Annotated in this window: 39 protein-coding genes (1 of these 39 running past the window's edge); 17 read left to right on the plus strand and 22 right to left on the minus strand. The window is 60.9% G+C overall.

Annotated features, from left to right (window positions below; all coding sequences use genetic code 11):
- Positions 1-769, plus strand: the 3' end of a protein-coding gene (gene polA / locus LVS58_RS18875; RefSeq protein WP_233692298.1) for a DNA polymerase I. 1,979 nt of this gene lie to the left of the window's left edge; the window shows 769 of its 2,748 coding nt (coding positions 1,980-2,748); the start codon falls outside the window, past its left edge; the stop codon is at positions 767-769.
- 461 nt (positions 770-1,230) lie between these two features.
- Here polA and yihA read toward each other — a convergent pair whose 3' ends face one another.
- On the minus strand, positions 1,231-1,863 hold the full coding sequence (gene yihA, locus LVS58_RS18880) for a ribosome biogenesis GTP-binding protein YihA/YsxC (RefSeq protein ID WP_003252993.1): 633 nt from the start codon (positions 1,861-1,863) through the stop codon (positions 1,231-1,233).
- A 201-nt stretch (positions 1,864-2,064) separates the two neighbouring features.
- Here yihA and LVS58_RS18885 point away from each other — a divergent pair, with 201 nt between their 5' ends.
- The 7 genes from LVS58_RS18885 (at position 2,065) to LVS58_RS18915 (ending at position 9,287) form a co-directional block, all read left to right on the plus strand.
- Positions 2,065-2,367 (plus strand): c-type cytochrome, encoded by a 303-nt coding sequence (locus tag LVS58_RS18885; protein WP_015268479.1) that lies wholly within the window; start codon positions 2,065-2,067, stop codon positions 2,365-2,367.
- Positions 2,368-2,398: 31 nt separating this feature from the next.
- Entirely contained in the window at positions 2,399-3,016 is a 618-nt protein-coding gene (locus LVS58_RS18890) for a c-type cytochrome (RefSeq protein WP_003252989.1), read from the plus strand.
- A gap of 151 nt (positions 3,017-3,167) precedes the next feature.
- Complete coding sequence (gene dsbA / locus LVS58_RS18895) at positions 3,168-3,800, plus strand: thiol:disulfide interchange protein DsbA (RefSeq protein WP_233692299.1); 633 nt, start codon at positions 3,168-3,170, stop codon at positions 3,798-3,800.
- Positions 3,801-3,812: 12 nt separating this feature from the next.
- Positions 3,813-4,667 carry an endonuclease/exonuclease/phosphatase family protein gene (locus tag LVS58_RS18900; RefSeq protein WP_103443600.1) on the plus strand — a complete coding sequence of 285 codons (855 nt, stop codon included), beginning with the start codon at positions 3,813-3,815 and terminating at the stop codon, positions 4,665-4,667.
- Between the two features lie 27 nt (positions 4,668-4,694).
- Entirely contained in the window at positions 4,695-6,632 is a 1,938-nt protein-coding gene (locus LVS58_RS18905; protein ID WP_233692300.1) for a GGDEF domain-containing protein, read from the plus strand.
- Positions 6,633-6,709: 77 nt separating this feature from the next.
- Positions 6,710-7,498 carry an N-acetylmuramoyl-L-alanine amidase gene (locus LVS58_RS18910; RefSeq protein ID WP_233692301.1) on the plus strand — a complete coding sequence of 263 codons (789 nt, stop codon included), beginning with the start codon at positions 6,710-6,712 and terminating at the stop codon, positions 7,496-7,498.
- A gap of 190 nt (positions 7,499-7,688) precedes the next feature.
- On the plus strand, positions 7,689-9,287 hold the full coding sequence (locus tag LVS58_RS18915) for an EAL domain-containing protein (protein WP_233692302.1): 1,599 nt from the start codon (positions 7,689-7,691) through the stop codon (positions 9,285-9,287).
- Positions 9,288-9,301: 14 nt separating this feature from the next.
- Here the strand turns inward: LVS58_RS18915 and LVS58_RS18920 are convergent, their stop codons facing one another.
- Together LVS58_RS18920 and algB are read right to left on the minus strand one after the other, a co-directional pair.
- Positions 9,302-11,083, minus strand: coding sequence for a KinB sensor domain-containing domain (locus tag LVS58_RS18920; RefSeq protein WP_233692303.1), 1,782 nt, complete (start codon positions 11,081-11,083; stop codon positions 9,302-9,304).
- Positions 11,080-12,426: a sigma-54-dependent response regulator transcription factor AlgB gene (gene algB, locus LVS58_RS18925; protein WP_233692304.1), complete on the minus strand. Its 1,347-nt coding sequence runs from the start codon at positions 12,424-12,426 to the stop codon at positions 11,080-11,082. The genes LVS58_RS18920 and algB overlap by 4 nt, the downstream gene beginning before the upstream one ends.
- A gap of 210 nt (positions 12,427-12,636) precedes the next feature.
- On the opposite strand from algB, the gene LVS58_RS18930 reads away from it, so the two are divergent.
- The 6 genes from LVS58_RS18930 (at position 12,637) to LVS58_RS18955 (ending at position 18,051) form a co-directional block, all read left to right on the plus strand.
- Positions 12,637-13,458 (plus strand): BON domain-containing protein, encoded by an 822-nt coding sequence (locus LVS58_RS18930; protein WP_233692305.1) that lies wholly within the window; start codon positions 12,637-12,639, stop codon positions 13,456-13,458.
- Positions 13,459-13,632: 174 nt separating this feature from the next.
- Entirely contained in the window at positions 13,633-13,923 is a 291-nt protein-coding gene (locus LVS58_RS18935) for a hypothetical protein (protein WP_233692306.1), read from the plus strand.
- A gap of 43 nt (positions 13,924-13,966) precedes the next feature.
- Positions 13,967-14,128, plus strand: coding sequence for a DUF1328 domain-containing protein (locus LVS58_RS18940; protein ID WP_003252966.1), 162 nt, complete (start codon positions 13,967-13,969; stop codon positions 14,126-14,128).
- A gap of 2 nt (positions 14,129-14,130) precedes the next feature.
- A complete protein-coding gene (locus LVS58_RS18945) occupies positions 14,131-14,601 on the plus strand; it encodes an inhibitor of vertebrate lysozyme family protein (protein WP_233692307.1) in 471 nt (156 codons plus the stop codon).
- 744 nt (positions 14,602-15,345) lie between these two features.
- A complete protein-coding gene (gene gltP / locus LVS58_RS18950) occupies positions 15,346-16,674 on the plus strand; it encodes a glutamate/aspartate:proton symporter GltP (RefSeq protein WP_233692308.1) in 1,329 nt (442 codons plus the stop codon).
- A 147-nt stretch (positions 16,675-16,821) separates the two neighbouring features.
- Positions 16,822-18,051 (plus strand): nucleoside recognition domain-containing protein, encoded by a 1,230-nt coding sequence (locus tag LVS58_RS18955; protein WP_233692309.1) that lies wholly within the window; start codon positions 16,822-16,824, stop codon positions 18,049-18,051.
- On the opposite strand, the gene LVS58_RS18960 is transcribed toward LVS58_RS18955, so the two are convergent.
- The 9 genes from LVS58_RS18960 to LVS58_RS19000 all read right to left on the minus strand — a co-directional run bounded on the left by LVS58_RS18960 (position 18,033) and on the right by LVS58_RS19000 (position 28,301).
- A complete protein-coding gene (locus LVS58_RS18960) occupies positions 18,033-18,668 on the minus strand; it encodes an ABC-type transport auxiliary lipoprotein family protein (RefSeq protein ID WP_233692310.1) in 636 nt (211 codons plus the stop codon). The two genes, LVS58_RS18955 and LVS58_RS18960, sit on opposite strands and share 19 nt — an antisense overlap.
- A complete protein-coding gene (locus LVS58_RS18965) occupies positions 18,665-19,603 on the minus strand; it encodes an MlaD family protein (RefSeq protein WP_233692311.1) in 939 nt (312 codons plus the stop codon). The genes LVS58_RS18960 and LVS58_RS18965 overlap by 4 nt, the downstream gene beginning before the upstream one ends.
- A 3-nt stretch (positions 19,604-19,606) precedes the next feature.
- A complete protein-coding gene (locus LVS58_RS18970; RefSeq protein WP_233692312.1) occupies positions 19,607-20,398 on the minus strand; it encodes an ABC transporter ATP-binding protein in 792 nt (263 codons plus the stop codon).
- Entirely contained in the window at positions 20,395-21,528 is a 1,134-nt protein-coding gene (locus LVS58_RS18975) for an ABC transporter permease (RefSeq protein ID WP_233692313.1), read from the minus strand. The genes LVS58_RS18970 and LVS58_RS18975 overlap by 4 nt, the downstream gene beginning before the upstream one ends.
- A 126-nt stretch (positions 21,529-21,654) precedes the next feature.
- Complete coding sequence (locus LVS58_RS18980; protein ID WP_233692314.1) at positions 21,655-22,680, minus strand: DUF5924 family protein; 1,026 nt, start codon at positions 22,678-22,680, stop codon at positions 21,655-21,657.
- 93 nt (positions 22,681-22,773) lie between these two features.
- The gene (locus LVS58_RS18985) at positions 22,774-24,180 is read right to left on the minus strand and encodes a M16 family metallopeptidase (RefSeq protein ID WP_233692315.1); all 1,407 of its coding nucleotides are present in this window, start codon (positions 24,178-24,180) and stop codon (positions 22,774-22,776) included.
- 30 nt (positions 24,181-24,210) lie between these two features.
- Positions 24,211-25,869: a Na/Pi cotransporter family protein gene (locus tag LVS58_RS18990; RefSeq protein ID WP_233692316.1), complete on the minus strand. Its 1,659-nt coding sequence runs from the start codon at positions 25,867-25,869 to the stop codon at positions 24,211-24,213.
- 284 nt (positions 25,870-26,153) lie between these two features.
- Positions 26,154-26,924 (minus strand): TerC family protein, encoded by a 771-nt coding sequence (locus LVS58_RS18995; protein WP_233692317.1) that lies wholly within the window; start codon positions 26,922-26,924, stop codon positions 26,154-26,156.
- A gap of 69 nt (positions 26,925-26,993) precedes the next feature.
- Positions 26,994-28,301: a CitMHS family transporter gene (locus tag LVS58_RS19000; RefSeq protein ID WP_143495463.1), complete on the minus strand. Its 1,308-nt coding sequence runs from the start codon at positions 28,299-28,301 to the stop codon at positions 26,994-26,996.
- Positions 28,302-28,568: 267 nt separating this feature from the next.
- Between LVS58_RS19000 and LVS58_RS19005 the strand changes: the two genes are divergently transcribed.
- Positions 28,569-28,970: a GFA family protein gene (locus LVS58_RS19005; protein WP_233692318.1), complete on the plus strand. Its 402-nt coding sequence runs from the start codon at positions 28,569-28,571 to the stop codon at positions 28,968-28,970.
- Between the two features lie 38 nt (positions 28,971-29,008).
- On the opposite strand, the gene LVS58_RS19010 is transcribed toward LVS58_RS19005, so the two are convergent.
- The 10 genes from LVS58_RS19010 to LVS58_RS19055 form a co-directional block, all read right to left on the minus strand.
- Complete coding sequence (locus LVS58_RS19010) at positions 29,009-30,964, minus strand: DUF7844 domain-containing protein (protein WP_233692319.1); 1,956 nt, start codon at positions 30,962-30,964, stop codon at positions 29,009-29,011.
- Positions 30,961-31,281, minus strand: a complete 321-nt coding sequence (locus LVS58_RS19015; RefSeq protein WP_003252932.1) for a DUF2388 domain-containing protein — start codon at positions 31,279-31,281, stop codon at positions 30,961-30,963. Before LVS58_RS19015 ends, LVS58_RS19010 begins: the two co-directional genes overlap by 4 nt.
- A 36-nt stretch (positions 31,282-31,317) precedes the next feature.
- The gene (locus tag LVS58_RS19020) at positions 31,318-31,611 is read right to left on the minus strand and encodes a DUF2388 domain-containing protein (RefSeq protein WP_233692320.1); all 294 of its coding nucleotides are present in this window, start codon (positions 31,609-31,611) and stop codon (positions 31,318-31,320) included.
- Positions 31,612-31,700: 89 nt separating this feature from the next.
- Positions 31,701-32,018, minus strand: a complete 318-nt coding sequence (locus LVS58_RS19025; RefSeq protein WP_233692321.1) for a DUF2388 domain-containing protein — start codon at positions 32,016-32,018, stop codon at positions 31,701-31,703.
- A 309-nt stretch (positions 32,019-32,327) separates the two neighbouring features.
- On the minus strand, positions 32,328-32,543 hold the full coding sequence (locus tag LVS58_RS19030) for a DUF1127 domain-containing protein (RefSeq protein ID WP_233692322.1): 216 nt from the start codon (positions 32,541-32,543) through the stop codon (positions 32,328-32,330).
- Between the two features lie 372 nt (positions 32,544-32,915).
- Positions 32,916-34,409, minus strand: coding sequence for an acetyl-CoA hydrolase/transferase family protein (locus LVS58_RS19035; RefSeq protein ID WP_112251753.1), 1,494 nt, complete (start codon positions 34,407-34,409; stop codon positions 32,916-32,918).
- Positions 34,410-34,594: 185 nt separating this feature from the next.
- Positions 34,595-36,031, minus strand: coding sequence for an NAD(P)(+) transhydrogenase (Re/Si-specific) subunit beta (locus tag LVS58_RS19040; protein ID WP_233692323.1), 1,437 nt, complete (start codon positions 36,029-36,031; stop codon positions 34,595-34,597).
- A 2-nt stretch (positions 36,032-36,033) separates the two neighbouring features.
- Positions 36,034-36,348: an NAD(P) transhydrogenase subunit alpha gene (locus tag LVS58_RS19045; RefSeq protein ID WP_003252914.1), complete on the minus strand. Its 315-nt coding sequence runs from the start codon at positions 36,346-36,348 to the stop codon at positions 36,034-36,036.
- A gap of 11 nt (positions 36,349-36,359) precedes the next feature.
- Positions 36,360-37,481, minus strand: a complete 1,122-nt coding sequence (locus LVS58_RS19050; protein ID WP_233692324.1) for a Re/Si-specific NAD(P)(+) transhydrogenase subunit alpha — start codon at positions 37,479-37,481, stop codon at positions 36,360-36,362.
- 419 nt (positions 37,482-37,900) lie between these two features.
- A complete protein-coding gene (locus tag LVS58_RS19055) occupies positions 37,901-38,818 on the minus strand; it encodes a LysR family transcriptional regulator (RefSeq protein ID WP_233692325.1) in 918 nt (305 codons plus the stop codon).
- 158 nt (positions 38,819-38,976) lie between these two features.
- On the opposite strand from LVS58_RS19055, the gene LVS58_RS19060 reads away from it, so the two are divergent.
- Both LVS58_RS19060 and LVS58_RS19065 read left to right on the plus strand, forming a co-directional pair.
- Complete coding sequence (locus LVS58_RS19060; protein ID WP_233692326.1) at positions 38,977-40,158, plus strand: acyl-CoA dehydrogenase; 1,182 nt, start codon at positions 38,977-38,979, stop codon at positions 40,156-40,158.
- A gap of 13 nt (positions 40,159-40,171) precedes the next feature.
- Positions 40,172-41,392: a CaiB/BaiF CoA transferase family protein gene (locus LVS58_RS19065; RefSeq protein ID WP_233692327.1), complete on the plus strand. Its 1,221-nt coding sequence runs from the start codon at positions 40,172-40,174 to the stop codon at positions 41,390-41,392.
- The last annotated feature ends 59 nt before the right edge of the window (positions 41,393-41,451 follow it).

The raw sequence follows: 41,451 nt of genomic DNA on the forward strand, positions 1-41,451 counted from the left end.
CCCGAACCTGCAGAACATCCCTATCCGCACCGCTGAAGGGCGGCGTATCCGCCAGGCGTTCGTCGCCAGTCCGGGTTACAAGCTTCTGGCGGCGGACTATTCACAGATCGAGCTGCGCATCATGGCCCATCTGGCCAAGGACGAAGGCTTGCTGCATGCCTTCCGCAATGACCTGGACGTGCACCGCGCCACGGCAGCGGAAGTGTTCGGCGTGGACCTGAAAGACGTGACCACCGACCAGCGCCGCAGCGCCAAGGCCATCAACTTCGGCCTGATCTACGGCATGAGCGCCTTTGGCCTGGCCAAGCAGATCGGCGTCGACCGCAAGCAGTCACAGGACTACATCGACCGTTATTTTGCCCGCTACCCGGGCGTGCTGGCCTATATGGAGCGCACCCGAGCCCAGGCGGCCGAGCAAGGCTTTGTCGAAACTCTGTTTGGCCGCCGGCTGTACTTGCCAGACATCAATGCCAAGAACCCTGCCCTGCGCAAGGGTGCCGAGCGCACGGCGATCAACGCCCCGATGCAGGGTACTGCCGCCGACATCATCAAGCGGGCCATGGTCAAAGTAGATAACTGGTTGAGCGAGAGCGGGCTGGATGCCCGGGTGATCCTGCAGGTGCACGACGAACTGGTGCTTGAAGTGCGCGAGGACCTGGTGCCGCGGGTGAAAGATGAAATTCGCCAGCACATGAGCCAGGCCGCGCAGCTGGATGTGCCCCTGCTTGTTGAAGCAGGCGTAGGTGCGAATTGGGACGAAGCTCACTGATTGAGCAGGGAAAACTGTGTAGGATCTGCGGCGTAGTGACGCAGATCCGAGCACCGCTCAGTGCTGTGGGTGCTTAAGGTTCATGAAACTATCGCAAATAGTTTTGTGGGCTTCGGAACTAAACAGGTGAAGCGGAACTCAGAGTAACTGAATGGCTGGTGAAGCCCTTCGATGCTCCTATGTTGTGTTAAGTGTTGGCAGATATCTGGATCCCGCCCTAGCGGTCCGGACTTGGACCCCGAACTTCCCCCTCCCCATACGAAGTCCGGGGTTTTTTTTGCCCGGAATTTGCCGGGAGAGCCTGCGCCCAATCACCAATGTGTGTCCAACCCCGATCAGGTGTAGGAGCGGGTTTACCCGCGAATACGGTCGCGGCGGCAACGGTGAACGGCGGGTGGAGATTGGCCGGCGGCCCGTCCCATTCGCGGGTAAACCCGCTCCTGCGGGGCGGGCACAAAGCGTTAAATGACCGGCTTGTCTTCCAGTTCCATCCAGTCCGCCAGCACTCGGTAGGCGTCTTCCACACCCAGGCGCTTGGGTGCCGAGAACAGCTGGATGGTCACGCCATCCCCCCAGCCCTTGCGGATTTCCGACTGTACTTTCAGCAGGGTGTTCTTGCCCGCGCCGTGGGTCAGCTTGTCGGCCTTGGTCAGCAGGATGTGCATCGGCATGCTGCTGGCCTTGGCCCAGTCGAGCATCATCTTGTCGAAATCGGTCATCGGGTGACGCACGTCCATCATCAGGATCACGCCACGCAGGCACTCACGGCTGCCCAGGTAGGCTTCCAGGTGTTTCTGCCAATGCTGCTTGAGCGGAATCGGGACTTTTGCATAACCATAGCCCGGCAGGTCGACCAAACGCCGTTCATCGTCCAGACTGAAGAAATTCAACAGCTGGGTGCGTCCGGGCGTTTTCGAGGTACGCGCCAGGCTGGCATGAGTCAGGGTATTGAGGGCGCTGGATTTGCCGGCGTTGGAACGGCCGGCAAAAGCCACCTCGTAACCCTGGTCGTCCGGGCATTGTTCGACCTTGGCTGCGCTGAGGGCGAATTTGGCTTTCTGGCAGAGGCCGAGGATGGGGTTCTTGACTTGCATGGGATATCCGATGTGGGTGTTGCCTGACTTTGTAGAGCCAAGCCTGGCAAGCGGTGTCGTTTCCGTTTGGATGGCGGAAGTATATAATGCCCCAGTTTTTGTGTGCTCATTCTCCCAGCGAAGGAGAACGGGCATGGGGTGTCGAACAATAGCTCGCGCAACAGAACGCAGCGCGGCCCCCAACCCTGAAGGTCGTTCCGCATGGCGAAATGGCTGCTTGCTGTCGGTATGTTCCTGCCGTTTTTCAGCGCACAGGCTACACAGGATCCCGAGGTGTTGTACAACCGCACGTGTGCGGCCTGCCACACCGGGCAGTTGCCACAGGCACCCAGACAGGGTGACCGGGCAGCATGGGAGCCAAGGCTGGCGCAAGGCATGGATGTACTGGTGAAGCACGTGACCCAGGGTTTCAAGGCTATGCCGCCGCGTGGATTGTGCATGGACTGCAGTGCCGAGGACTACCGTTTGGTCATCCTTTGGATGAGCGGCAGTCCCGATACATAACATTTCACCCTTAGCCGTGTTGGATTAGCTGATGAACAAACTAGTCGTGAGTCTGCTGTTGACCTTGGGTGTCGCTGGTGCGGCCACTGCTGCGCAACCTATCAAAGGCGATGCCGCCGCTGGCCAGGCCAAGACCGCCGTCTGTGGCGCCTGCCACAATCCCGACGGCAACAGCCTGGCACCGAACTTCCCGAAACTGGCCGGCCAAGGCCAGCGCTATCTCGAAAAACAACTGCACGATATCAAGTCGGGCAAGCGTACCGTGCTGGAAATGACCGGCATGCTGGCCGCATTCAGCGACCAGGATCTGGCCGATATCGCCGCCTACTTCTCCAGCCAGAAAGGCAGCGTGGGTGCCGCCGATCCCAAGCTGGTCGAGCGCGGCCGTGCGCTGTTCAATGGTGGCGACCTGGAAAAGGGCATGCCGGCCTGCACGGGCTGCCACTCGCCCAACGGCGCGGGTATTGCCCTGGCCGGCTTCCCGCACCTGGGCGGGCAGCACTCGCAGTACGTGGCCAAGCAGCTCACTGACTTCCGCGAAGGCAACCGCACCAACGATGGCGATGCCATGACCATGCGCACCATCGCTGGCAAGCTGAGCAACCACGACATCGAAGCGTTGGCCAGCTACATCCAGGGCCTGCATTAACTTTCGGTTAATGTTGTAGGTCAATGATGAAAGGGCGGCCGGGCTGCCCTTTTTTCCGGCCGCAGCCGTTACACTACAGAACTCGAGCCCTTCCCGGCCTGTCTCAGTGCAGGTCGCGTCGTGGCGACCCATGAATGCTCAGGAGTAAAGCATGCGTAAACTGATTCTCAGCGCTGCGCTGGTCGCCGCCAGCGTATTCGGTATGACTGCCGTTCAGGCCGCCGAGCCTGTTGCCGGCAAGGAATACATCGAGCTGAGCAACCCTGTTCCGGTTTCCGTGCCTGGCAAGATCGAAGTCGTCGAGCTGTTCTGGTATGGCTGCCCACACTGCTACCACTTCGAGCCGACCATCAACCCTTGGGCTGAAAAGCTGCCCAAGGACGTCAACTTCAAGCGCGTACCGGCCATGTTCGGTGGCCCGTGGGATGCACACGGCCAGATGTTCCTGACCCTCGAAGCCATGGGCGTCGAGCAAAAGGTTCACGCTGCGGTGTTCGATGCCATTCAGAACCAGCACAAGCGTCTGACCGACAAGAACGACATGGCCGACTTCCTCGCCACTCAAGGTGTGGACAAGGACAAGTTCCTCGCCACCTTCGACTCGTTCGCCATCAAGGGCCAGGTCAACCAGGCCAAGGAATTGGCGAAGAAGTATGAAATCACCGGCGTACCGAGCATGGTCGTCAACGGCAAGTACCGCTTCGACCTGGGTACTGCCGGCGGGCCGGAAGGCGTGCTGAATGTCGCCGACCAGCTGATCGACAAGGAGCGCGCTGCCAAGTAGGCGGCGTCACCCATGCCCCGCTTCAGAGCTACGCGTGGCATTGGCCTGCACGAGCCGCAGGTCAACGAGCATCACCTGCAGGCCCCGGGCCTGCCCGAGGATGGTCGTCTGCGGCTGCTCAGTTTCAATATCCAAGTGGGCATAAGCACCGAGCGCTACCGCCATTACCTGACGCGTAGCTGGCAGCACCTGCTGCCGCATAACGGGCGTGCCGGTAACCTGCAGAAGATCGGCAGGCTGCTGGGCGACTTCGACCTGGTGGCCCTGCAGGAAGCCGATGGTGGCAGCCTGCGCTCGGGCTACGTCAACCAGGTCGAGCACTTGGCTCACTTGGGGGCCTTTCCCTATTGGTACCAGCAGCTCAACCGCAACCTTGGGCGCTTTGCCCAGCACAGCAACGGTGTGCTCAGCCGCCTGAAGCCGCAACTGCTCGAAGACCATCCGTTGCCTGGCCCGGCCGGGCGAGGTGCGATTCTGGTGCGGTTTGGCGAAGGCGACGATGCGCTGATAGTGGTGATGATGCACCTGGCATTGGGGGCCAAGACGCGCGCCCTGCAGCTGGGTTATATCCGCGAGCTGATAGGCGGTTACCGCCACCAGGTGCTGATGGGTGACATGAACACCCATGCCACCGACCTGCTGGAGCATTCGCCACTGCGCGACCTGGGCCTGGTCGCCCCGCAAGTCGAAGCCACCTTCCCCAGTTGGCGACCGCAGCGTTGTCTTGATCATATTCTGCTCAGTTCAAGCCTCACGCTGGAGCGTGTCGAGGTGCTGGCGCAGCCAATTTCGGACCACCTTCCCGTTGCTGTCGAGATTCGATTGCCTGATGCATTGACTGTGGATACGCTGCCGGTCCTGAGCTAATTGCCATCACCGTTTGCGGACCCGGGCATGACTGAAGACGCTGAGCGCTGGAAAGAAAAATACCTTAAAAGCATCGAGCGGCAGGAAAAGCTCGAACGTCGTTGGGAAGCCCGTCTTGACCTGCTGCGTCGAGGCCTGGTGCGCAGCACCCTGGCTGCTGAAGGCAGTGACAAGGTGGTAGACGAGTGCATGAAGGAAATGCGCGATGTCATTCGCAGCGACAACATGGACGCCGGCCTTGCCGGCTTGATTCCGCGCCTTGAGAAAGCGGTACTGGATTCCGAGCAGCGTCGCGAAACCCGCATGAACCAGGTCAGCGATGCGCTGACCGCTCTGGTTGGCCAACTGCAAGGCCTGCCCCTGCCCAGTGATATCTCGCGGCCCTTGAAAAAACTGGCGAAGAAGCTCGACGGCGGGGTTGCCCAGTCACGCGAGCTGCCGCCGCTGTTGGGTGAGTTGAGCGGCTTGCAGGGGCGCGCGCTTTCGGCCCTTGGCAAACCAGGTGAAGAAGCGCGACCCGGTTTTCTGCAGCGGTTGTTCGGAAGCCGCGAGGACGATGCGCAGGCAGGAGCAGAGCTTGCGCCGGTGGCGTTGCCTGCTGCCGAGGTTGTGCCCCAGGCACCCGGCAATGCCGGGCCCTCGCGGCCCGATGACGTCGATGCGCTACAACCATTGCCGGACCCTGCTGCACCGAATGCCGAGGTGGCCGAGGCGCCCGAGCTTGAGCTGGAGGCATTTGGCCCGGCGCTGATCGAAACAGTCGAAATGCCGCCAGCCCCGTTGCCAAAGGACAAGGCGCCATTGCCGAAAGCTGCAGTTTCCGCCAGCGAGCCGTTGGCTGAGGCAGAACCCTTGCAAGCCCTTGAAGAAACCTTTGGTGAAGACGGCCCCTATGCCCTGCCCTACGCAGTGGAGCCGCCTTACAGCCAGGTTGCCGCGCACATCGAGCAGACCCTGATCGGTCTGCTCGATGACCTCAGCCTGCCCGAGCGACACAAGGCTCAGGCGCTGGAAATGCGCGAGCGGGTGGCTCGCGGCTTGAACTGGTATGAGCTGATCCCGGTGCTGGATGACTTGGCAGTACTCATGCTGGCGATCACCGACAGCGGTCAGCACGAATTCGAAACCTACCTGCAGCAGCTCAATGAACGCCTGGAAGGTTTCCAGAGCCACCTGCACGAGGCCAGCGCCGGGCATGCGGACAACAGCACCGCTGCCCGTGAACTGGATAGCCAACTGCGTGAGCACGTCGACGGCCTGCAAAGCAGCGTACAGGGTGCCGCCGATGTCGACAGCCTCAAGCACATTCTGGAAAGCCGCCTGGAAGGCTTGCTGGTGACCATGGACGAGCACAAGCACGAGCGTGATCGCCGCGAGCAGGAACTGGCCGGTCGCCTGCAGGGCTTGTCGGAACGAGTGGCGAGCATGGAGCATGAGGCGCTTGGCTATCGCGAGCACCTGGAAGAACAGCGCCAGAAAGCGCTGCTGGACCCGCTCACCGGCCTGCCCAACCGTGCGGCCTGGAGCGAGCAAGTCGAACGCGAAATGCTTGACTGGCAGGAAAACGGCGGCCATCTGGCGATGGCAATTCTTGACCTGGACCATTTCAAACGCATTAACGACAACTATGGTCATCTGGCTGGGGACAAGGTCCTCAAGATCGTTGCCGACCAGTTGCGCAAGCGTCTGCGGGGGCGGGATTTCATCGCCCGTTTTGGTGGCGAAGAATTCGTCCTGCTGCTGCCGCAGACCACGCCGGCAGTTGCCGCGCAAATGGCCGAGGTGCTGCGCGCCACCGTCGAAGCCTGCCCATTCCACTTCAAGGGTGAACGGGTGGTGATCACCACCTCCATCGGCCTGGGCGCATTCCGTTCTGGCGAACGCGGCGACCAGGTGCTCAAACGAGCCGATGCAGCGCTGTACCGGGCAAAGGAGCAGGGGCGCAATCGGGTCGAGCAAGGCTAGCCAGCCGCCGTTTCCTCGGCAGGCACGGCGCAGGTGAGCACGTTATACTGTAGCGCTCATACGCTGAGGCCACTGACGTGCTTTCCACGCTTAAAAAAACCCTGATTTCCTTTTTGCTGTTGTCTGTCGCCGGTTGCTCGACGGGCCTGCGCATTGACCGCAGTCACCCGTCGGTCAATCAGGACAACCGCATCCAGTTCATTGTCCTGCATTACACCAATGCTTCGCTGGAGCGCTCCCTGGCGCTGCTTACCCATGGTGAAGTCAGCAGCCATTACCTGATCGGCGATGGCCCGGCCACGGTGTATCAGCTGGTGGATGAAAACCGTCGTGCCTGGCATGCCGGCGATAGCCAGTGGCAGGGGCGCACCTGGCTGAACTCCTCGTCCATTGGTATCGAGATCGTCAACCCGGGCTTTACCGACACCCCGAACGGCCGGGTCTGGCACCCTTATAGCGAGGCGCAGATCCAGTCGCTGATCGCGCTGCTCAAGGACATTGTCAAACGCAACAACATCGAACCACGCCATATCATCGGCCACAGTGACATCGCCCCGCTGCGCAAGCTGGACCCAGGACCATTGTTCCCGTGGAAGCGCCTGGCCGATGCCGGGCTGGGTGTCTGGCCGGATGCCAATGCCGTGGCACGGCAGCAAGCCTACTTCAGCGTCAACCCGCCAAGCGTTGGCTGGTACCAGCAGGAACTGGCACGGTTTGGCTATCAGATCGAGCAGACCGGCGTGCTGGATGTAGCCACGCGTCATGTGATCGGCGCGTTCCAGATGCGCTTCCGCCCGCAGCGCTTCGACGGCATGCCGGATGCGCAGACAGCAGCAATGCTGCAGGTACTTAACCGCATGCGTTGAGTTATGGCGGGCGAGGTACTGGTTGCAGCAGCCTTGCGCTACGAAGCGGCGGGTTTGGTCGACGCGGTTCTTTGAAGCAGCCACAAAGCTGCTTCTACAAAGAGCGTGGGAGGATTGCAGCGAAGCGCCAAACGGTGAGGGTGATTATTGATTCCGTTGCTATACCTTGGTTATCAACTGGATGCCTTCGATGTCAGCTTTCATTGCCTTGCTGCGCCAAATTTTTTACCGTCCCTGGATGCTGGCCACTTTGGCAGCGCTGGCCAGCGCCGCGGTGTTGCTCTCTGCCAGCATTGGCATTGCCTTGCATCAAATGAAGCAAAGCGAAAGCGAACAGATGAATGCCCAGGGCGAGCGTTTTCTGGATCGGCTCGAACAGGTGTTCGGCCAGTTGCGCGAAGGGGTAGACCTGCTGCAGGCCCAACCCTTGCGCGGCTGCAGCCCGGCGATGCTGGCAGCCTTGCAACAGGTTGGCCTGAGCTCGCGGTTCATCTATGAAGCGGCTTATGTAGATGGCAATGTTGCCTGCTCCAACCGCGGTGATGAGCGAGCGTTCGTTCCCTTGCGGGCACCAGATATCCAAGGGCCGACGTACAGCTACTGGCTTAACACCACCACCGAGCCGAACGAGAACCTGGCAGCACTGATGCTGGGCCGGGGCAAGTTTCTGGTGTCCACCTCCCGTGGGCATTTGACCGATGTGGTGGACCTGCCCCCGGGCGGCAGCCTGGTCGTGGTGCTGGACAACGGCGCCCGGGCCATTCCGGTGCTCGGCCCGCCACAGGTATGGCCACCGCCGTCGGCCTGGTCGACCAGCCACAAGTCGCTGTTGGAACTCAGTGATCGGCTGATCTACCGAATGCCGACCAAGTCGCCGGATTATCAGTTGGTGCTGATTGCTCCGAGGGCCAGTCTGCCGCTCAGGATGAACGGCATGCTCTGGTTGCTGTTCCCCGGCAGCGTGCTGGCGGCCTGCTGCATCGGTTGGTTGGTACTTCAGTTGATTCTGCAACGGCGGTCGATGAGCTCAGAGTTGCAGAATGCCTTGCGTCGCGGAGAGCTGCAGGTGCTCTACCAGCCAATCATCGAGCTCGACAGCCGGCGCTGTGTGGGCGCCGAGGCCTTGGTGCGCTGGCGCCGCCCGGACGGCACCCTGACCAGCCCGGACCTTTTCATTCCGCTGGCGGAGAATACCGGGCAGATTCGCCAGATCACCGACTTTGTCCTGCAGCGTGTGCTTGAACAGCTAGGGCAGCTATTGCGCTCGCACCCCAAGCTCTACATATCGATAAACCTGGCGGCCTGCGATGTGATGGTGCCACGCATTGGCCGGGTGGCGGCGCGCTTGTTGGCCTTGCATCGAGTGGCGCCCAGCCAGATTGCCTTCGAGGTGACCGAGCGCGGCCTGATCGACGTGGTGGTCGCCCGTGACAATCTGCAGGCGCTACGCGCCGTGGGGCACCAGGTGCTGATCGACGACTTTGGTACCGGTTATTGCAGCCTGGCTTATCTGCAAACCCTGCCTGTGGACTGCCTGAAGATCGATAAGGCATTCATCGACGCTCTGGGCCACGATGCCGCCAGTAGCGGCGTGGCCCCGCATATCATCCGCATGGCCCACGACTTGCACTTGCGGGTAATTGCCGAAGGTATCGAGTTCGAGGACCAGGCGGTGCTGCTGAACAGCGAGGGGGTCAATTATGGCCAGGGCTGGTTGTTTGCCCGGCCGCTGAACGCCCGGCAGTTTGCCGAGTTGGTGACTCGCGGGCACCTGCCGCGGCGGATGTAGGCGCGTTAAGGCAGTCACACCGGCAACGCCATGTAGAACTGTGTCCCCTGCCCCGGCCGGGAAAACACGCCCATACGCCCTCCGTGCAGCTGCACAATTTCCTTGCACAGCGCGAGCCCCAGCCCAGCACCGCCTTTCTTGCGGCCTACCTGCACGAAAGGCTCGAAGATGCGCGCTTGCTGGCCATAGGAAATGCCCTCTCCGTTGTCCTCGACGCTGATGATCACCCGTTCCGCATGCCGTCGGGCATGCAGGCGAATGCGCCCGCCGTTGGCGGTATGGCGAATGGCGTTGTGCAGCAGGTTGTCCAGCACCCGGTCCAACTGGGTGACGTCCGCCTGGATGCGCGGTAGCGGCGGGTCCAGTTCCTTTATCAACTCGATCTGCTTGTGCGCAGCCTGTTCGGCAAAGCGCAATTGCGCATGTTCCAGCAGGTCGTCGATGGCACAGGGGGCCAGCTCAAGCTTTTGCAAACCGCTCTGATAACGGGAGAAGTTGAGCAGGTCGTTGATCAGTTGGGTCAGACGCTGCATTTCTTCGCCGATGGTTTCCAGCAGGTCGTTCTCGCGGGCTTCGGGCGGGAACTTGACCCGCTCGCGCAGCAGGCCGAAGGCCATGTGCATGCCGGTCACCGGGGTACGCAGTTCGTGGGAGGCGCGCAGCACGAATTCGCTGCGCACCCGCTCGAAGGCCCTTTGCTCGGTCACATCGTGCAACACCATCACTGCGCCGAGGATAGGCCCCTGCGGGTGGCTGACCGGGGTCAGGCTGTAGGTGAGCAAACGTGATTCTTCATCGACCTCCATGTTCAGGTCGTCCGGTGGGCGGTCGAGGCTGCCCCCGCGCAGAACCTGGCGCAGTTGTAGCTCAAGCTCGGGTCGCTGCAGGGCTTCGGCCAGGCTGCTGCCCACGCGGCTATCGTTCCAGCCCAGCTGGCGCTGCGCCACCGGGTTGAGGTGCTCGAGGCGGCCCTGGCGGTCGATGATCAGCAGGCCGTCGTCAATGCTGTCGAGTACGGCCTGTAAACGCTGCTGGCCGGCCAGCAGCTCGTCAACGTTGGTAGCCTGGTGCTTGCGCAGGGCATCGGCCATCAGCCCAAAACGGCGGGTCAGCTGGTTAAGCTCGGCGGCCTGGGTAACCGGCAAGGTAACGTCGAAATTGCCATTGCCCAGTTGGTCGGCCGCCTTGGCCAACGCTTCGATCGGCTGGCCGAAACGCCGGGCGATGTTGTGCGCGGTGACAAAGCCCAGTACCAACACCACCAACCCCATCAGGCCCAGTACACCGCTGACCAGCAAGGCGCGGTTACGGGTGCGTTCTTCGCTACGGGTAATCAGGTCTACTGCCTGCTTGTGGGCATCGATCAGGTCGGTGCGCACTTGATTGAACGCGGCCCCAAGCGGCTGATCGACGCCCATGCTGCGAGCGGGTGTGGCGCTGTCGCGATAAGTCTGGAGGAAGGCCTGGTAATTGCTGCTGGCCTTGCTGAAACCGGTGCGCTCACCGCCTTGCTCCAGCCCTTGGTTTAGCAGCTCCTGGAAGTTTTCCTGCAGCAGCCGCAGGCTTTCCGGGGCGGTTTTTTCATCGAGAATCAGCATCATCTGTTCGCCCAGGTTCTGGCGCAACTTCAGCCCCACTTCCAAGGCATGGGTGGTATCGCGCACCAGTTGCTGTTGCACTGTAGCCATTTGCAGCATGCTGACCAGGCCCAGCAGCAGCCCCAGCAACGCCACAGTGATGAGCGCCGAGATGCTGAGGAAAAGCCGCGTGCGCAGCTTCATGGGCGGCCACTTCATAAGTTGTACTGCTTGCGTTTGCGGTACAGGGTAGAAGCATCGATGCCCAAGGTCTTGGCGGCTTGGTCGAGGGTATCGCTGGCGGCCAGTACGGCACCGATATGCGCCCGTTCCAGCTCATCCAGGCTGAGCGCGGCACCTACGCGCGGGGTGTTGCCGGCGGGTTGTTCGCCCATGCCCAGGTGGCTGACTTCCACTCTTTCCTGCGGGCAGATGATGCTGGCCCGTTCCACTACGTTGCGCAGTTCGCGGATGTTGCCAGGCCAGCGGTAGTTGAGCAGTGCGGTGCGCGCCTGGTCACTGAAACCGCGGGCGGGGCGGGAGTATTCCTTGACGAAGCGGGCGAGGAAACGGTCGGCCAGGATGAGGATGTCCTCACTGCGCTCGCGCAGCGGGGGCAGGTGCAGGGTGATCACGTTCAAGCGATACAGCAGGTCTTCGCGAAAGCGGCTTTCGCGCACCATCTCCTCGAGGTTGAGGTTGGTGGCAGCCAGGATACGTACATCGGCACGTCGGGTAACCGGGTCGCCGACGCGCTCATATTCCTTGTCCTGGATGAAACGCAGCAGTTTGGGCTGCAAGGTCAGCGGAAAATCGCCGATCTCGTCGAGGAACAATGTGCCCCCGTCAGCCTGGCTGACCCGTCCCAGGGTGCTTTCGCTGGCGCCGGTGAAGGCGCCGCGGGTATGGCCGAACAGTTCGCTTTCCATCAGTTCGGCGTTAAGCGACGGGCAGTTGATGGTCACGCAGGCTTTGCGTGCACGCTTGCTCCAGCCATGGATGGCCCGTGCCAGCTCGCCCTTGCCGGTACCCGATTCGCCGAGGATGAGGATGTTGGCATCAGTAATGGCCACCTGGCGGGCGGTTTCCAGCACCGCCATCATGGCCGGGCTATGGGAATCGAGGCCGTCCTTTGGTTTGCGTACTTCACCTTCCAGGGCTTCCAGGCGCGCAGAAAGCTGGCGCACCTCCAGTTGCTTGGCAGTGGCCAGGCGCAACTGGTCGGGGCTGCAGGGCTTGACCAGGTAGTCGGCAGCGCCGGCCTGGATGGCATCTACTGCGGTGTCGATCGCCGAGTGCGCGGTGACGATCACCACCCGCATCCACGGGGCCTGGATACGCATTTGCGCGAGCACGTCGAGGCCGTTGTCTTCACCCAAGCGTAAATCGAGGAAGCATAGGTCAAACACCTGGCGCTGCAGTAGGGTCTCTGCCTGGGCGGCGCTGTTGGCCGTGGCCACGCTGTAGCCCTCGTCTTCCAGGCAGTAACGGAACGTGCGCAGGATCGCGGACTCGTCATCCACCAGCAGAATGCGGCCTTGGTTGTCCTGGGCTGATTCCATTTCCTGTGCTCCTTAGGGAAAGATCTTTATTTAGTGTGGGAAAAATCGGGCAAGTTGCATGGTCAATTCTGAAGGATTCTGTCCTTTGCATGCTAGCCAGTGGCCTAACGATGTCTACAAGCCGTGATTCTTCAATGATTTGCTTAGAGACACGCGCTGGCACATTGGTTGCGATGATTTTCAGATTTTGCCCACGAAGGAGGCACAGCCATGCCCTTTTCCCTGCGTACAGCTGTTTTGGCCGCCACCCTGCTACCCCTATTAACCCCGGCATTCGCCGACCCTGTGCAGGACGCGCGCCTGGAGGGCGCCCTGCAAACCGCTTTGTCAATGAACCGCATGCTTGATTCGTTTCGTATCAAGGTTGAAGTGGACGGCAAACAGGCGCGGCTTTCCGGTGAGGTGGAGAATGAGGTTGAGCGGCGGCTGGCCGAGGACGTGGCCCGGGCTACCCGGGGCATCGAACAGGTGGAGAACCTGCTGCAGCTCAATACCCAACTGGTGGAGCGTCCGCTGGAGCTGCGTGCCTACGCCCAGCGCCTGGAGGACGTGACCCTGGCGGCAGTGATCCGTGCTCGGCTGTTGTGGAGCCGTACCACCGAAAAGGCCCCTATAGAAGTACAGAGCAGTGAAGGCGTGGTGACGTTGCGTGGCAAGGTCGACAGTGCCGAAGCCAAGGAGCTGGCGGGTGTGGTAGCGCGTACCACCGACGGCGTGTACCTGGTCAACAACCTGGTCAGCCTTGATACCGCTGCCATGGCCAAAGCGCGGGAAACGCCGGCGGGCGCGCCAACCGGGCCGCAGCCAAGCGACAGCTGGATCGTCGACAAGATCCAAAGCAGCTATCGCTTCAGTCGCAACCTCGATGGCCTGAACCTGAAGGTGGCAAGCGAAGCAGGCATGGTGCGGCTGTCGGGCGAAGTGGTTAGCGCGGAGCAGAAAACAATCGCGGTGGAGATTGCCCGGCAGATCATCGGCGTACGCGGTGTGGATGCTGACCTGCTGAAGGTGGCAACCAAGGTTGAAGGCTGATCGTGCAATTCGCACGACCGTACAGGCGCCATCGTGCAGGATACGTCCTAGAGGTGCATTTGAATATAAATTAACTTATTGATTTATAAGGATTTTAATTAAATCAAAAGGCTGGCATGCAGGCTGCAATTACCTGTTCAGGTTGGAACAAAAATTACAGCAGGAGGAGCCAGCATGAACCGCCAATCCGTCGACCGCTTGCAGAGCGCCGCACTGCCTTTGCGCCAGATGCTGACACTCGGCATGGCGATGCTGCTGACCTTGGCCGCTGGCCTCTTCTATTACAGCCTGCAGACGGCCCGTCTGGCTGAGCAGGTGGCAGCTCAGACTGCCCTGCTGACGCAGATTCAAGCAACCCGTGCCAACACCTTGGTCAAGGCCGCTGACTGGCAGCCAGCTGACCAGGCCATTGCCTCACCGGCCACCCTGGAAAAAATTGTTCCCCAGGAACGTTGGGTTTTCTGACCTGACGGCCGGTTCGATTCCGCAAAAAGAAAGGAGAACTACCATGCTGAGTTGGGCTATCACTTTCCTCATCATCGCCATTGTCGCCGCCGTACTGGGCTTCGGTGGTATCGCGGGCGCTGCAACAGGTATTGCCAAGATCCTGTTCATTGTCTTCCTGGTGCTGTTTGTAGCCTCCTTCTTCTTTGGGCGCGGACGAGGTTGAAGATGAGCAGGAAGCTTCGTTCAGCCGTGGTCGCCGCCCTGTTGCTGGGCGGCAGCGCGGCGGCCATGGCGGCCAATGACGGCCAGGTTCGGGTCGACCAGCTGCTCGGCTCGGACCCGGAGTACCGGGAAACCTGGCAAGACACCATTGAAGGCGAGGAACGCCTGCCCGATTGGGTGGTCAATCTGACCGGCAGTGCCCAGCAGCAAATGTCTGCCGTTACTGAAGACGGCGACAAGTACCTGGTCGGCCCGCTGTGCGAAAAACAGGACAATTGCACTTACAAGCGGCTGATCGTGGCGTTCAGCTGGGACAAGGATGATGCCTACGGGATGCTCGTCGAGGTGCCCGAAGGGTTGCCGAGCGACAAGTCGCCCACCCGTCATGCGCAGTATCGCTGGCTGGGCAAACCTGACGACGGCATGAAGGCAATGCTGCAGGAGCAGCTCAAACGTGACCCGAACTGGTACTGAGCATGTGTTGCCAGGTACGGATGAAAGGTCACTCACTGTTACGTAATAGAAGCTGAACCTTTCTATAGTTCAGCCTTCTATGATGCGCCGCCCCGAGGAGGGGTAGCACATGACCAAGGGGTCGGGCTGCTCTGATTGTTACAGGATCGGAGTGGCCTAGGGGTACAGGGAGTGCCTCCAGTAATGGGCCGGGTCAGGAAAGGCGGAATCGGAAGTCTCAGGTCGGCGGTGTCACAGGGATGCCTTGCCAGACCTGACTTCCGAGGAGCCATGTAGGAAACGTCGCTTCCCTTGCGCGTTTTTCCCCTTGGGACACATTTTGTCTCGACCGTACGTCAAATTTTTTCGACCGTCTTGGTTCTGCTACAAGTGGCATTTCCGCCATTCGGATTGTCGAACAGGCCATCTTTCATGTTCTCTCTGTCCAGCCAAATCTGCCGAAATATGGCGGCTTGGTCTTGTTCGGGATTCCGAATGTTATAAATCAAGCACTTACGAAGCTGCCGGCTAGGTCGAAAACAGTATGCATAAACGGCATGGGTCATGCGTTTCAGGCATTAGCTTTCGCCCCTTGCCGTCGCAATAGTTGCCGCCTTTTCGCTGGCCTGAGCGCCCTGTCGCTCGCCTGCGGTGTCCTTACATGACGTCGCCTGACGTAAGCGCTTATTGCCCGTGACCTTGCCTATGGCTCTGTTACGGGTGTTTCCGCCAGGTGCCATGACCACTAAAACAAAGGGTAAAGACATGAAGAAGGCAAAACTGAGCCTCGCCTGGCAGATCGTCATCGGTCTGGTCCTGGGTGTTGCAATCGGCGCGCTACTGAATCATTTCAGTGCAGAAAAGGCATGGTGGATCAGCAACGTCCTTCAGCCCGCTGGTGACATCTTCATCCGCCTGATCAAGATGATCGTCGTCCCGATCGTGATTTCGTCGCTGATCGTGGGTATCGCCGGTGTTGGCGACGCGAAGAAGCTGGGCAGCATCGGCCTGAAGACCATCATCTACTTCGAAGTGGTAACCACGATCGCCATCGTCGTAGGCCTGGTGCTGGCCAACCTGTTCCATCCGGGTGCCGGCATCGACATGAGCACCCTGGGCACTGTGGACATCTCCAAGTACCAGGCGACAGCGGCCGAAGTGCAGCATGAGCACGCATTCATCGAGACCCTGCTCAACCTGATACCGTCGAACATCTTCGCAGCGCTGATGCGTGGCGAAATGCTGCCGATCATCTTCTTCTCGGTGATGTTCGGCCTGGGTCTGTCGAGCCTGCAGGCAGAGCTGCGTGACCCGCTGGTACGTACCTTCCAGGCTGTTTCGGAGACCATGTTCAAGGTCACCCACATGATCATGAACTACGCCCCGATCGGCGTGTTCGCCCTGATTGCGGTGACCGTGGCCAACTTCGGTTTCAGCTCGCTGCTGCCGCTGGCCAAGCTGGTGCTGCTGGTGTACTTCGCCATCGCCTTCTTCGCCTTCATGGTACTGGGCCTGGTTGCCCGCCTGTTCGGCTTCTCGGTGATCAAGATCATGCGCATCATGAAAGATGAGCTGATCCTGGCCTACTCCACCTCCAGTTCGGAAACCGTGCTGCCGCGGGTGATCGAGAAGATGGAGAAGTACGGTGCGCCAAAGTCGATCTGCTCGTTCGTGGTACCGACCGGCTACTCGTTCAACCTCGACGGTTCGACCCTGTACCAGAGCATCGCGGCGATCTTCATTGCCCAGTTGTACGGTATCGACCTGTCGTGGAGCCAGCAGCTGCTGCTGGTGCTGACCCTGATGGTCACTTCCAAAGGTATCGCGGGTGTGCCGGGCGTATCGTTCGTGGTACTGCTGGCCACCTTGGGCAGCGTGGGCATTCCGCTGGAAGGCCTGGCCTTCATCGCCGGCGTGGACCGCATCATGGACATGGCCCGGACTGCGCTGAACGTTGTGGGCAACGCCCTGGCTGCATTGGTCATTGCTCGCTGGGAAGGCATGTACGACGCGGTCAAGGGCGAGCAGTACTACGCCTCGCTGATGGCCGAGAAGCAGGAAGCTGTGGTGGTTGGCGAAACCGCCAAGCGCTGAGCCTGATGATTGTTTGACCAAAAGCCCCGACTTGTCGGGGCTTTTTGTTATCTGCGAGATCTTGAGCCGCGCCTACAAAGGCTCGCGATCGCCAGTCACAGGCTGCGATACGCTATTATTCGGGCACTTTTCAGGGGGAACATACGGATGCTCAACGGCCTTTGGCTCGGCTTTTTCCTGGTGGCGGCGGTGTCCGCCCTGGCCCAATGGCTGGTGGGTGGCAACGCAGGCATCTTTGCGGCAATGGTCGAAAGCATCTTCGCCATGGCCAAGCTGTCGGTCGAGGTAATGGTGCTGCTGTTCGGCACGCTGACCCTGTGGCTGGGCTTTCTCAAAATCGCCGAAAAGGCCGGTATCGTTGAATGGCTGGCCAAGGTGCTGGGCCCGCTGTTCGCCCGCCTGATGCCGGAGGTGCCGCCCGGCCACCCGGCCCTGGGCCTGATTACCATGAACTTCGCCGCAAACGGCCTGGGCCTGGACAACGCCGCTACGCCGATCGGCCTGAAGGCCATGCGCGCGCTGCAGGAGCTGAACCCCAGCAGCACCACCGCGAGCAACGCGCAGATCCTGTTCCTGGTGCTCAATGCCTCGTCGCTGACCCTGCTGCCGGTAACCATCTTCATGTACCGGGCCCAGCAAGGCGCGCCGGACCCAACCATGGTGTTTCTGCCAATCCTGCTGGCGACCAGCGTCTCGACCCTGGTTGGTCTACTGTCGGTGGCAGTGATGCAGCGTTTGCGTCTGTGGGACCCGGTGGTGCTTGCCTACTTCATCCCCGGCGCTTTGCTGCTGGGAGGCTTCATGGCTTTTCTTGGCACCTTGTCGGCCGCCGCGCTGGCCAGCCTGTCATCGCTCCTGGGCAACCTCACCCTGTTTGGCGTGATCATGCTGTTCCTCGTGATCGGTGCCCTGAGACGCGTGCAGGTATATGAAGCCTTTGTCGAAGGTGCCAAGGAAGGTTTTGATGTAGCCAAGAACCTGTTGCCCTACCTGGTGGCGATGTTGGTGGCGGTGGGTGTGCTGCGTGCGTCAGGTGCCCTGGAGCTGGCCCTGGACGGTATCCGCCATGCGGTGAACTGGATGGGCTTGGACACGCGCTTCGTCGAGGGTTTGCCCACCGCGCTGGTCAAGCCGTTCTCTGGCAGCGCAGCGCGGGCAATGCTGATCGAGACCATGCAGACCCAAGGCGTGGACAGTTTTCCGGCGCTGGTGGCGGCGACGATTCAGGGCAGCACCGAAACCACCTTCTATGTACTGGCCGTGTACTTTGGTGCCGTGGGCATCCAGCGTGTGCGCCATGCGGTCGGTTGCGCACTGCTGGCCGAGTTTTCAGGGGTGGTCGCGGCGATCTTCGTCTGCTACTGGTTCTTCGCCTGAACCTTCAGCTGTGCCTGGTTGGCCTGGGCAATGGTCCAGCTCACTACCTGCCCTACCAACTGGTCGCTGGCCTGACCAAAGGCGGCGACCACCGCTGACACTTGCTTGTCGGCAAGCGGCTGGCGAATCTCGAAGCGCTTGCTAGCCTGTATGCGCTGGTCACGCCCCTTGACCAGACGCGCATCGTAGCGGATCACCACCTCCACCGCCCCGCCCGGGCGGTACTCACTCTGAAACGCCTGCAGCTCGCCAGCCAGCTCGTAGTCGGCTTGCAGGTTGCTGTCGTCAGCACTCAGGCGCTGTACCTGGCCGTCACGCTGGAAACCATCAAGCAGGCGGTTGCGCAGCAGCACCGGAGCCGCATCGCTCCAGCGCGCGCCCTTGTAGCTGCTTATCACATCGCCTTGGGGAATGACGGCGATGCGCGGCCCGGCCAACACTTCACTGGCCAGCGGCTTGTTCAGGCGCAATGACCACTCCAGCGGCGGCGCTGTGCGGCTGGGCTGGTTCACCGGCAGGCGATAAAGGTCCACAGGTTCGCTCTTCGGCAGGATCGAGCAGGCACTGGCCAGGCTCAGCGAGGCCGCCAGGGTCAGCAGGCGCAGCGACGGATTCATGGCTGGAACTCCTTGTTGTTGTCGCGGCCAAGCAGGTAGCCGCTCGGGTCGGCCTCCAGTTGCCGGGAAATGCCTTTGAGTGCGTTAAGGGTTTCGCGCAGTTCACGAATGGCCGGGGTGAGCTGGTTCAGGCTTTGGGCGCCGTCACCGATAGCCTCGCTGTTATTCATGAGCAGGTTGTTGATGGTTGCCGTGCTTTGGGCCAGTGACTGCATGGCCTGTTCGGCGCTGCCGATCGCCTGTTTGCCTTCGCTTCCCAGCAGGCCGTTGGCATTGCGCATCAGCGCCTGGGTTTCGGCCAGGGTGGCGCTGGCCTGCTTGCCCACCTGCACCAGCTGTTCGATGGCCTCGGCGATGCTGCCGTGCTGGCCGGCAAAGGCGCCGGTGGTCTTGTCGAGGTTGGCCAGCGTGTTGCTGAGGTGGCCTATGTTGTCCTCGGAGAACATCTGGTTGGCGTTATGGAGCAGCATGTTGATGTTGGTCACAAGGTCGCTGCTGTCGTTGAGCAGGCGCGAGATTGGCGATGGCGAGGCGATGATCACCGGCAGCTTGCCATCCTTGCCTTTGAGCTCGGGGCTTTGCGGGGTGCCGCCGCTAAGCTGGATGAATGAGTTGCCGGTGACGCCGGCCAGGGTCAGCTTGGCCTGGGTGTCTTCCTTTACCGGGGTATCGGCGCTCAGGCGCACCCGTGCCAATACCCGGCGCGGGTCCTTCGGGTCCAGACGCAGGGTGGACACGTCGCCCACTTTGATGCCGTTGTACTGCACCGTGCTGCCACGGGAAAGGCCAGACACGGCTTCGTTGAACACGACCTCGTAATCCTTGAAGGCGTCGTCGACACTGGACTTGGCCAGCCACAGGCCGAACAGCATGGCACCGGCCACCACCAGAACGGTGACCAGGCCGATGAGGACGTGATGGGCTCGGGTTTCCATTGCTCAGCGCTCCTGCCCGGCACGGGTGGCAGCCTGTTCGGCGGCGCGCCCGCGTGGGCCGTGAAAGTATTCTTGGATCCAGGTGTCGTTGGTCTTCTCGACCTCGGCCAGCGGGCCGGCCACCAGGACTTTCTTTTGCGACAGCACCGCGATGCGGTCGGTGATGGTGTACAGGGTGTCCAGGTCGTGGGTGATCAGGAACACCGACAGCCCCAGAGCATCGCGCAGGGTAAGGATCAACTGGTCAAAGGCCGCGGCACCGATCGGGTCCAGGCCAGCCGTGGGTTCGTCGAGGAACAGGATGTCCGGGTCCAGGGCCAAGGCGCGGGCCAGCGCTGCGCGCTTGATCATGCCCCCCGACAACGAGGCCGGGTATTTGTCGGCAGCCGAGATCGGCAACCCGGCAAGGGCCAATTTCACCCCGGCCAGGTGCTCGGCATCGTTGCGCGACAGCCCGGCGTGCTCGATCAGCGGCAAGGCAACGTTTTCGGTCACCGTCAGCGAAGAGAACAGCGCCCCCTTCTGGAACAGCACGCCAAAGCGCCGCTCGACCAGTGAACGCTGTTCTTCGCGCAGGCCCGTCAGGTCCTGGCCGAACACCTTGATCTGCCCTTCATTGGGCCGGCGCAGGCCAATGATGCTGCGCAGAAGTACCGACTTGCCGCTGCCTGAACCGCCTACCACGGCGAGGATTTCGCCGCGGTACAGGTCCAGGTCAAGGTTTTCATGTACCACCTGGCGGCCGAAGCGGTTGCAGATGCCGCGGGCTTCGATTACGCAATCCTGGCCATTCACCAGCCCATCTCCATGAAGAACAGCGCTGCCACCGCATCCAGCACGATGACCACAAAAATCGACTGCACCACTGCCGAAGTGGTGTGTGCCCCCACCGACTCGGCGCTGCCGCTGACCTTGAAGCCTTCCAGGCAGCCGATGGCGGCGATCAGGAAAGCGAAGAACGGTGCCTTGGCCAGACCTACCAGGAAGTGCTGCACGCCAATGTCGCTTTGCAGCAGCGACAGGAACATGGCCGGTGAAATATCCAGCGTCAGGGCGCATACCACCGCACCGCCAACGATGCCGCAGATCATCGCGACAAAGGTGAGCAACGGTAGCGAAATCAGCAGGGCCAGTACCCGCGGCACCACCAGCAGTTCCATGGGGTTGAGGCCCAGCGTGCGGATGGCGTCAATTTCTTCGTTGGCCTTCATCGAGCCGATCTGCGCGGTGAACGCGCTGGCAGTGCGGCCGGCCATGAGAATGGCTGTCAGCAGCACGGCGAACTCGCGCAGGAACGAGAACGCAACCAGGTCGACGGTGAAAATGGTCGCGCCGAAGTCGGCCAGCACCGTGGCACCGAGAAAAGCGACTACGGCGCCCACCAGAAAGGTCAGCAACGCAACGATAGGCGCGGCATCCAGCCCGGTCTGTTCAATGTGTGCCACCACAGGCGTGAAGCGCCAGCGATGTGGCTGGAGGGCGCGGCGCAGCAAGGTTTCCAGAATCACACCGATAAAACCAAGCAGTTGCATGCTGTCCTGCCACAGCGTGCCGACGGCGCAGCCGATGCGCTCCAGCAGCAGCAACAGCACATTGCGCTCGGGCTCCTTGACCGGGATGCAGTAATCCTGGACTGAGCAGTAGACGTTCTTTAGCAGCGCCTGGCTCGCTTCAGGCAGCGCGTGGGTGCAGCGCGACAGGCGCTCGGAACCTAGCAGTTCGGCCAGCAGCGAAGCGCCGGCGGTGTCCAGGCGGCCCAGCTGGCTGAGGTCGGCGACGGTGTCGGCAGGGCACTGCGAGCGCAGGCGCTCGCTGTCGCGCTTGAGGTTGGCGTAGTGTGCCAGGGTCCAGTCACCGGTAATCCGCAGGCAGGCCGGTTGGCCGCTGGTGTCCAGGGTGGCGCTGGGGGTGGTCATAGGCTCCATGCAATTGACTCGGCGCTAAGGCTTAGGGGCTGATCATAGCGCAGGGGGCATGGGCTGTTTGGTGATTATGTGCTGTGTGTAGGGCAACAGTGACCTGGAGCCGCCTTGTGCTGCGCAAGGCAGGGGTCAACTACCCGCTGGAGCATCATTGACCACTTTGAAGCGCAGCACGCCGATCACTTGCCCATCCTCGGTCAGCACCCTCACCTGCCACTTGCCTACCGGGTTGGGCGGAAAGTTCTGCTTGTGGGTCCAGGCCCGATAGCCTTCCTTGCGCCCGCCGTGAATGTCCAGGGCAATGCGGTCGACCTCTTGGCCGTCCTTCTGCCACACGTGGTAGATCCGCTCGTTCAGGCCGCGTGGCGCGTTGATGGCGGTATAGGCATACAGACCACTGCTGCGGATGCGGCTGGCGGCAATTTCGTGCAGCGAGTCGCCCGGTTGGCGATTCATTACTTCGGTGCTCACCGCCACCTCGGTCATCCACAGGGTTGCTGGCGGTACCCAGGAGCGCAGCAGCCAGCCCCCGGCACCGACCGACAGGGTAACCAGTACCAGTGCCACGGCGCGGCGCCAGTTGTTGATCGGGAAGCTGCTGGCCAGGCTGGGGAATGACAAGGCCATGGCCGCGATCAGGGCCAGCTTGAAACTTTGTGCGGTGGTCAGGTGCAGGATGATCGGTAGCGCGGTCAGCAGGGCGGCGAACAACGTCAGGGTATGCAGCGCCAGGAACAGCCAGCGCCGTGGTGCCAGCCACTTGTAGTACAGCGGGTCGGTGATCGAAATCAGGCCGGCGGCGCCGAGCAAGCCGGTGAAAACCAGCTGACCGCTGTTCCAGGTGGTGGTGATGAAAAAGAACGGCAGCACGAAGAACAGCGTTTCCTGGTGGATCATCTGCGTTGCATAGCGCAGCAGCGGCTGAGGGATCTCGCGGTTGAAAGTGCGCGCAAACAGCCCGGTGAGGGTGTTTTCCAGCATCAGCCAGACCCAGCTGACCAGCATGAGCACGGCGACCCAGCTGGCCAGGCCAGCCTGGCGGTCGACCAGGATGAAGCTGCCGATACCGGAGAGGAAACCGCCAAGCGCAATGATGCCGGGGTAGCGTTTGAGGAGGTCGATGATGCGCTGGACGATATGGGGGATTTGGGGCATTGGGGGCTACAACAGAAAAGTAAGGTGGCTGTGCCAGGCTATTCGCGGGCAAGCCCGCGAATAGGTCGGTACTGGCAAAAGGATACCGCCGATTCACCGCTGCCGTGTAGCACCACTGGGCCGTTCAGGCCCATGCCGGCGCCAGCGCAACAGCCCCGCCGCCAGGCCCAGCCCCACAAGCAAGGCCATCAGCCCGTAAAGCTCGTCATAGCCTAGCAACGGCTTTTCGATGCGCACATAGCCATCGTCCTTGAGCAAATCCTTCAGTGCCTCGTTGGCCTGTTCCAGGCTGACTTGGCGCAGCTTGCGCACCGGGCTGGCAAAGCGCCCGTCGGTATAGTCGTTCAGTGCTCCCCAGTAGTAGTCGGCCACGGCGCTGTTGCCCTGGGTGCTCCAGCTTTCCTTGGCGATGCTGGCTTCCTTGATGCGGGCGAAGGTGTCCGGGTCCAGGCCTTCCTTGCGCAGGTGGTCGAACAGGGCCTGCATCACCTTGACAGCCTTGTCGATGTCATCGCGCTCGAGGTCGGCATTGAGGCTGAGCAGGCCGGTGTCGCCAAAGCTTTCACGCTGCACGGAGGGGCCGTAGGATAGCCCGTTGCGCAGGCGCAGCTGGTCGTAGAGCGCCCAGTCCAGGTAGCGCGAAAGCAGGTCAAGGGTGGCTTGGTGGTCGTTGTCCAGCACCGGCTCGATGAACAGCCAGTGCAATTTGACGCTATCACCCAGCCAGCCGCGGGTCAGGTTGCGACGCTGTTCGGCCTGTTGGCTGATGCTCTCAAGGTTGCGGCGCTCTTCGGGTTCAGTGGCGGGCAGTTCGCCGAACGACCGCTCCAGATAGGCCGGAAGCAGGCGATCTAGGCCACCGACCATGATCAGGGTCATGTTGTTGGCCGCGTACCAGCGGTCACGCAACGCCTGAACCTGCCCCAAGGTCATGTCGTCGAGGTTGGAGCGCTCCGGGCATTTCAGCCCCAGCTCGGTGGCCAGCTGGTCGCTTGCGGGGTGGCCGATATCCTGGCGGTCGAGCCAGCGCTGCAGGTGGCCATAGTGGCCGCCATCCTCGCGCTCTATGATGCGCTTGGCGGTGGCCAAGGCCTTGGCGTCGATGGGGGTATCGCGGATGACTGCCAACAGCAGGTCGAGGACCTTGCGCTGGTTGCGCGCCGGGGCCTCGATGACAAAGGTGGTGTCGGCACTGCTGGTATAGGCGTTCCACTCGCCGCCGAGCGCTTGCAGGCGCTCTTCCAGCCCGCCTTCGCCTGTTTCGTCGATGCCACTGAACAACAGGTGCTCAAGCAGGTGTGGCAGCTCTTTCTGCTCGCAGTCGAAATCATCCAGGCCCACGCCGACCACTAGACGAATCGCCACATGGTCACGTTCGTAGCCGTTTTTCAGGATGACCTGCAGACCATTAGGCAACAGGTAGCCTTCAACCCGCGAGCGGTCGAGGGCGAACGAGGGCAGGCTGCAGATCAGCAGGCAGACGAACATCAGGCAACGCATGGGCGAGCGAGGGTCCTCAACTAGGCGAAATCACGGCTGGCGGGCTTCATCGGGCACAGTGTCGAGCATCAGCCCTCCGGTGTCAGAGCCGCCCAGTACCACATAGGCACTGCTACAGAACAAAGAGTTCAACCGCTTCATGTCGGCGATCAGCTCCAAGTGTAGCGAACTGGTCTCGATACTTTGCACGACCTTGCGCTGCAGGCGGCTGACATGGGCGTGTGCGAGGCGCCGTTCCTGGGCACGGAACCGGCGTTTTTCCCGCAGCAGCAAGCGGGCGCTTTCCGGGTCGGCACTGAGGAACACCGACAGGCCCAGGCGCAGATTGGCCAGCAATTGCTCCTGCAGGCCGGTCAGCTCTTCCAGGCCTACCTGGGAAAATTCTCGACGCTGGCTGGTTTTCTGCTGCTGGACCTTGCGCAGCATGCGTTCGATCAGGTCACAGGCGAGTTTGAGGTTGATTGCCAGCTCGATGATCTCGGCCCAGCGGCGGTTGTCCTGTTCGCTGAGGTCTTCCCGTGACATCTGCGCCAGGTACAGCTTGATTGCGCTGTACAGGGCTTCGGCGTCTTCGCCCAGGGCGCGAACTTGCTGTGGCAAGGCGGTCTGGGTGCCACGCAGGGCTCCCAGCATCGCTTCGAGCAGGCTGTCGACGATATCCCCCAGACGCAGCGTTTCGCGGGCGGCGTTGGCCAGTGCCAGGCTGGGCGTTTCCAGGGCCGAGGCATCAAGGTGGCGCGGGCGCACCTGACCATTGCCGGTTTCCCGTTCAGGCAGCAGGACGTTGCACAGCCGACCCATCGGTTTGACCGTGGGCAGCATGATCAGGCAGCGCAGTGTGTTGTAGAGCAGGTGGAAGCCGATGACCAGCTCCTGAGGGCTGAAACTCAGCGAGTCCATCCATGCCACCAGCGGGTGCAGCACAGGGATGATCAGCACCAGGCCGATTAGCTTGTACAGCAGGCTGCCCAAGGCCACCCGACGCCCGGCGGCGTTCTGCATGCTGGTACTGATGAAGGCCAGCAGCCCGCTGCCGATGTTGGCGCCGACCACCAGCCCGATGGCTACCGGCAAGCTGATCAGTTCGGCGCCGGCCAGTGTCGCTGTGAGCAGAACGGCGGCCAGGCTGGAATAGGAAATCATGGCGAACATTGCCCCGACCAGCGCGTCGAGCATGATGTCGCCGGTCAGGGAGGCAAACAGCACTTTAACGCCCTGGGCATGGGTGATCGGCGCAGCTGCCTGCACGATAAGCTCAAGTGCCAGAATGATCAGGCCAAGCCCGATGCCGACTCGGCCCAGTTGGCCGGCCCGTGTCTGTTTGCGCGAAAGGAAGAAGATCACGCCAAGGAAGATCAGCAGCGGCGACAGCCAGGACAGGTCGAAAGTCAGAACCCGGGCCATCAGTGCGGTACCCACGTCGGCACCCAGCATGATCGCCAAGGCCGGCGTCATGGCCATCAGGCCTTGGCCGACGAAAGAGGTGACCAGCATGGCCGTGGCGTTACTGCTTTGAACCATGGCCGTGACCAGAATACCGGCGATGAATGCCAGCGGGCGCTTGTCCATGTTCTGGCTGATGATGCGTCGCAGGTTCGAGCCGAATACCCGAAGGATGCCGGTACGCACAATGTGGGTACCCCAGACCAGAAGCGTCACGGCCGAGAGCAGGTTGAGCAGGGTCAGCATGGCGAAGGCCCCCTGTTGCATAGGCCCATCGGGCCAAGAAAAGAAAAACGTGAGCGTTTGAAGAATTTTCGGTGCTCACTCAAAGCTTTAGCTGTTTTGCCCAGCTGTCGCCAGCTTCGCATGGCAGTCATCAATTTGAAACAGATCTTGAAGCGAATGATTGCCTGTGGGGCCTGCTTCGCGGGCAAGCCGCCACAGTGACAACACGCAGGAAAAACGCACAGAAAAAAAGGCATGAAAAAGGGCCCAGCGAAGGGCCCTTGTTGTGCTGCACTTCCTTGGCCTTATTGACCCGGAATGTCCTTGCGCAGTTTCACCGGCTCATGATCTTTGCCTTCCTTGCGGGCCATGGCGGTGCGCATGCGGATGTTGATGGCTTCCACACCCAGCGAGAAGGCCATGGCGAAGTAGACATAGCCTTTCGGCACATGCACATCGAACGCTTCAGCGATCAGTACAGTACCGACCACGATCAGGAACGACAGCGCGAGCATCTTCAGCGACGGGTGCTTGTCGATGAAATTGCTGATGGCGCCGGCGCACAGCATCATCACCAGCACCGCCACGACGATAGCGGCGATCATCACCGGTACGTGGGAAACCATGCCCACAGCGGTGATCACCGAGTCCAGCGAGAACACGATGTCGATAATGGCGATCTGGATGATGGTGTAGAAGAACTTGCCACCTGCGCCTTTGGGCTCCTCTGCGTTCTCGTCCTCGCCTTCCAGGCCGTGGTAGATCTCTTGCGAGCTCTTCCATAGCAGGAACAGGCCACCGAAGAACAGGATCAGGTCACGGCCGGAGATGCCTTGGCCAAGCACCACGAACAGGTCGGCGGTAAGGCGCATCACCCAGGTAATCGACAGCAGCAGCATGATACGGGTGACCATGGCCAGGGCCAGGCCGAAGATCCGGGTGCGTGGCTGCATGTGCTTGGGCATGCGGCTGACCAGAATCGAGATCATGATGATGTTGTCGATACCGAGGACGATCTCAAGCGCGGTAAGGGTGAAAAAGGCAACCCAGATTTCCGGGCTGGTCAGCCATTCCATGTATTTTCCTTCGAGCGGTAATGGCAACGCGCCCCGGTCAGGGCGCGTCGCGTACGTGATACGGATGTATTAAAGACTACTGAACAGCGGGAAAATCCCCATCAGCAGTGCGCCGAGCATTATGCACAGGCATACCAGCACTGCCCACTTGAGCGTGAAACGCTGATGATCGCCGAACTCGATACCGGCCAGGGCCACCAGCAGGTAAGTGGAGGGTACCAGCGGGCTGAGCAGGTGTACCGGCTGCCCGACGATCGACGCACGGGCCATTTCCACCGGGGTGATGCCATAGTGGCTAGCGGCCTCGGCCAGCACCGGCAGCACGCCGTAGTAGAACGCGTCGTTGGACATGAAGAAGGTGAACGGCATGCTCACGATCGCGGTGATTACGGCCAGGTATGGGCCCAGCGCCTCGGGGATGACCGCCAGCAGGCTCTTGGACATGGCGTCGACCATGCCGGTGCCGGACAGGATGCCGGTGAAGATGCCGGCGGCGAAGATCAGCCCGGTCACGGCCAGTACGCTGCCAGCGTGGGCGGCGATGCGGTCCTTCTGCTGTTGCAGGCACGGGTAGTTGACGATCATGGCGATACTGAAGGCAATCATGAACAGCACGGGCAGCGGTAGCACGCCGGCGATCAGCGCGACCATCAGGGCGGCGGTCAGGGCACCGTTGAAGTACAGCAGCTTGGGCCGGCGTGCGTCCGGGTACTGCGAGACGGTGATTTCGCTGTGGTCGATGTCGTCGGTAGGCAGGTGCAGTTCGCCCAGACGGGCACGTTCACGCTTGCCGTACATGTAGGCAATGGCCAGGATCGCCAGCACACCGAACAGCATGGCCGGGATCATCGGCACGAAGATGTCTGACGGGTCTACGTGCAGGGCGCTGGCAGCACGGGCGGTCGGCCCACCCCACGGGGTCATGTTCATTACGCCGCCGGCGAGGATGATCAGGCCGGCCATGATCCGCGGGCTCATGCCCAGGCGGCTGTACATCGGCAGCATGGCGGCGCAGCAGATCATGTAGGTGGTGGCACCGTCACCGTCGAGCGAGACCACCAGGGCCAGTACAGCGGTGCCGACCGAGACTTTCAGCGGATCGCCCTTGACCAGCTTGAGGATCTTGCGAACGGCCGGGTCGAACAGGCCGGAATCGATCATCAGGGCGAAATAGAGGATGGCGAACATCAGCATCACGCCGGTAGGTGCGAGCTTGCTGATGCCCTCTAGCATCATGGGGCCGATCTTGGCGGAAAAACCACCGAACAGGGCGAACAGGATCGGTACCAGAATCAGCGCGATCAAGGCCGACAGGCGCTTGGTCATGATCAGGTACATGAACGTGATGACCATGGCAAAGCCGAGGAAGGTCAGCATGGCAATACTCCAGGCGTGGCGCGGCGAAAGGACAGACGATTCGGGCGTATCAGCGCGTAGGGCGCTGTGCGGGGAGCATGCGGAGGGGGACTACGAGAAGGCGGGCACAGGAATACATCAGAATCACCATTGTTGTTGTTGATTGGGCCGGGCGCGGTATTGACCGGGTGCCCTGGCTGACCGGTCTTGTGCCGGTAGTGGGCGCTATCCTAAAAGGGCAAGCTTTCAGCCAGCTTTCGCTGAAGCAAAGACGACGAGAGGTAGGTGATGCAGCATGTAACCGAAGGTGGCTGCCATTGTGGTGCCCTGCGTTATCGGCTGGAAGGTGACCTGACGGACATTGCCCACTGTCATTGCTCGATCTGCAGGCGGGTCAGCGGTGGACTGGTGATGACTTGGCTCACCCTGCCCCGTTCGGGGTTCCGGTGGCTAACGGGCGAGCCGAACTGTTATGTGGCGCCGGCCAGTTGCAGCCGCTACTTCTGTGGGCAGTGTGGGGCCCATGTGGCGCTGGTGACCACGCATAGCCCGCAGACGATCGATGTGACTGTGGCGACGTTGGATCACCCTGAGTGTGTGCGAGCCAACCGGCATATCTGGGTGGGCAGCCGGTTGCCCTGGCTGCACCTGGATGAGGATTTGCCCTCGGAAGATGAGGAGAGCCTGTAGGCGCGGGCTTGCCTGCGAAAGGGCCAGCCCGTCATACATCACAACTGCAGGCCACCAGCAGCCTTGTGCAACGCCCGCAAGTGCTCGCCGATCTGCTTCACGTTGGCCTCGACCGCTGCAATTTCCTTGGCTCGCGACGGCTCCAACAGCGCTCTCACCTCTTTGTCCAGGTTTGTGCTCAAGCGCAACAACTGTGCCTGCCGCTCTCTGCTCACCTGCTCCAGGTGCTTGCGCTCTTCTGGCTGCGGCAGCCCGTAGCCCTTGGCATCGAGCAGCTCTGCCGGGCGGCTGAGAAAACCGCTGTTGGCAAGCATTTGCTTGAGCGTGGCATCGGCTTTGTTGATGCTGCCATCTTTCAATGCTGCGGCATTCAGGTAACGCTGCTTGACCTCGTCCTGGGCCAGTAGAAGCTGGCGGCGCAGGCTGGCCTGCTCAAGCAGAAGCAGCGCCGCGCTGGTGCGCAGGTCAGCCTTGGCGAACCAGCTACGGCGCTGCTCGGCATCGAGGGCCAGCCAGTCTTCAACGAGGGCTTGCTTGATTGGTAACTGTTTTCTCAGCACTTCGAACATGGCCTGGTACCGGTCGCGGTAAGAATCGAAGCGGTAGCCCAGGCGTAACGCTTCGCGCGGGTTATCAAGCACGCTGGTGTCTGCCAGCCCCCTGCCCTTGAGCACAGCCAGCAAACCGTTGGGCATGATGCTGTCCAGGTCGTTGAGGCGCGGATTGGCGGTGCCACTGCGCAGCAGCTTCAACGACTCTACTGCACAGTTGTTGGACAGGAACCAGTAGTTGCCGTCATAGCTCCAGTGCATCTCGGCGGCCTGGCGCACAAGGTTCTCGATTTCTTCGCGGTTGAGCTTCAAGGGCACCGAGGCCAGGCTGCGCAGCTCGGTCTTGGTGTATTCGTCGATCACCTGGCCCAGCGGAAGCACGAATAGCCTCGATGGGTAGTTGCCGACCAGGCCGTCCCAGCTGGACAGTTGCACGTCGTTGACGAAGGCGCGGTACGACAGCACCAGGCTTTGATCGAGGTCCAGGCGGCAGTCTGGCCCACGTGGGCGGCCCGGCTTGCAGATCACCAGGCGGAGCATGCTGTGCCCCCAGCGGCTGACCAGGTTCTGATTGGCTTCAGCCAGCAGATAGTCCACTTCGTAGACCCTTTCCGGGTCGATTTCACCTAGCGGCTGGCGGGCGAAGTCGCTGCCGGCATTGATGAATGGCAAGCCCTTGGCGCAGGTGTCCTGTTGGGGTGCCCAGCCGAAGTGTTCGCGAAGGTACTGATACAGCGCCGGGCGACGGCAGCTGTAGCTCGGGTCGAGGAGGAAATACTCCATGTTGACCGCAATGTATTCCTTGGGGCTGCTCAACTCATAGCTGTCGGGGCTGCGCACGAATTGGCCATTGTGCTGCTCGCGCTCGCCGCGTCGGCCCACGTACTGCTGCCACCCGGCCAGGTCGAGCAGGCGTGGGTCGTCGCTCAGGGTGAAGCGACGGTCGGCCTGCCCGCGGCATTCTTCCGGCAGGCCGACCTTGCCCAGCGTGCTTTGCTGGCGCTTGCAGCGTGCAATCAGCGAATTTTCGACGCTGGGCCACAAGCGGGCACGGTCGTAGAGATGGGTGAGCTCGTGCAGCACGGTGGCCAGCAACTCTTCACGCACCGTGCCATGTGGGCGGTCGGTGCGCTCAGTGGCGGCGCTGCCATCGGTGAGGCTGGGCAGCAAGCGGCGGTTGAGCTCGAGGGTGGATATCAGTGAAGCCTGCCCGTAGGCGTCAGCAGGCATGTTGTTGCTCCAGCTGACCCGCACGCGACGGTCCAGCTGTTGCTTGAAGCGCGGTGGCAGCTTGCCCATGGCCTCGTCGAGCAGGTCTTGGGAGGCTTGAGTTTGTTGTGGGTCGAGGCCGGACGCCTGCAGCTCAAGCTGCAGGTCGGCCAAGGCGGGCGTGCCGAGCAGCGTCAGGGCGCAGCCGAGCAGCCAGGCGCGCACGCGCGTCACAGTGCGAGTATGGCTTCAGCCAACACCTGGTCGCTGGCGCCGCGCGCTTCCGGTACGCGCTCGCGCAGGGTATTGAAGGCTGCCTCGAGTTGGACGCCGCGGATGTCACCGTTGCTGGCGACGAAGCTAGCAGCATCATCGTGTGCTTCGCGCACCACTTTGGAGTCGCGGATCGATGTGGTGGTGTCTGAGGTGAAGTCGATCGAACGGCCAAAGGCACGCACGATGATGTTGCTGGTGGCCACCAGGGTCTGTGCCTGGGCCAGGTCGGCCAGCAGCAGCATGCCGAGGGAAGCGGCAATCAGCGGTTTACGCATGGAGCATCTCCGAAAAATACAGGGAGTCAGATGTAGTTATTGGACGAGAATTGCCTGCGCCAGTTCCAGATCGCCGACGGCGTGCCGTGCGCAATTGTGGCGTAATGATTCCAGGGCGGCTTCCAGGCGCGCACCACGGATCAGTCCGTCGCTGGCAACGAATGCGGCGGCATCGTCGCGGGCCTGTATGACCAGTTTGCGATCGAATGGTGCGGTTGTGACCTGGCTGGTGACGTAGCCAGTGATGACCAGGCTTTGCGTGGTGGTATCCATGGCATGGGCGCTGGCCATGCCTGCGGCGGCGAACAGCAACGGCAACAGATAACGCATGAGCTTTCTTGAAGACTGGAAAAATGAACGGTGAAGCCTACCTCAGGTGCGAGGGCCGAAGCCAACGCACCTGTTATGCGCGGCGTGTATCAGAGTGCCAGGATGGCCTGGGCAAGCTGTGTATCGCTGGCTTGCAGGGCAGGCATGCTCGAACGGATGTGTACAAAGGCGCTTTCCAGTCGGGCGCCGCGGATAGCGCCCTGAGTGCCGACGAAGCTGGCTGCGTCATCGCGGGCTGCCTGGACGATCTTGTCGTCGCGGAACGAAGAACTCACGTCGGATGTGGCGTCGGTGGAGGCAGCAACGGCGCCCACTACCGCGTCGGTGGTGACAACGAAACTGGTGGCATTGGCAGTGCCAGCCAGGCCAAGCAGCAGGGCGGCGCCAAGCAGGTGTTTACGGGACATGATTGTGGACTCCTGGGGTAGGGTCAGGTTGGTTCTGCTTTATCGGACGTTTGCAGGGATCGTCACGGTACGTTTCAACAACGGGTTCCAGCAGACGGTTATGCCAAGCGTATCACGCAGTGTTGGGTAGAGATGATAACGAGTGCTGCGCCAGGCAACTGTTAAGGTGTTTTGTTGTGTTTGTGAAACTGTACTGGTCGTGACCAAAGTGCTCTACAGTGCATTTCGCGGGCAATAAAAAACCCGCTGCAGTCACCTGCAACGGGTTTGGGAATTCACGGTGCCGGCCGAAGCCGGCAAGCCGGGAGCTTAGCGCCAGAAAGGCTTGCTCAGCTCTTCGTAACGCTGCGACTCGCTGATACCGGCGTCTGCCAGCAGGCGGGAGTCCAGGCGAGCCAGTTGACGACGGCTGGTCATACGGCGCTGCCACAGCAGCAAGGTCGACAATGCGCGCAGAGGCAGCGAGGCGTTGGATTGCTGGGCGTTGCTTTCAAAAACCAGACCGGAACTGAGGGTACGTTCCATGATGCTTCATCCTTCCGCTTATGGCGGCATTAGGTAGTGATTTAACTGATGCCAATGATCCTCCTCTGTCGTCCATAACAGTAGATACAGTTCAGTTGAAAGACGATGGCTCAGTTAACTGTGTAACCCTACTGTTGCACTCGAAATAGGCGTAACTGTACTGGTCTGCACTTATTTGGTGCGTTTCTATTTGAGGAAGAGGGTTTATCACCCGGAGAGGCTTGAAAACACCAGTACAGTAGCACAGATTATTCTGATGAAAGCGGAGAGGTGTATTGATAGAAGGGTTTGACTGTTAGTCCTATTCGCGGGCAAGCCCGCGAATAGGACAGAACAGCGGAAGCAGGGCCGCCGTTCCATGCCATATCTGGATCAGCTAGCTAGCATGCGCCCGGTTTCTTCCAGGTTTTCGTGCCAGCTCAGGGCTTCACGCAGGATATGCGGGGTATGGCCGCCACGCTGGCAGGCGCGGTCGAAGTAGTCGTTCAGCGCAGCGCGGTAGTCTGGGTGCACGCAATTGTCGATGATCGCTCGCGCCCGTTCGCGCGGCGCTAGGCCACGCAGGTCCGCCAAGCCTTGCTCGGTGACCAGGATGTCTACGTCGTGCTCGGTGTGGTCCACATGGCTGACCATTGGCACCACGCTGGAAATCGCCCCGCCTTTGGCAATCGACTTGGTGACGAACACAGCCAGGTGGGCGTTACGGGCGAAGTCGCCGGAGCCACCGATGCCGTTCATCATCCTCGTGCCGCAGACGTGGGTGGAGTTGACGTTGCCGTAGATATCGAACTCCAGTGCAGTGTTGATACCGATGATGCCCAGGCGACGTACCACTTCCGGGTGGTTGGAGATTTCTTGCGGGCGTAGCACCAGCTTGTCCTTGTAGCGCTCCAGGTTGCCGAACACATCGGCATTGCGGCGCGTCGACAGGGTGATCGAACTGCCCGAGGCGAAGCTCAGCTTGCCGGCGTCGATCAGGTCGAAGGTGGAGTCCTGCAGCACTTCGGAGTACATGGTCAGGTCTTCGAACGGCGACTCGATCAGGCCGCACATCACCGCATTGGCAATGCTGCCAATGCCGGCTTGCAGCGGGCCGAGCTTGTTGGTCATGCGGCCTGCTTCCACTTCCTTCTTGAGGAAGTTGATCAGGTGGTCGGCGATGCCCTGTGTTTCATCATCTGGCGGCAGCACAGTGGACGGCGAGTCTGGCTGGTCGCTGATGACGATACCGACGATCTTGGCCGGGTCGATAGGGATCGCGGTGCTGCCGATACGGTCGTCGACCTTGACCAGCGGGATTGGCGTGCGAGTCGGGCGGTAGGTGGGGATATAGATGTCGTGCAGGCCTTCGAGGTTGGTGTTGTGCGAGAGGTTGATCTCCACAATCACCTGCTTGGCGAAGATCGCGAAGCTGGCCGAGTTGCCCACTGAAGTGGTTGGTACGATGTGGCCTTGCTCGGTGATGGCCACGGCTTCGATGACCGCGATGTCCGGCAGCTTCAGCTGCTGGTTGCGCAGTTGTTCGACGGTTTCCGACAGGTGCTGGTCAATGAACATCACCTGCCCGTCATTGATAGCTTTGCGCAGGGTGCTGTCGACCTGGAATGGCATGCGGCGGGCCAACACACCGGCCTCGGTCAGTTGTTTGTCCAGGTCATTGCCCAGGCTGGCGCCGGTCATCAGGCTGATTTTCAGTGGCGATTGCTTGGCACGTTCGGCCAGTGCATGCGGTACGGCCTTGGCTTCGCCGGCGCGGGTGAAGCCGCTCATGCCGACAGTCATGCCGTCCTCGATCAGACCAGCGGCATCAGCCGCACTCATTACCTTGCTGTGCAGGGAGGACAAGCGGATACGATCACGGTACATGGATTGTTATCTCGGGCTACTGAAACTACTGCAGCGCAGTCTAGAGATTTCGCCCATTGCCGTCCCACGACCATGGTCGTATGAGAAGCCTTGTATTTGAGCCGTTGATCCGGATCAATAAAAGAAAAGCCCCGGCAGATCTGACCGGGGCTTCCTTTATATCAGCTGGTTTGCAGCGGCTGTTTTCACTCCACTGCCTTGACCATGTCCTCGATGACCTTCTTGGCGTCACCGAACACCATCATGGTCTTGTCCAGATAGAACAGTTCGTTGTCCAGGCCGGCATAGCCGCTGGCCATGGAGCGTTTGTTGACGATGATGGTCTTGGCCTTGAATGCTTCGAGGATCGGCATGCCGGCGATTGGAGATTTGGGATCGTTCTTCGCCGCCGGGTTGACCACGTCGTTGGCGCCCAGTACCAGCACCACGTCGGCCTGGCCGAACTCGGCATTGATGTCTTCCATCTCGAAAACCTGATCGTACGGCACTTCAGCCTCGGCCAGCAGTACGTTCATGTGCCCGGGCATGCGGCCGGCCACCGGGTGAATCGCATACTTCACGGTCACGCCGTTGTGGGTCAGCTTCTCGGTCAGCTCTTTAAGCGCGTGTTGTGCGCGGGCCACCGCCAGGCCGTAGCCCGGCACGATGATCACGCTGTCGGCGTTGCTGAGCAGGAAGGTGGCATCGTCAGCCGAACCGGACTTCACCGGCCGCTGTTCTTGCGAACCTTGCGCCGCGCCAGTGTCGGTATCGCCGCCGAAGCCGCCAAGGATGACGTTGAAGAACGAACGGTTCATCGCCTTGCACATGATGTACGAGAGGATGGCACCGGACGAACCTACCAGGGACCCGGCGATGATCAGCATCGAGTTGTTCAGCGAGAAGCCGATGCCGGCCGCTGCCCACCCCGAGTAGCTGTTGAGCATCGACACCACCACTGGCATGTCGGCGCCGCCGATCGGAATAATGATCAGTACACCCATGATGAAGGCCAGGACCAGCATCAGAGTGAAGGCACTGTAGTGGCCAGTGAAAGTGAACAGCAGGCCCAGGACGATAGTGGTCAGGCCAAGGATCAGGTTCAGTTTGTGCTGGCCAGCGAACTGTACCGGTGCGCCTTGGAACAGGCGGAACTTGTACTTGCCCGACAGCTTGCCAAAGGCGATCACCGAACCGGAGAAGGTGATGGCACCGATGGCGGCACCGAGGAACAGCTCCAGGCGGTTGCCGGTGGGGATCGGGTCGCTGATGGCAGCTACGATGCCCATCGACTGTGGCTCCAGCACGGCGGCGATGGCAATGAACACCGCCGCCAGGCCGATCATGCTGTGCATGAATGCGACCAGTTCGGGCATCTTGGTCATTTCGACGCGCTTGGCCATGATCGAACCGGCGGTGCCGCCGACCAGCAGGCCGACGATGACATAGCCGATACCGGCAGTGGCAAGTTCAGCCCCAAGCTTATAAATGAGGCCAACCGTAGTGAGGATGGCGAGCCCCATGCCGATCATGCCGAACAGATTGCCGCGCCGCGAGGTAGTTGGGTGCGACAGGCCCTTGAGCGCCTGGATGAAGCACACCGAGGCGACGAGGTAGAGGAGCGTTACCAGATTCATGCTCATGCTTACTTCTTCGCCTCGTTCTTGGTTTTCTTCTTGAACATTTCAAGCATGCGGCGGGTGACCAGGAAGCCACCGAACACGTTGACTGCGGCAAGGGCCACGGCCAGGGTGCCCATCAGCTTGCCGGCCGGGGTCACGGTCAGGGCCGCGGCCAGCATGGCGCCGACGATAACGATTGCCGAGATGGCATTGGTGACCGCCATCAGTGGGGTGTGCAGCGCCGGGGTGACGTTCCACACCACGTGGTAGCCCACATAGATGGCCAGCACGAAAATGATCAGGTTATAGATGCCGTGGGAAATCAGCATGTCTTCCATTGTCGTGCTCCTTAGCCGTTTTTGCGGACGACCTGACCATCACGGCACATCAGGCAGGCCGCGACGATGTCGTCTTCGAGGTTGATGATCAGCGCGCCATCCTTGTCGAACAGCAGCTTCATGAAGTCCAGCAGGTTGCGTGCATACAGTGCCGAGGCATCGGCACTCACCTGAGCCGGCAGGTTGGTCGGGCCGACGATGGTCACGCCGTTCTCCTGCACCACTTGGTCTGCGACGGTCAGTGGGCAGTTGCCGCCTTGGGCTGCAGCCAGGTCGATGACCACCGAGCCAGGCTTCATCTGCGCCACGGTTTCGGCGCTTAGCAGAGTCGGCGCCTTGCGCCCCGGGATCAGCGCGGTGGTGATGACGATATCGGCCTGCTTGGCGCGCTCGTGCACGGCTTGCGCCTGGCGCTGCATCCAACTGGCCGGCATTGGCCGGGCATAGCCGCCAACACCTTCGGCGCACTCTCGCTCCTCGTCGGTCTCGTATGGCACGTCGATGAATTTTGCACCCAGTGATTCGATCTGCTCTTTCACGGCCGGGCGAACGTCGGATGCTTCGATCACCGCACCCAGGCGCTTGGCTGTGGCGATAGCCTGCAAGCCGGCAACGCCGGCGCCCAGTACCAGCACGCGTGCGGCCTTAACGGTACCGGCAGCGGTCATCAGCATTGGCATGAAGCGTGGGTAGTGATGGGCTGCCAGCAACACGGCCTTGTAGCCGGCGATGTTGGCCTGCGACGACAGCACGTCCAGGCTCTGCGCCCGCGAGGTTCGCGGCGCGGCTTCCAGGGCGAAGGCGGTAATACCGCGTTCGGCCATCTTGCCGATCAGTTCACCGTTGAAGGGGTTGAGCATCCCCACCAGAAGGCTACCGCTGTTGATCAGGGCCAGTTCCTGGTCGTTGGGGGCGACCACTTTGAGCACCAATTGGGCGCCGTAGGCATCGGCGGCGCTCCCAAGGGAAGCACCCACGGCTTCATAGGCACTGTCCGGAATGGCGGCTTTGAGCCCTGCCCCCCGTTGAACGGTGACCTGATGGCCCTGGCCAATCAGTTTCTTGATGGTTTCGGGGGTCGCAGCGACCCTTGTCTCACCGGTCTGCGTCTCGAGAGGAACACCAATGTGCACGACTATTTCTCCTGCGGTGACCTTTTGTCTTTGTAGAAGCCAGCACACTTCGGATGGTGTGCTGGGGCGGCTGTGGAGCGCCAACCCGCCGGATCCCGGGCGGGGCGAAGCATTTTGCAGACGAACCCGAAGGCCTTCAACCGGTTCTGGAGCGAAACGAAGTCAAAACTACAAGTCACCCTGTGACCGCTTGTCGCATCCGTAGGGTTGCAGCCCGTCAAACATGGGCCATTGGGAGACTAGGAGAAAAAATCAAAAAAAATGCGGCCAATTCGCTTACGACTAGTTGGATGTCGCAAAATAACCCGCAAAGCCGCGTACTGAGCAGGGTCAAAGCGTATTTTTGTGCTTGCGTTACAGTTTGCGAATATGCGACATATACATACATCTGTAGGTGTTTAAAATAATTGACTACAGGGTCAATTTATCGCGCTTGTCTCTGAACTGTTCAGGTAGTCCTGAGCCTGGTTTACCAGCCAGTCGCGAAAGGCGCGTAGCGAAGCCGACTCCACCTTGCGCTCTGGAATCATCAGATAGTAGGCCTTGTCGCTACTCAGGGCATGCCTGTTAGCGACCACCAGCCTTCCCTCCTCCAACTCCTGCTGGATCAGGAACGGTGGTATCAGGGCAATGCCCATATCGTGCATGGCTGCCTGGGCGAGCATCGAGAATAGTTCATAGCGCGGGCCTGTCATGTCCCCTTCTACATTCATGCCCACACTGCCGAACCATTGCCGCCAGGCATACGGGCGTGTGCTCTGCTGCAGCAGTGGTAGCTGCGCGATGTGGCGTGCCTCGAGCATGCCTTGCCCATTCAGCAGTGCCGGGCTACACACCGGTACCGGGTTTTCACCCATCAATTGGTGCGACTGTGTGCCTGACCAGTCTGCATCACCGAAATAGATGGCGGCATCGAAGGCAGTGTCGGCAAACAGGAATGGCCGGGTGCGGTTGGTGAGGTTGACTGTGACCTCCGGATGGCGCTGCTGAAAGTCCTTGAGCCGTGGTAGCAGCCATTGAGTGCCAAAAGTCGGCACTACCGCCAGCTCGATCACATTGGCACCTTGCTGGCGCATCACCGACAAGGTATCGCGCTCCACGGCATCCAGTTGGGCCGCCACCTGACGACTGTAGGACAGGCCGGCTTCGGTCAGCGTCACGCCGCGGCGCGAGCGACGGAAAAGCTCCACATTAAGGAAGGCTTCCAGGCCACCGATCTGCCGACAGACCGCACCTTGGGTCAGCGCGAGTTCCTGGGCGGCCTTGGTAAAGCTCTGGTTACGGGCTGCCGCCTCGAAGCAAATCAGGGCGGCGGTACTGGGGATCTTACGGCGCATGTACGTCAACCTCACTCGTAAGGCTGTCAATAAGGCATTTTGCCGATTTACGGAGTGACAAAATATCACTAATTGGTGCGCAATCCTCGTTTGTCCCGGCGGCCGATCAGGCCTAGGCTCAAAGGCACAAGAAACTGCCCTATTTCGAGGATTCGCTCATGGCCGGTAAAGCAAGCTTCAACTGGATCGACCCATTGCTGCTGGATCAGCAGCTCACTGAAGAAGAGCGCATGGTGCGTGACAGCGCTTATCAGTTCGCCCAGGACAAGCTGGCCCCGCGCGTGCTTGAGGCCTTCCGCCATGAGCAGACCGATCCGGCGATCTTCCGCGAGATGGGTGAAGTCGGCCTGTTGGGTGCAACCATTTCCGAGCAATACGGTGGCAGCGGCCTGAATTATGTGTGCTACGGCCTTATCGCTCGCGAAGTGGAACGTATCGACTCGGGTTACCGCTCGATGATGAGTGTGCAGTCGTCGCTGGTGATGGTGCCGATCAACGAATTTGGCACCGAAGCTCAAAAGCAGAAGTACCTGCCCAAGTTGGCCAGCGGCGAGTGGATCGGTTGCTTCGGCCTGACCGAGCCTAACCATGGCTCCGATCCTGGCTCGATGATTACGCGCGCGCGGAAGGTCGACGGTGGCTACCGGCTGAGCGGCAGTAAAATGTGGATCACCAACAGTCCCATCGCCGATGTGTTCGTGGTGTGGGCCAAGGATGATGCGGGCGATATTCGTGGCTTCGTACTGGAAAAAGGCTGGCAAGGCCTCAGTGCCCCGGCAATCCATGGCAAGGTTGGCCTGCGCGCGTCGATCACGGGTGAAATCGTCATGGACAATGTGTTCGTGCCAGAAGAGAACATCTTCCCGGACGTGCGTGGCCTCAAGGGCCCGTTCACCTGCTTGAACTCGGCTCGCTATGGTATTTCGTGGGGTGCGCTGGGTGCCGCTGAAGCCTGCTGGCACACCGCTCGCCAGTACACCCTGGACCGTCAGCAGTTTGGTCGTCCACTGGCCGCCAACCAGTTGATACAGAAGAAGCTTGCCGACATGCAGACAGAAATCACCCTGGCGCTGCAGGGCTGCCTGCGTCTGGGGCGCATGAAGGATGAAGGTACGGCTGCGGTGGAAATCACCTCCATCATGAAGCGTAATTCCTGCGGCAAGGCGCTGGATATCGCCCGTATGGCGCGTGACATGCTGGGCGGCAACGGCATCTCTGACGAGTTTGGTGTGGCTCGCCACCTGGTTAACCTGGAGGTGGTCAACACCTACGAAGGTACCCACGACGTGCATGCACTTATCCTGGGGCGTGCGCAGACTGGTATCCAGGCGTTCTATTAATAAGGAGCAAGCCATGGGCGCGCTATCACATCTGCGGGTGCTAGACCTTTCGCGCGTGTTGGCCGGCCCGTGGTCTGGTCAGATTCTGGCTGACCTTGGCGCCGACGTGATCAAGGTCGAGCGCCCAGGCAATGGCGACGATACCCGCTCATGGGGGCCGCCTTTCCTCAAGGATGCTGAAGGTGAGGACACCAGTGAGGCGGCCTATTACCTGTCGGCCAACCGCAACAAGCGCTCAGTGACCATCGATTTCACCCAGCCGGACGGGCAGCGGTTGGTGCGTGAACTGGTGGCGAAGTGCGATATCGTCATAGAGAACTTCAAGGTAGGTGGGCTGGCTGCCTATGGCCTGGACTACCAGAGCCTGAAGGCGATAAACCCAAAGCTTATCTATTGCTCCATTACCGGCTTCGGTCAGACCGGGCCCTATGCCAAGCGCGCTGGCTATGACTTCATGATCCAGGGGTTGGGTGGGCTGATGAGCCTGACTGGTCGACCGGAGGGCGAAGAGGGCGCAGGGCCGGTCAAGGTGGGGGTGGCGCTTACCGATATTCTGACCGGGTTGTATTCCACGGTCGCCATGCTGGCTGCCCTCGCCCATCGGGATCAGACCGGGGTCGGCCAGCATGTCGACATGGCATTGCTCGATGTGCAGGTGGCCTGCCTGGCGAACCAGGCAATGAACTACCTGACCACGGGCAGCCCTCCTCGTCGGTTGGGTAATGCGCATCCTAATATAGTCCCTTACCAGGACTTTCCGACGGCGGATGGCGATTTCATTCTTACCGTGGGTAATGACAGCCAGTTCCGCAAGTTCGCCGAAGTGGCCGGACAGCCGCAATGGGCGCAAGACCCTCGGTTCGTTACCAATAAGCTGCGAGTGGCAAACCGGGCCCAACTGATTCCATTGATTCGCCAGGCTACGGTGTTCAAGACCACGGCTGAGTGGGTGGCCCAGTTGGAGGCTGCAGGAGTGCCATGTGGGCCTATCAATAACCTGGCGCAGATGTTCCAGGACCCCCAGGTGCTGGCGCGCGGGTTGGCGTTGAATATTCCACATCCATTGGCGGGTAGTGTGCCGCAGGTTGCGAGCCCGATACGGTTGTCGGAAACGCCAGTGGAGTATCGCCGGGCGCCACCCTTGTTGGGCGAGCATACCGAAGCGGTGCTGGGGGAGTTGTTGGGGCTTGATGCTGGCGAGGTGCAGCGCCTTCGTGGTGCTGGTGTGCTCTAGATGAAAAGCGGGGAGGCCGTCAGGCCTCCCCGCTTTGTTTTTCTGCGCCATCAAAGGTT

Origin of the sequence: Pseudomonas sp. JR33AA (assembly GCF_021378985.1) — a bacterium.
Taxonomy (GTDB): domain Bacteria; phylum Pseudomonadota; class Gammaproteobacteria; order Pseudomonadales; family Pseudomonadaceae; genus Aquipseudomonas; species Aquipseudomonas alloputida.

Coding starts and splice junctions, on each gene's coding strand:
- yihA (WP_003252993.1), bottom strand. CDS start 1,863: ATGCAAGTCAAGAACCCCATCCTCGGCCTCTGCCAGAAAGCCAAATTC.
- LVS58_RS18885 (WP_015268479.1), top strand. CDS start 2,065: ATGGCGAAATGGCTGCTTGCTGTCGGTATGTTCCTGCCGTTTTTCAGC.
- LVS58_RS18890 (WP_003252989.1), top strand. CDS start 2,399: ATGAACAAACTAGTCGTGAGTCTGCTGTTGACCTTGGGTGTCGCTGGT.
- dsbA (WP_233692299.1), top strand. CDS start 3,168: ATGCGTAAACTGATTCTCAGCGCTGCGCTGGTCGCCGCCAGCGTATTC.
- LVS58_RS18900 (WP_103443600.1), top strand. CDS start 3,813: ATGCCCCGCTTCAGAGCTACGCGTGGCATTGGCCTGCACGAGCCGCAG.
- LVS58_RS18905 (WP_233692300.1), top strand. CDS start 4,695: ATGACTGAAGACGCTGAGCGCTGGAAAGAAAAATACCTTAAAAGCATC.
- LVS58_RS18915 (WP_233692302.1), top strand. CDS start 7,689: ATGTCAGCTTTCATTGCCTTGCTGCGCCAAATTTTTTACCGTCCCTGG.
- LVS58_RS18920 (WP_233692303.1), bottom strand. CDS start 11,083: ATGAAGTGGCCGCCCATGAAGCTGCGCACGCGGCTTTTCCTCAGCATC.
- algB (WP_233692304.1), bottom strand. CDS start 12,426: ATGGAATCAGCCCAGGACAACCAAGGCCGCATTCTGCTGGTGGATGAC.
- LVS58_RS18930 (WP_233692305.1), top strand. CDS start 12,637: ATGCCCTTTTCCCTGCGTACAGCTGTTTTGGCCGCCACCCTGCTACCC.
- LVS58_RS18935 (WP_233692306.1), top strand. CDS start 13,633: ATGAACCGCCAATCCGTCGACCGCTTGCAGAGCGCCGCACTGCCTTTG.
- LVS58_RS18940 (WP_003252966.1), top strand. CDS start 13,967: ATGCTGAGTTGGGCTATCACTTTCCTCATCATCGCCATTGTCGCCGCC.
- LVS58_RS18945 (WP_233692307.1), top strand. CDS start 14,131: ATGAGCAGGAAGCTTCGTTCAGCCGTGGTCGCCGCCCTGTTGCTGGGC.
- gltP (WP_233692308.1), top strand. CDS start 15,346: ATGAAGAAGGCAAAACTGAGCCTCGCCTGGCAGATCGTCATCGGTCTG.
- LVS58_RS18955 (WP_233692309.1), top strand. CDS start 16,822: ATGCTCAACGGCCTTTGGCTCGGCTTTTTCCTGGTGGCGGCGGTGTCC.
- LVS58_RS18960 (WP_233692310.1), bottom strand. CDS start 18,668: ATGAATCCGTCGCTGCGCCTGCTGACCCTGGCGGCCTCGCTGAGCCTG.
- LVS58_RS18965 (WP_233692311.1), bottom strand. CDS start 19,603: ATGGAAACCCGAGCCCATCACGTCCTCATCGGCCTGGTCACCGTTCTG.
- LVS58_RS18975 (WP_233692313.1), bottom strand. CDS start 21,528: ATGGAGCCTATGACCACCCCCAGCGCCACCCTGGACACCAGCGGCCAA.
- LVS58_RS18980 (WP_233692314.1), bottom strand. CDS start 22,680: ATGCCCCAAATCCCCCATATCGTCCAGCGCATCATCGACCTCCTCAAA.
- LVS58_RS18985 (WP_233692315.1), bottom strand. CDS start 24,180: ATGCGTTGCCTGATGTTCGTCTGCCTGCTGATCTGCAGCCTGCCCTCG.
- LVS58_RS18990 (WP_233692316.1), bottom strand. CDS start 25,869: ATGCTGACCCTGCTCAACCTGCTCTCGGCCGTGACGCTTCTGGTCTGG.
- LVS58_RS18995 (WP_233692317.1), bottom strand. CDS start 26,924: ATGGAATGGCTGACCAGCCCGGAAATCTGGGTTGCCTTTTTCACCCTT.
- LVS58_RS19000 (WP_143495463.1), bottom strand. CDS start 28,301: ATGCTGACCTTCCTCGGCTTTGCCATGGTCATCACGTTCATGTACCTG.
- LVS58_RS19005 (WP_233692318.1), top strand. CDS start 28,569: ATGCAGCATGTAACCGAAGGTGGCTGCCATTGTGGTGCCCTGCGTTAT.
- LVS58_RS19015 (WP_003252932.1), bottom strand. CDS start 31,281: ATGCGTAAACCGCTGATTGCCGCTTCCCTCGGCATGCTGCTGCTGGCC.
- LVS58_RS19020 (WP_233692320.1), bottom strand. CDS start 31,611: ATGCGTTATCTGTTGCCGTTGCTGTTCGCCGCCGCAGGCATGGCCAGC.
- LVS58_RS19025 (WP_233692321.1), bottom strand. CDS start 32,018: ATGTCCCGTAAACACCTGCTTGGCGCCGCCCTGCTGCTTGGCCTGGCT.
- LVS58_RS19030 (WP_233692322.1), bottom strand. CDS start 32,543: ATGGAACGTACCCTCAGTTCCGGTCTGGTTTTTGAAAGCAACGCCCAG.
- LVS58_RS19035 (WP_112251753.1), bottom strand. CDS start 34,409: ATGTACCGTGATCGTATCCGCTTGTCCTCCCTGCACAGCAAGGTAATG.
- LVS58_RS19040 (WP_233692323.1), bottom strand. CDS start 36,031: ATGAGCATGAATCTGGTAACGCTCCTCTACCTCGTCGCCTCGGTGTGC.
- LVS58_RS19045 (WP_003252914.1), bottom strand. CDS start 36,348: ATGGAAGACATGCTGATTTCCCACGGCATCTATAACCTGATCATTTTC.
- LVS58_RS19055 (WP_233692325.1), bottom strand. CDS start 38,818: ATGCGCCGTAAGATCCCCAGTACCGCCGCCCTGATTTGCTTCGAGGCG.
- LVS58_RS19060 (WP_233692326.1), top strand. CDS start 38,977: ATGGCCGGTAAAGCAAGCTTCAACTGGATCGACCCATTGCTGCTGGAT.
- LVS58_RS19065 (WP_233692327.1), top strand. CDS start 40,172: ATGGGCGCGCTATCACATCTGCGGGTGCTAGACCTTTCGCGCGTGTTG.